This is a genomic window from Candidatus Pantoea edessiphila (assembly GCF_002933345.1).
Classification (GTDB): domain Bacteria; phylum Pseudomonadota; class Gammaproteobacteria; order Enterobacterales; family Enterobacteriaceae; genus Pantoea_C.
The window spans coordinates 1-47,041 of sequence record NZ_PDKR01000006.1; the positions used below are offsets into that span (position 1 = coordinate 1).

The 47,041-nt window shown below is 26.4% G+C and carries 35 protein-coding genes, 5 tRNA genes and 1 pseudogene; 33 read left to right on the forward strand and 8 right to left on the reverse strand.

Translation table 11 applies throughout. From position 1 onward, the window contains the following. Positions 1 to 163 precede the first annotated feature (163 nt). Positions 164 to 236: transfer RNA gene (locus tag CRV09_RS03410), tRNA-Glu, on the reverse strand. Between the two features lie 535 nt (positions 237 to 771). Here CRV09_RS03410 and mnmG point away from each other — a divergent pair. The 11 genes from mnmG (at position 772) to glmS (ending at position 13,483) form a co-directional block, all read left to right on the forward strand. Then, positions 772 to 2,676, forward strand: coding sequence for a tRNA uridine-5-carboxymethylaminomethyl(34) synthesis enzyme MnmG (gene mnmG / locus CRV09_RS03415; protein ID WP_136132735.1), 1,905 nt, complete (start codon positions 772 to 774; stop codon positions 2,674 to 2,676). 846 nt (positions 2,677 to 3,522) lie between these two features. Then, the gene (gene atpB, locus CRV09_RS03420; RefSeq protein ID WP_136132736.1) at positions 3,523 to 4,347 is read left to right on the forward strand and encodes a F0F1 ATP synthase subunit A; all 825 of its coding nucleotides are present in this window, start codon (positions 3,523 to 3,525) and stop codon (positions 4,345 to 4,347) included. A 35-nt stretch (positions 4,348 to 4,382) separates the two neighbouring features. Beyond that, positions 4,383 to 4,625 carry a F0F1 ATP synthase subunit C gene (atpE, locus tag CRV09_RS03425; RefSeq protein ID WP_136132737.1) on the forward strand — a complete coding sequence of 81 codons (243 nt, stop codon included), beginning with the start codon at positions 4,383 to 4,385 and terminating at the stop codon, positions 4,623 to 4,625. A gap of 183 nt (positions 4,626 to 4,808) precedes the next feature. Next, complete coding sequence (gene atpF / locus CRV09_RS03430; RefSeq protein ID WP_136132738.1) at positions 4,809 to 5,282, forward strand: F0F1 ATP synthase subunit B; 474 nt, start codon at positions 4,809 to 4,811, stop codon at positions 5,280 to 5,282. A gap of 18 nt (positions 5,283 to 5,300) precedes the next feature. Then, a complete protein-coding gene (locus CRV09_RS03435) occupies positions 5,301 to 5,834 on the forward strand; it encodes a F0F1 ATP synthase subunit delta (RefSeq protein ID WP_136132739.1) in 534 nt (177 codons plus the stop codon). Between the two features lie 16 nt (positions 5,835 to 5,850). After that, positions 5,851 to 7,392: a F0F1 ATP synthase subunit alpha gene (gene atpA, locus CRV09_RS03440; protein ID WP_136132769.1), complete on the forward strand. Its 1,542-nt coding sequence runs from the start codon at positions 5,851 to 5,853 to the stop codon at positions 7,390 to 7,392. Between the two features lie 68 nt (positions 7,393 to 7,460). Beyond that, positions 7,461 to 8,324: a F0F1 ATP synthase subunit gamma gene (gene atpG / locus CRV09_RS03445; RefSeq protein ID WP_136132740.1), complete on the forward strand. Its 864-nt coding sequence runs from the start codon at positions 7,461 to 7,463 to the stop codon at positions 8,322 to 8,324. Between the two features lie 30 nt (positions 8,325 to 8,354). Further along, on the forward strand, positions 8,355 to 9,755 hold the full coding sequence (gene atpD / locus CRV09_RS03450; RefSeq protein WP_136132741.1) for a F0F1 ATP synthase subunit beta: 1,401 nt from the start codon (positions 8,355 to 8,357) through the stop codon (positions 9,753 to 9,755). A gap of 24 nt (positions 9,756 to 9,779) precedes the next feature. After that, a complete protein-coding gene (locus tag CRV09_RS03455) occupies positions 9,780 to 10,196 on the forward strand; it encodes a F0F1 ATP synthase subunit epsilon (protein WP_136132742.1) in 417 nt (138 codons plus the stop codon). Positions 10,197 to 10,210: 14 nt separating this feature from the next. Further along, a complete protein-coding gene (gene glmU / locus CRV09_RS03460) occupies positions 10,211 to 11,581 on the forward strand; it encodes a bifunctional UDP-N-acetylglucosamine diphosphorylase/glucosamine-1-phosphate N-acetyltransferase GlmU (RefSeq protein WP_136132743.1) in 1,371 nt (456 codons plus the stop codon). 63 nt (positions 11,582 to 11,644) lie between these two features. After that, complete coding sequence (gene glmS, locus CRV09_RS03465) at positions 11,645 to 13,483, forward strand: glutamine--fructose-6-phosphate transaminase (isomerizing) (RefSeq protein WP_136132744.1); 1,839 nt, start codon at positions 11,645 to 11,647, stop codon at positions 13,481 to 13,483. Between the two features lie 16 nt (positions 13,484 to 13,499). On the opposite strand, the gene dnaC is transcribed toward glmS, so the two are convergent. The 5 genes from dnaC to dnaA all read right to left on the reverse strand — a co-directional run bounded on the left by dnaC (position 13,500) and on the right by dnaA (position 20,207). Continuing rightward, positions 13,500 to 14,240, reverse strand: a complete 741-nt coding sequence (dnaC, locus tag CRV09_RS03470; protein WP_136132745.1) for a replicative helicase loader DnaC — start codon at positions 14,238 to 14,240, stop codon at positions 13,500 to 13,502. 3 nt (positions 14,241 to 14,243) lie between these two features. Next, positions 14,244 to 14,780 (reverse strand): primosomal protein DnaT, encoded by a 537-nt coding sequence (dnaT, locus tag CRV09_RS03475; RefSeq protein ID WP_136132746.1) that lies wholly within the window; start codon positions 14,778 to 14,780, stop codon positions 14,244 to 14,246. 319 nt (positions 14,781 to 15,099) lie between these two features. After that, a complete protein-coding gene (gene gyrB, locus CRV09_RS03480; RefSeq protein WP_136132747.1) occupies positions 15,100 to 17,508 on the reverse strand; it encodes a DNA topoisomerase (ATP-hydrolyzing) subunit B in 2,409 nt (802 codons plus the stop codon). Between the two features lie 183 nt (positions 17,509 to 17,691). Next, on the reverse strand, positions 17,692 to 18,789 hold the full coding sequence (dnaN, locus tag CRV09_RS03485; RefSeq protein WP_136132748.1) for a DNA polymerase III subunit beta: 1,098 nt from the start codon (positions 18,787 to 18,789) through the stop codon (positions 17,692 to 17,694). 11 nt (positions 18,790 to 18,800) lie between these two features. Next, positions 18,801 to 20,207 carry a chromosomal replication initiator protein DnaA gene (gene dnaA / locus CRV09_RS03490; protein ID WP_136132749.1) on the reverse strand — a complete coding sequence of 469 codons (1,407 nt, stop codon included), beginning with the start codon at positions 20,205 to 20,207 and terminating at the stop codon, positions 18,801 to 18,803. Positions 20,208 to 20,608: 401 nt separating this feature from the next. On the opposite strand from dnaA, the gene rpmH reads away from it, so the two are divergent. The 14 genes from rpmH to CRV09_RS03560 all read left to right on the forward strand — a co-directional run bounded on the left by rpmH (position 20,609) and on the right by CRV09_RS03560 (position 34,140). Beyond that, positions 20,609 to 20,755 carry a 50S ribosomal protein L34 gene (gene rpmH, locus CRV09_RS03495; protein WP_136132750.1) on the forward strand — a complete coding sequence of 49 codons (147 nt, stop codon included), beginning with the start codon at positions 20,609 to 20,611 and terminating at the stop codon, positions 20,753 to 20,755. 20 nt (positions 20,756 to 20,775) lie between these two features. Next, positions 20,776 to 21,126 (forward strand): ribonuclease P protein component, encoded by a 351-nt coding sequence (rnpA, locus tag CRV09_RS03500; RefSeq protein ID WP_136132751.1) that lies wholly within the window; start codon positions 20,776 to 20,778, stop codon positions 21,124 to 21,126. After that, positions 21,099 to 21,341, forward strand: coding sequence for a membrane protein insertion efficiency factor YidD (gene yidD, locus CRV09_RS03505; protein ID WP_136132752.1), 243 nt, complete (start codon positions 21,099 to 21,101; stop codon positions 21,339 to 21,341). The genes rnpA and yidD overlap by 28 nt, the downstream gene beginning before the upstream one ends. Positions 21,342 to 21,365: 24 nt before the next feature. Then, a complete protein-coding gene (gene yidC, locus CRV09_RS03510; protein ID WP_136132753.1) occupies positions 21,366 to 22,991 on the forward strand; it encodes a membrane protein insertase YidC in 1,626 nt (541 codons plus the stop codon). A gap of 35 nt (positions 22,992 to 23,026) precedes the next feature. Further along, positions 23,027 to 24,394, forward strand: a complete 1,368-nt coding sequence (gene mnmE / locus CRV09_RS03515; protein WP_136132770.1) for a tRNA uridine-5-carboxymethylaminomethyl(34) synthesis GTPase MnmE — start codon at positions 23,027 to 23,029, stop codon at positions 24,392 to 24,394. 199 nt (positions 24,395 to 24,593) lie between these two features. Beyond that, the gene (gene glyQ / locus CRV09_RS03520; RefSeq protein ID WP_136132754.1) at positions 24,594 to 25,514 is read left to right on the forward strand and encodes a glycine--tRNA ligase subunit alpha; all 921 of its coding nucleotides are present in this window, start codon (positions 24,594 to 24,596) and stop codon (positions 25,512 to 25,514) included. A 2-nt stretch (positions 25,515 to 25,516) separates the two neighbouring features. After that, positions 25,517 to 27,622: a glycine--tRNA ligase subunit beta gene (gene glyS, locus CRV09_RS03525; RefSeq protein WP_136132755.1), complete on the forward strand. Its 2,106-nt coding sequence runs from the start codon at positions 25,517 to 25,519 to the stop codon at positions 27,620 to 27,622. Between the two features lie 479 nt (positions 27,623 to 28,101). Next, on the forward strand, positions 28,102 to 28,719 hold the full coding sequence (locus CRV09_RS03530) for a Fe-Mn family superoxide dismutase (RefSeq protein WP_136132756.1): 618 nt from the start codon (positions 28,102 to 28,104) through the stop codon (positions 28,717 to 28,719). A gap of 452 nt (positions 28,720 to 29,171) precedes the next feature. Next, positions 29,172 to 30,818, forward strand: a complete 1,647-nt coding sequence (locus CRV09_RS03535) for an ABC transporter substrate-binding protein (protein WP_136132757.1) — start codon at positions 29,172 to 29,174, stop codon at positions 30,816 to 30,818. Between the two features lie 908 nt (positions 30,819 to 31,726). Continuing rightward, entirely contained in the window at positions 31,727 to 32,062 is a 336-nt protein-coding gene (gene trxA, locus CRV09_RS03540; protein ID WP_136132758.1) for a thioredoxin TrxA, read from the forward strand. Positions 32,063 to 32,399: 337 nt separating this feature from the next. Next, positions 32,400 to 33,659 (forward strand): transcription termination factor Rho, encoded by a 1,260-nt coding sequence (gene rho, locus CRV09_RS03545; protein ID WP_136132759.1) that lies wholly within the window; start codon positions 32,400 to 32,402, stop codon positions 33,657 to 33,659. Positions 33,660 to 33,795: 136 nt separating this feature from the next. After that, a tRNA-Arg gene (locus tag CRV09_RS03550) sits at positions 33,796 to 33,872 on the forward strand. A 76-nt stretch (positions 33,873 to 33,948) separates the two neighbouring features. Further along, positions 33,949 to 34,021, forward strand: a tRNA-His gene (locus tag CRV09_RS03555). A 42-nt stretch (positions 34,022 to 34,063) separates the two neighbouring features. After that, positions 34,064 to 34,140: transfer RNA gene (locus CRV09_RS03560), tRNA-Pro, on the forward strand. An 89-nt stretch (positions 34,141 to 34,229) separates the two neighbouring features. Here CRV09_RS03560 and CRV09_RS03565 read toward each other — a convergent pair. Together CRV09_RS03565 and hemC are read right to left on the reverse strand one after the other, a co-directional pair. Further along, the gene (locus tag CRV09_RS03565) at positions 34,230 to 34,979 is read right to left on the reverse strand and encodes a uroporphyrinogen-III synthase (protein WP_136132760.1); all 750 of its coding nucleotides are present in this window, start codon (positions 34,977 to 34,979) and stop codon (positions 34,230 to 34,232) included. Beyond that, positions 34,954 to 35,913 carry a hydroxymethylbilane synthase gene (gene hemC / locus CRV09_RS03570; protein ID WP_136132761.1) on the reverse strand — a complete coding sequence of 320 codons (960 nt, stop codon included), beginning with the start codon at positions 35,911 to 35,913 and terminating at the stop codon, positions 34,954 to 34,956. Before hemC ends, CRV09_RS03565 begins: the two co-directional genes overlap by 26 nt. A 1,116-nt stretch (positions 35,914 to 37,029) precedes the next feature. Between hemC and dapF the strand changes: the two genes are divergently transcribed. The 8 genes and pseudogenes from dapF to CRV09_RS03610 all read left to right on the forward strand — a co-directional run bounded on the left by dapF (position 37,030) and on the right by CRV09_RS03610 (position 46,878). Next, the gene (gene dapF, locus CRV09_RS03575) at positions 37,030 to 37,854 is read left to right on the forward strand and encodes a diaminopimelate epimerase (RefSeq protein ID WP_199733973.1); all 825 of its coding nucleotides are present in this window, start codon (positions 37,030 to 37,032) and stop codon (positions 37,852 to 37,854) included. Positions 37,855 to 38,124: 270 nt separating this feature from the next. Continuing rightward, on the forward strand, positions 38,125 to 40,128 hold the full coding sequence (gene uvrD, locus CRV09_RS03580) for a DNA helicase II (RefSeq protein ID WP_136132763.1): 2,004 nt from the start codon (positions 38,125 to 38,127) through the stop codon (positions 40,126 to 40,128). Between the two features lie 139 nt (positions 40,129 to 40,267). Continuing rightward, positions 40,268 to 41,224 (forward strand): magnesium/cobalt transporter CorA, encoded by a 957-nt coding sequence (gene corA / locus CRV09_RS03585; RefSeq protein ID WP_136132764.1) that lies wholly within the window; start codon positions 40,268 to 40,270, stop codon positions 41,222 to 41,224. Positions 41,225 to 41,605: 381 nt separating this feature from the next. Beyond that, positions 41,606 to 43,873: a 5-methyltetrahydropteroyltriglutamate--homocysteine S-methyltransferase gene (gene metE, locus CRV09_RS03590; protein WP_136132765.1), complete on the forward strand. Its 2,268-nt coding sequence runs from the start codon at positions 41,606 to 41,608 to the stop codon at positions 43,871 to 43,873. A gap of 618 nt (positions 43,874 to 44,491) precedes the next feature. Next, positions 44,492 to 44,624: pseudogene (gene tatA / locus CRV09_RS03665) on the forward strand (twin-arginine translocase TatA/TatE family subunit); the annotation flags it as partial. 563 nt (positions 44,625 to 45,187) lie between these two features. Then, entirely contained in the window at positions 45,188 to 45,913 is a 726-nt protein-coding gene (gene tatC, locus CRV09_RS03600) for a twin-arginine translocase subunit TatC (protein WP_136132767.1), read from the forward strand. 148 nt (positions 45,914 to 46,061) lie between these two features. After that, positions 46,062 to 46,610 carry a menaquinone-dependent protoporphyrinogen IX dehydrogenase gene (gene hemG, locus CRV09_RS03605; RefSeq protein ID WP_136132768.1) on the forward strand — a complete coding sequence of 183 codons (549 nt, stop codon included), beginning with the start codon at positions 46,062 to 46,064 and terminating at the stop codon, positions 46,608 to 46,610. 195 nt (positions 46,611 to 46,805) lie between these two features. Further along, a tRNA-Glu gene (locus tag CRV09_RS03610) sits at positions 46,806 to 46,878 on the forward strand. Positions 46,879 to 47,041 lie beyond the last annotated feature (163 nt).

Sequence of the window (47,041 nt, forward strand, 5' to 3'; positions counted from 1 at the left end):
ACTTAACCTTACAACCCACAAGCATTTCTAGATTGTAAGTGTTGAGAGTATATAAAAATCAAATAACATTTAATATAAAAATGTATCAATATTTATATTTTCAGCTTGTTTTAGATTGTTAAAGAACTTTTTATTACAAATTTTAATTTACATTAGCGCATTGCGTCCCCTAGGGGATTCGGACCCCTGTTGCCGCCGTGAAAGGGCGATGTACTAGGCCTCTAGACGAAGGGGACAATGTCAAAACTATTATAGTACTTATTATTTAATAATAATATCCTTTATAATTATATAAATAATCAAGTATTTATTTTTTAATAAAAAATACAATTATTCGGTTAATAATATTTTAATTAAAAATTATTTTTTTAATTTTTCATAAATGTAATAAAAATGATATTCAGTCGTATCTTGTTCTTTATATGTTATAATAAGTTGTTCGTAATACATTATTTTTATAAAACTTATTAAGTTAATTTATCTAATAATATAGAATGGATTTAATTATTTTATAATTTAATTTAATATGTGTTTAAATAAAAAATATTTATTATATGATGTCTAATAATATTTATTTGTTGGTTAGTCTTAATCTTTTATTAGTGAATGTAATATTAAGCAATAATATTTTAATAATTATATATTTTATTAACATTAAATTTTAAATTAAACCTTAATAATATTAATTATTTACTTGTTTCAATAATAACATTTTCATAAAATGATGAGTTTATTTTATAGTTATTATTAATCAATTACTATGGGGTGCTTATGTCCTATCAAGATAATTTTGATGTTATCGTAATAGGTGGAGGTCATGCAGGAATAGAAGCTTCTATGGCATCTGCTCGAATAGGTCAAAATACTTTATTAATTACACAGAATATTGATACAATCGGCCAGATGTCTTGTAATCCTGCAATTGGTGGAATAGGTAAAGGACATTTGGTAAAAGAAATAGATGCTTTAGGTGGTTTAATGGCTAAAGTAATCGACTATTCTGGTATTCAATTTAGAACATTAAATTCTAGTAAAGGTCCAGCTGTCAGAGCTACTCGTGCTCAAGCTGATCGTTTGCTTTACCGAAAAATATTATTTAATGAACTAAAAAACCAACCAAATTTAGTTATTTTTCAAGAAGAAGTAAATGATTTAATTATTAAAAATCATATCGTTATTGGTATTATTACAAACACCGGTTTAATGTTTAAAGCAAAAACTGTTATATTAACAGTAGGAACTTTTCTTAATGGAAAAATCCATATTGGATCAGTTAACTATGAAGGTGGTCGTTCTGGTGATAGACCATCTATTCCTTTAGCTAATCGTTTGCGTGATTTAATATTAAGAGTTGGTAGGTTGAAAACTGGTACACCACCTCGTATTGATGCACGTACCATAGATTTTAATGTTTTGACTCCACAATACAGTGATTATATTATGCCAGTATTTTCATTTATGGGAAATATATTAGATCATCCCCAACAGTTACCATGTTGGATAACTAGTACAAATGAGAAAACTCATGAAATTATAAGAAACAATTTAAATAAAAGTCCAATGTACAATGGAAAAATAAAAAGTACTGGTCCTCGTTATTGTCCATCAATTGAAGACAAAGTAGTAAGGTTTTCAGATCGTGATTCACATCATATTTTTCTTGAACCTGAAGGCATAACTAGTAATGAAATTTATCCTAATGGTATTTCTACTAGTCTTCCTTTCGATATACAAACAGAAATAATAAAATCTATTAAAGGTTTGCAAAATGCAAAAATAACAAGACCTGGGTATGCTATAGAATATGATTTCTTCGATCCTACGGGTTTGAAACAAACTATGGAAAATAAGAACATTCAAAATTTATTTTTAGCTGGTCAAATTAACGGCACTACTGGATATGAAGAAGCAGCTGCACAAGGGTTATTAGCCGGTATAAATGCTGCTCGTAAGTCTTTAAATAAAGAATGTTGGGTTCCTAGTCGTACTCAGTGTTATATAGGTGTATTAGTTAATGACCTTTGTACAGTTGGGACAAAAGAACCCTATCGAATGTTTACTTCTCGTTCCGAACATAGATTAATCTTACGTGAAGATAATGCTGATTTGCGTTTAACAAAAATAGGACGTGATTTAGGTATAATTGATGATGTAAGATGGAAATCTTTTAATAAAAAATTAGAATTAATTGAACAAGAACGTCAAAGATTAAGAAATATTTACATAAATCCTAAATCTGAGTTTATTAGAGATTTAGACCTTATAATTAATAGATCTATAACTAAACAAACTAATGCTGAAACATTATTACGTCGTCCAGAAATAAATTACTTTAATTTAATGAAAATTAAAATATTTGGCCCTGGTTTATTGGATAAAAATGCAGCTGAACAAGTAGAAACTCAAATAAAATATGAGGGCTATATTTCGAAACAAAATGAAGAAATTAATCGTCAATATAGGAATTTAAATTTACTTCTTCCAAAAGAGATTGATTATTATCAAGTAAAGGGTCTTTCCAATGAAGCAATCGTTAAACTAAGTCATTATAAACCAACTTCAATTAGTGAAGCTATGAATATTTCTGGTATAACTCCTTCGACAATTTCTATTTTGTTGATATACTTAAAAAAATATATGATATATAAAAGTGCTACAAATTATCTAAAAAAATGAGATAAAAGTAATATTTTATTATTGAATCTTATAATTAATTTATTTTAAATAATTTATTATTTTTGATCTAATAGATATCAAATAACTTATTGATAACGTTTATTGTCATATTAAAATTATGATTACTATAACACAACAAGTAAAAACATAACTACATTATAAATTTATAATTTGGTTTTTTAAAAAAATTATCATATAGTTAGTTGTACTACTATTAAGTTTCTCTGATAATAATTTGATGCTTATATTATAAATATATTTTATATAGCGAATATTTTAGGTTATTACATAACTGATATTTTCATATAATATAAAATTATAGTTTTTTATATGAATTTTGCTTGAGTTGGTTTATTATTATATTTAGGAGAGAATTTTTTATTTTTTATACTTTTTTAAAATTATCTATTGACATTTATTATAATTTAATTAGAAGAAAAATGATAAATAATATATTTTAATATTATCATTCAAAATAATTTTTTTTTAAAACGTAAAAATGATGGTATAGTTTTATTAGATAACTTTGGATATTATGTTTTTTCTAAGTTATATTTTTATTGCTAGTTTTTCATTATAAATTATTTTCTTACTATTTATAATCTAATTAAGATTGATCAAATAATTTTAATGTTATGTTAATTATTTCAAATATTTAATAATCTAAAATATTAGACTAATTTAGTATACTAGGTTTAATATGAAAATTATCATTTTTATTAATTATATAACTCTAAAATTTTTATTTTTATAAATGACATTATCGTGATTTTACATAAAAATAAAATTATATAAAAATGTAGCAACAACTAATAACAACAACATAAATAAGGTGTAAAAGCCACTATGGCTATAAATAAGATTCCTAATTCACAGGAATATATAAGTCATCATCTTCTAAATCTTCAGTTAGATTTATGTACTTTTAAGCTAATAAATCCCAATGATGTTAATATATCTAAAAAATTTTGGGTATTAAATGTTGATTCCATGTTTTTTTCTTTAATATTAGGTATGTTATTTTTATTTCTATTTCATAGAACGGCTAGAAAAGTTACAACTGGTGTTCCTGGGAAGTTACAATCATTAGTAGAATTAGTTGTTATTTTCGTAAATAAAAATATCATTGATATTTATAATGGTAAAAGCAAACTTATTGCTCCTTTATCATTGACAATTTTCGTATGGTGTTTTTTAATGAATTTAATGGATTTAATTCCAATTGATTTATTACCTTACATCGGTAATCTAATGGGTTTACATACTCTACGTGTAGTACCTTCTACAGATATTAATGTTACTACAGCCATGGCACTTGGTATATTTATACTTATTTTATTTTATAGTCTAAAAATAAAAGGCGTATTAGGTTTTGTAAAAGAACTAACTTTACACCCTTTTAATAATCCAATATTTATTCCTATCAATATGATTTTAGAAGGTGTTGGTCTTTTTGCTAAACCTATTTCTTTGAGTCTTAGATTATTCGGAAATATGTATTCTAGTGAATTGATTTTTATTCTTATAAATAGCTTTTTACCATGGTGGTTACAATGGTCTCTTAGTTTACCATGGGCTATATTTCATATATTAATAATTTCATTACAGGCTTTTATTTTTATGGTTCTTACAATTGTCTATTTATCTATGGCATCTGAAGAACACCAGTGATTAAATTTATCATTCGTAACAATTTGAGGATTAACATGGGAAAAACAAGTTTAGATTTTATCTATTTATCTGCTGGACTAATGATGGGATTAGCATCAATTGGAGCAGCCATTGGTATTAGTATTCTTGGAGGTAAATTCTTAGAAGGAGCAGCACGTCAACCTGACTTAATACCTGTACTCCGTACTCAGTTCTTTATTGTAATGGGATTGATTGATGCAGTTCCAATGATCACTATTGGAATAGCACTTTATTTGATTTTTGCTCTTGCTACTTAAAAAGTTGATTTTTGCTCTTGCTACATAAAACTTAAAAAACATTAGGTTAATGCTTAACTATTTTTTATTAAATTTTATATAAGGGTCTTTATAGTAACTCTGTAACTTAATTGATATCTAATATGTCTAAACTTAGTTAAATACCCACTATAGAATAAATGTTATTTAGAGGTGCTTAATAGAGTGAACATTAATGCAACTATGCTTGGTCAAACTATATCATTTATTCTTTTTGTCTTATTTTGCATGAAATATGTATGGCCACCAATTATTATTGCAATTGAAACAAGACAAAAGGAAATTGATAAAAGTATAATATCTATTAATAATAAGAAACAAGATGTGGATTTAGCTCTAATTAATGCTGATAATTATCTTAAAAAAGCAAAAGAAGAAGCCAAATCTATCATCACAGAAGTTAATAAACACAGAATACAAATTTTAGAAGAAGCTAAAATTGAAGCCAATCATGAACGTATTCGTATCATAGAAAGTGCTCAAAATGAGATTAATCTAAAACGTAATTTGGTTTGTGAAGAATTACGTATGAAATTAGCTAAATTAATAATAGCTGGTGCCGAAAAAATAATCGAACGTTCTGTTGATAAAGATAATAATAAAGATATTATAGACAAATTAATAGCTGAACTAAAGTAATAGGATAAGGAAATATCGATGTTTAAATTGATTACAATAGCTCGTCCTTATGCCAAAGCTATTTTTGATTTTTCTGTTGAAAATAACGATGTTGAGCATTGGTATCAAATGTTAAAATTAATTGCAGAAATCGCTATTGATAAAGAAATTAAAAAAATCTTTCCTAGGAACTTAGCAGCTCAAGATATGTACACTATATTTAATACAATATGTGGTAATAAATTAAATAAACCGGCCAAAAATTTAATTAAATTAATGTCTGAAAATAAACGTTTACATATATTACCCATTGTTTTAAATGAATTTATTAAATTACGCAATTCTTATGAAGAAACTAAAGAAGTTAACATAATTTCCGCTAAGCAATTAAATAACAAACAGTTAGCTGATATAAAAAATGTATTAGAAAAATATTTATTATCCAAAATTATATTGAAGCATCAAATAGATCGTTCTTTGATTTCTGGTGTTATTATTTATTTAGATGACCTAGTTATTAATGATAGTGTCAGTGGTCGTCTCTCTAATTTAGCAAAATTTTTACAATCATAATGGTATGGCTAAATATATGCAACTAAACTCAACAGAAATAAGTGAATTAATAAAAAAGCGTATTGCTCAATTTGAAGTTAAAACTCAATATCATGAAGAAGGTATTATTATTTCCGTAAGTGATGGTATTATACAATTATATGGTTTAAATAACGTAATGCAGGGAGAAATGATTGCTTTACCTAATAGCCGTTATGCTATAGCACTAAACTTAGAGCGTGACTGTATTGGTGCGGTAGTTATGGGATCTTGTTCTGATCTTTCTGAAGGCATGAAAGTTAGGTGTACAGGTCGCATTTTTGAAGTACCAGTAGGTCATAATTTATTAGGTAGGGTGGTAAATACGTTAGGAGTTCCAATTGATGGGAAAGGTTCTATCATTAATGATGGATTTTCATGTGTTGAAGTAATTGCACCAGGAGTTATAGATCGTAAATCAGTCGATCAACCAATGCAAACTGGTTATAAATCTATTGATGCAATGATTCCAATTGGTCGAGGTCAACGTGAATTAATTATTGGTGATCGCCAAACTGGTAAGACTGCAATAGCTATTGATACTATTATAAACCAACTTAATTCTGGTATTAAGTGTGTTTATGTTGCAATAGGTCAGAAAATGTCAACAATTTCTAATGTTGTGCATAAACTAGAAGAACACTGTGCGTTGAAAAATACTATAGTTGTGGTGGCATCTTCTTCTGAATCTTCTACATTACAATATCTTGCTCCTTATGCTGGATGTACAATGGCTGAATATTTTCGTGATCATGGTGAAGATGCATTGATTGTATATGATGATTTATCTAAGCAGGCTATAGCTTATAGACAAATTTCTTTATTATTACGTCGTCCACCAGGTAGAGAAGCATTTCCTGGAGATATATTTTATTTGCATTCAAGGTTATTAGAGCGATCATCTCGTGTAACTGCTGATTATGTTGAACGCATAACACATGGTAAAATAAAAGGACATACTGGTTCTTTAACTGCTCTACCTATAATTGAAACGCAATCAGGTGATGTTTCCGCATTCGTTCCAACTAATGTGATTTCAATCACTGATGGTCAAATTTTCTTAGAATCAAATTTATTTAATGCTGGCGTTCGTCCTGCTGTTAATCCTGGTATTTCAGTATCAAGAGTAGGTAGTTGTGCACAAACTGAAATTATAAAGAAATTATCTTCTGGTATTAGAACAGCATTAGCTCAATATCGTGAACTTGCAGCTTTTTCTCAATTTACTTCTGATTTAGATGAAATAACACAAAAACAATTAAAATATGGTCAAAAAATTACTGAATTACTTAAACAAGAACAATATAAACCAATGTCAATTGCACATCAAAGTTTATTATTATTTTCAGCTGTAAATAATTATTTAGATAATGTTGAAGTTATAGAAATTCATTCATTTGAAAATGCATTAATAAATTTTTCTGAACGAAATTATGCTGATTTAATGCAAGAAATTAATAAAACTGGAAATTATAATGAAGATATTCATAACGGATTAAAAAATCTTTTAGATACATTTAAAACAACGCAATCATGGTAATTTTTAGCTTATTTATTAAAATTAATAATAATTATATTTAAGATAAAATAGGATATTATAATAAATTAATGGCTAGTATAAAAAAAATATATAGTAAAATAGAAAGTATTAAAAATACACAAAAAATAACAAAAGCAATGGAAATGGTTGCTGCGTCGAAAATGAAAAAAACTCAAGAACGTATATTAGCTACCCGTCCATATCATAATATGATAATTAAAATTGTTAGCAATATCACGTCAGGTAATTTAGAATATAAACATCCATATTTAATAGAGCGTGAAGTTAAAAAAGTAGGTTATTTACTTATTTCAAGTGATAGGGGACTATGCAGCGGTTTGAATATAAATCTGTTTAAAAAATTACTTACAAATATAGAATCATTTGCAGAAAAAAAAATAGAAACCGAACTTGCAATTTTAGGTTCCAAAGGAGTTTTATTTTTTAGCTCTACAGGTAGTAATATTATTGCTCAAATTACTGGAATAAGAGAAGACTTTTCTTTATCTGATTTAATAGAATTAATAGAAATTATGTTACGTGCATATAATGAACATCGTATTGACAAATTATATGTAGTAAGTAATAAATTTAATAGTACAATTAAACAAATTCCATTAATCAATCAATTGATTCCATTATTACCTATTGCCAATAAAGAAATAAAATCAAAAAATTGGGATTATTTATATGAACCCAATTCAAAAGTATTATTAGATAATATTTTATGTAGGTATATAAAATCACAATTTTATCAAGCAGTATTAGAAAATTTAGCTAGTGAACAAGCTGCTAGAATGATAGCCATGAAAGCTGCCACTGATAATTGCAGTAGTTTAATTGATGATTTAAATTTATTATATAATAAAGAAAGACAAAGCAATATTACTCAAGAATTGATAGAAATTGTTTCAGGAGCATCTGCAGTTTAATAATAACTATAGTTAAATAGAGGATTTAAAATGGCAACTGGAAAAATTATCCAGATCATTGGAGCTGTTATCGATGTAGAATTTACCCAAGATACAGTTCCTTTATTATATAATGCTCTTGAAGTGCAAAGTGGCAATATTAGACTAATATTAGAAGTGCAACAACAATTAGGTGGTGGTGTAGTTCGTACAATAGCAATGGGATCTTCTGATGGTCTAAAAAGAGGTTTAATTGCAGTAGATTTAAAAAAACAGATCCAAGTTCCAGTGGGTCAAGCTACTCTAGGTCGCATTATGAATGTCTTGGGAGAGCCGATCGATATGAAAGGTGAGTTTAAGCAAGACGATGGAAGCCTTCCAGAATTTTCTTCTATTCACAAAACAGCACCTTCCTTTTTAGATCAGTCTAACACCCAAGAACTATTAGAAACTGGTATTAAAGTAATAGATCTTATCTGTCCTTTCATAAAAGGTGGTAAAATTGGTTTATTTGGAGGAGCTGGAGTAGGTAAGACAGTCAATATGATGGAATTAATACGTAATATTGCAGCTGAACATTCTGGATACTCTGTATTTACTGGTGTCGGTGAGCGTACTCGTGAAGGAAATGATTTTTATCAAGAAATGATTGCATCTAATGTTATTGATAAGGTATCTTTAATTTATGGTCAAATGAATGAACCACCAGGCAACCGTTTAAGAGTTGCACTTACTGGCCTTACTGTAGCTGAAAAATTTCGTGATGAAGGACGTAATGTACTGTTATTCATTGATAATATATACCGTTATATATTGGCTGGAACAGAAGTGTCGGCATTATTAGGTCGTATGCCTTCCGCTGTAGGATATCAACCTACTTTATCAGAAGAAATGGGATTATTCCAAGAACGTATTACTTCTACAAACACTGGTTCAATTACTTCAGTACAAGCAATTTATGTTCCTGCAGATGATTTGACAGATCCTGCTCCTGCAGCTACTTTTGCTCATTTAGATTCAACTATAACTCTTAGTCGTCAAATTGCTTCTTTAGGTATTTATCCAGCAGTTGATCCTCTTGATTCTACTAGTCGTCAATTAGATCCATTGTTCGTTGGTCAAGAACATTATTCTGTAGCTAGCAGAGTTAAATCTATCTTGCAACGATATCAAGAACTAAAAGATATAATAGTTATATTAGGTATGGATGAATTATCTGAAGAAGATAAATTATTAGTATCACGTGCTCGTAAAGTTGAAAGATTTTTATCTCAACCTTTCTTTGTTGCTGAAATATTTAATGGTTTTTCTGGAAAATATGTTTTTTTAAAAGATACTATCCGTGGTTTTAAAGGTATAATAGAAGGTGAATTTGATTCTTTACCTGAACAGGCTTTTTATATGGTAGGTACAATTGAAGAAGCTTTAAACAAAGCAAAAACACTTCAATAGAACAAATAAAAAAGAGTATTTATTATGGTTAAGACATATCGGTTAGATGTAGTTAGTTCAGAAAAAAAGTTATTTTCTGGTTTAGTACAAAAAATTCAATTATCAGGTTTTGAAGGAGAATTAGGAATTTTTCCTGGACATTCTCCATTACTTACAACTATTAAACCAGGTATGATCCGTATAGTAAATAAGGAAGGAAAAGAAGAATTTATTTATCTTTCTGGAGGAATATTTGAAGTTCAACCAAATTATAGTATAGTTTTAGCTGATATTGCAATAAGAGGTAATGATTTAGATGAATCACAAGCGTTAGAAGATAAATTAGAAGCAGAAAAACATTTGAAAGATAAGAATTTTAATTCTTCCGAAGCGTATATTGAGTTATCAAAAGCTATTGCTAAGTTGCGTGTAATTGAATTAACTAAGAAATTAATAAAATAAAATACAATAATATTATGTGTCACCATTTAACAAATATAGTAATTCTTGCAGCAGGTAAAGGAACTCGTATGCGTTCCGATAATCCAAAAGTTTTACATAAATTAGCAGGCAAACCTATTATAAAATACATAATTGATACGGCTAAGAGTATTAATAAACACAAAATTTATATTGTATATGGTTTTAAAGGTGAATTAATTAAAAAAACATTAAATAATGAATCTTCAATAACATGGATACTACAAAAAGAGCAAGTAGGCACTGGTAATGCAATTAAGGAAGTTTTTCCATATCTTAATGATAGAGAAGATGTTTTAATTTTGTACGGTGATATTCCTTTAATTTCTACAGAAACTTTGAAACATTTATGTAATGTAAAGCCAAAAAATGGTATAGGTTTATTAACAGCGATATCAGATAATCCAGATGGATATGGTAGGATTATCCGAAAGAATGGAACTATTAGTGAAATAGTTGAACATGAAGATGCAAACCCACAACAACTTAGCATTAAGGAAATTAATACTGGTATTATAATTGTCAATATAGGAGATTTAAAACGTTGGTCAAAAAAAATTAATAATAACAATATTCAAAAAGAATATTATCTTACAGATATAATTAAAATTGCATATAAAGATAATTGCTTAATTAAATCTGTATATCCGAAAGATATTAATGAAATCAAAGGAATAAATGATCGTATACAGTTAGCTAAATTAGAACGTATTTATCAAGCTAAACAAGTTGAAAAAATAATACTTTCAGGTGTGACTTTACATGATCCAATTCGTTTTGATCTTAGAGGTACATTGATATGTGGTATTGATGTTGAAATTGATACTAATGTTATTATTGAAGGAATTGTAGTTTTAGGTAATAGAGTAAGAATTGGTTCTGGTTGTTTAATTAAAAATAGTTTTATAGGCGATGATTGTAATATTTATCCTTATTCTATTATTAAAAATTCAAACTTAGATAAAAAATGCAAAATTGGACCTTTCTCTCATCTTCGCACTGAAGCTAATTTAGCTCAAAATGTATGTATAGGTAATTTTGTTGAAATAAAAGAGGTGTATTTAAGTAATCATTCTAAAGCAAATCATTTATCTTATCTTGGAAATGCAGACATTGGTTCAAATGTTAATATCGGTGCCGGGACTATAACCTGTAATTATGATGGTAACAATAAATTAAAAACAATTATTGGTAATAATGTTTTTATTGGTTCTGATACACAATTAGTTGCTCCAGTAACTATAGCAGAAGATGTTACTATTGCTGCAGGTACAACTGTTTTAAAAGATATTAAAAATCCCGGATTAATATTCGATCGTAAAGAACAAATTCATAGAAAAAATTGGAAACGTCCTTTAAAAAAATAGTACTTTCTCTTTTGATTAAAGTTGTTTTTGATTGAATTTAAACAGTTTAAGAAAAATATAATTATGTGTGGAATTATAGCTGGAGTATCACAACGTGATATTACAAAAATTTTATTAAAAGGTTTAATGTGTCTAGAATATCGTGGTTATGATTCATCTGGTTTAGCTATAGTTGATAAATATGGTCATATTAAACGTTTACGTTGTTTAGGCAACGTTAAAAAATTAAAAGAAGCTGTTGAAAAAGATAATTTAATTGGTTTAATCGGATTGGCTCATACGCGTTGGGCTACTCACGGTATTCCTTCAGAAATTAATGCACATCCACATTTATCTGATTATATAATTGTTGTACACAACGGCATAATCGAAAATCATGAAGCATTACGTAAACAACTCATATCTTATGGATATGTTTTTTCCTCTGAAACTGATACTGAAGTAATAGCACACTTATTACATTTTAGACAAAAACAAAAGGATAGACCTCTACTCGAAGTTGTTTTACAAACAATTCCCAAAATGACTGGGTCTTTTGGTATAGTAGTTATGGATAGTCGTAATCCATCACTAATTATAGCTGTTAGGAAAGGCAATCCTTTAGTTATTGGATGTGGTAAGGAAGAAAATTTTGTTGCCTCAGATCAATTAGCTCTCTTATCAATATCTAATAAATTTATTCATTTAGAAGAAGGTGATGTTGCAGAAATTTATTCTGATAAAATTAAAATTTTTAATATCATGGGAAAGATTATAAACCGAAATAAAATTAGTTTAAATGTAAATTGTGAGATAACAAATAATAAAGGTATTTATAGTCATTATATGCAAAAAGAAATTTATGATCAGCCATTAGCTATCAAAAATACTTTAAAAGGTCGCTGTAATAATAAAGAAATAAATTTTAGTGAACTAGGTGTTAATATTTCAGCTTTTTTAAAAAAAATTGAGCATATTAAAGTCGTTGCTTGTGGTACATCATATAATTCTGGTCTGGTTGCTCGCTATTGGTTTGAATCTTTAGCTCGCATACCATGTGATGTTGAGATTGCATCTGAATTTCGTTATCGTAAATTTCAAGTACATAGGAATAGTTTATTAATTGTTTTATCTCAATCAGGCGAAACAGCTGATACTTTAGCAGCATTACGTTTATCAAAAAAATTTAATTTTATAGGTTCATTGGCAATATGTAACGTATTGTATTCTTCGATTGTACGTGAATCAGATTTATATTTAATAACTAAATCTGGGATTGAAATCGGAGTAGCTTCTACTAAAACTTTTACTAGCCAACTAATAGTATTATTAATGCTAGCAACTAAATTAGGTAGTCTCAATGGAATGAACTTAGAACTTCAATATAATATTATTAAATCAATTCAAATATTACCGCATCGTATAGAACAAGTTCTTAAAAAAGATAAACTGATACAATTAGTAGCTAAAGATTTTCTTGATAAAAATCATGCCTTATTTATAGGTAGGGGTGATCATTATCCAATAGCAATGGAAGGAGCGTTAAAGTTAAAAGAAATTTCCTATATTCATGCTGAAGCATATGCAGCTGGAGAATTAAAACATGGTCCATTAGCTTTAATTGACAATAGAATGCCTGTTATTGTAATTGCTCCCAACAACGAACTTATAAACAAACTAAAATGTAATATTGAAGAAATAAAAACAAGAGGTGGTTTATTATATATATTTACTGATAATAATACAGGTTTCATAGAAAAAGATCGTAATATGAAAATAATTTCATTACCATATATAGAAAATATAACTGCTCCTATTTTTTATACTATACCATTACAATTACTATCTTATTATGTTGCTTTAATTAAATCCAGAAATATAGATCAACCGCGTAACTTAGCTAAATCGGTTACTGTTGAATAACTTAATCTATAAATAATTAATATTCATTACCTTTTACACGACTACGATAGCTTTCCCAATCAAAGTATATCCATATGCTTTTGCCAAGGCGCATTCTATCCATAACTCTTTCTCCTAGAAGCAAATTCATACTAGCATGATCTAAATTAGATAGCATGCCAGTTGGACGTTTAGATGAAGATCTTCTATCAACTATTTGATTTATTACTATCTTTTCGTATTTAGATTCACTTTGTATTCCTATTTCATCTATAACAAGCAAATCAACATCACTTAAATTTTTAATTAACTTTTCTTCTGTAAGATCACTATTTTCATTGAAAGTAGCTTTCATGCTAGACATTAAATCAGCAACTGTCATAATTAATACACTTTTACCACGTAAAATAAGATCGTTACTAATAGCTGCTGCCAGATGGTTTTTTCCTGTTCCAGGACGACCAGAAAATATAAAACTAGCAATACTTTTATCAAATTCAATAGAATATTGTTTTGCTAATTTAACAGCTTTTAGTTGACCTTCATTTTCTATATTATAGTTATCGAACGAACAATTTATATGTAATTCACGAATTCCAGAATCACACATAATGCGTTGCATTTTCATTGCCTTATTTTCACGTTCAATCGTTGCTGAATTAAGACGACCTTGTTCTTGATTCCATGCTAAGAGATCTTTACCTTTAGTAAATTTAGGTTGAGTATTTATTGGTATTATTTTTTTTAACCGATTTAAAATATCGTGTGTTTTTTTCATTAATTATCCTCGAAAACCTTCGGGAATATTAAGATTTTGGTTTGTTAGTTGTATAATATGGTTTTTTTGTTTATCAAAATTATTTGCACGACTAATTTGTAAGCTACGTGCTAATTTTTGTTGCCATTGAACATGATGAAATAAACTACCTTCAGCATTCCAATAAGATATAAATATTGACAACTCAGCACTTGTGACCGGCTTGTTTAATGTTATACCCCAAATAGCAGCCTGACGTATGAAATCATTATCAGGTTTCCAACCATCGTACATAGCATATTTACCGATTGGTGTATATATATCTGAATTAATCTTATAATTATTAAAATTATTATCTATCAACATATTATTGTTCTGTTTTGACATGGCTTCTAAATTTAATAATTCAGCTAAACGTTTCGGCGTAATAGCATACATAACTGGATGATAGTTCTTTAAAATAGTTAAAATACCTTTTTCACTTTTTCTTAAAGAATTAACTGGATTTTGACAAAATGAACTTAGACTTATAATTGTTGAACTTAAAATTTTTGTTGGCATTAAGAAACCTGGTATAAATTAAGAAATATGTAAGTTTAACGATACCTAAAACAATTATAAAAACATAAAATTAAAACTAACGTATATCTTTATTTCTTATTTTTTTGAAATTGTTTAGGAGGATTTAAAATCATTAAAAATTTATTGGATCAAACATCGTAATTACTTATTTAGTATTTAAAATAGTTTAATATTTTATATAGCTAATTTTTTTTGTTATTATAAAAAGATAATAAGTAAAGATATTTAAATTCATTATAATCAAATATCTATGTAATTTTAAAGTCATTAGTATATTCATTTAAATATTAAATTTACATTAAATATCAATATTGTTAACTTTTAAAGCATTATTCTCAATAAATATACGTCTAGGTTCAACTGCATCACCCATGAGTGTTTTGAATAAATTGTCAGCAATGATAGCATCTTTAATAGTTATTTGTAACATACGACGACGATCTGGATTCATAGTTGTATTCCATAATTGTTCAGGATTCATTTCTCCTAAACCTTTATAACGTTGTATTGATATTTTATTATTAGATTCATTAACTAACCAATTAATAGCTTGTTCAAAATTATCAATTAATTGAGAACGATCACCACGTTTTACATAAGCACCTGGTTGTATAAGATCACGAAAACTATTATTTAATTCATAAATCTTCTTATATTCTAAGTTATCAAAAATTCTAAAATCAATTACATATTCCGTATTAACACCATAAGTACAAATATTTATGATTGGATCAAAAGATTTTTTTTCTTGGTTATTATGAATTTTTAAGGTATAAGTGGCATTATTATTCTCATATTTATTTAAATATATAACTAAACTATTTAGCCATTCATAAATTTTTGATTCACTACTTAAATCGATAGGATGTTGGTTATTAATTAGAGCATTTAATAAACTATAAGGTAAAAAAAATTCTATATTTTTTATCATCTGTTTTATTTTATTAAATTTAGAAACCAGTTTTTCTAGATCTTTTCCTCTTATAGGTAATGAATTATGATTTGTATATAACAAAGCGCCATCAAGTGCATTTTCAATTTGATATTTATTCATTTCAATCTCGTCTTTAATATAATATTCTTTTTTCCCTTTTTGCACTTTATAAAGAGGAGGTTGTGCTATATAAATATGACCACGTTTAATTATTTCAGGCATTTGACGATAAAAAAAAGTCAATAGTAAAGTTCTAATATGAGAACCATCAACATCAGCGTCAGTCATGATAATTACTTTATGATACCTAAGGTTATCTGGATTGTATTCATCTTGTCCAATACCACAACCTAAAGCAGTTATTAATGTTATTACTTCCTGAGAAGAAAGCATTTTATCAATTTTTGCTTTTTCAATATTAAGAATTTTACCTTTAAGAGGTAAAATAGCTTGATTTTTACGATTACGGCCTTGCTTTGCTGAACCACCAGCTGAGTCGCCTTCTACAAGATAAATTTCTGATAATACTGGATTATTTTCTTGACAATCTGCCAGTTTACCCGGTAATCCAACTAGGTCTAATATGCTTTTACGACGAGTTATTTCTCTTACACGACGTGCAGCTTCTCGAGCACGTGCAGCATCTATTATTTTACTAATTATTATTTTTGCATCATTAGGCTTTTCTAATAAATATTCTAAAAGTTGTTCACTCATTTGTTGTTCTACTGCAGACTTAACTTCAGAAGAAACTAATTTTTCTTTGGTTTGAGAAGAAAATTGTGGATCATTAATTTTTATTGAAACTACTGCAGTTAAACCTTCACGTGCATCATCTCCTGTAGTATTAACTTTATATTTCTTGTTATAACCTTCTTTTTCAATATAAGAATTTAATGTACGTGTCATTGCTGTACGAAATCCTGCAAGATGAGTTCCTCCATCTTGCTGTGGGATGTTATTAGTAAAACAATAAATATTTTCTTTAAAACCATCATTCCATTGCATGGCTATTTCTATATTTATATCTTCTTTTTGAGAAGCAAAATAGAAAATATTATGATGTATAGGTTTTTTATTTTTATTTAGATATTCAATGAAAGATTTAATTCCTCCAGTATATTGGAAATCATTATTTTTATTTTCGCGCTGGTCTTCTAAACGGATTAAAACACCAGAATTTAAGAATGATAATTCACGTAAACGTTTTGCTAAAATAATATAATCAAATTTAATTATATTAGTAAATATTTCATAGTTAGGCCAAAAATGAATTTTAGTTCCATTTTTTTTGGTATTACCAATAATATTTAAAGGAGATTGGGGAATACCATAGTAATAAGTTTGTTGATATATCTTATTTTCTCTATATATTTTTAAATCTAATTTTTGTGAAAGAGCATTAACTACTGATACTCCTACACCATGGAGACCTCCTGATACTTTATAAGAATCATTGTCGAATTTACCACCAGCATGTAATACTGTCATTATGACTTCAGCAGCAGAAACACCTTCTTCTTCATGAATATCAGTTGGAATACCTCGTCCATTATCTCTCACAGAAATTGAATTATCTTTATATATAGTTATTTCAATTTGATTACAATAACCAGCAAGCGATTCATCAATCGCATTATCAACTATTTCAAATACTAAGTGATGCAAACCAGTTCCATCATCTGTATTTCCAATATACATACCAGGACGTTTACGTACTGCATCCAACCCTCGAAGAACTTTAATATTAGAAGAATTATAAGAAGTTAACATCAATATTATTTCTCATTAATTAATTATGGATATAACTAGATTACTTTATTCATTTAAATCATATTAATTATAATAGTTAACATATAAATTTCCTATTTTAATATAATAAGTTAATTATATCAAATATGAAATATTGACTTCAACTTAAATCATTGATTTATAGATTTATGATAAAACATGAATTTATATCCGTATTGGCATTACAATATAAGAAGCGAATGGATTTTTTATATCTTCAATATGAATTCTAGATATAGAATCAATAAAAGATAGGCGTACTTCCTCACATTTTAATACATTTAATATATCTATAACATAGAAAACATTAAAACATATTTCTAATTCATCACCATGATAACCAATTTCTAATATTTCTTCTGATTCTTCATTATTAGAATTATTTGATGTAATCTTTAATTGATTTTTAGTAATATTTAAACGAACACCTTTAAATTTTTCGCAAGAAATAATAGCTGATCGAGATAATGCTTGTTTTAATAAAATACAATCTATATCTAAGAATTTATCATAATTATTTTTTAATACTTTTTTATAATCAGGAAAAGAACCATCAATTAGTCTAGATGTAAAAACAATTTCTTTTGTATAAACTCTAATATTATTAGAACCAATTTGTATTTTTAAATTTGTGTTTTCTCCGTTTAATAAACGTGCTAATTCAACTACACCCTTGCGTGGTACTATTACGGAATAATTTGGTAATATATAATCAATTTTGATAAAACAAGTTGCTAAACGATGACCATCTGTAGCTACAGCACGAATTTTTTTATCACTTGTCTCCAACATTATTCCGTTTAAGTAATGACGTATATCTTGATATCCCATTGAAAATTTAGTTAATTCAATTAAGTTTTTTAAATTACTTTGTAATAAATTAAATTCTACTTCAATATGCCAATCATCTAAATTTGGGAAATTTTCAGACGATAATGTAGATAAAGAAAAACGACTGCAACCAGAACTGATCAACATACGATTATTTTTTGATTCAATATTAATTAAAGATCCTTTAGGAAGACTTCGACATATCTCTAAAAACTTTCGTCCAGGTACTGTAATAGATCCTAATTGATCCGATTTTATATCTATACTAGTAACCATTTCTATTTCTAGATCAGTTGCTGTTAAAAATAGAAATTTATCGTTTACTTCTATTAATATATTTCCAATAATTGGTTTTATTGGACGACTACTTATTAGACTACTTATCTGTTGTAATGGTTTAATTAATTTTTCTCTTTCAATAATTATTTTCATAAAATACATTCTTAATAAGATATTTTTTTAATAAGGTTAAAATAATCTATTTTTATATCATAATTATCCATACATAATTTTCTAATTTTACGACAAGCGTGAAGTACTGTAGTATGATCACGTCCTCCAAAAGACCTTCCTATTTCTGGTAAACTGTGATTAGTAAGTTCTTTTGCTATTGCCATAGCAATTTGACGAGGGCGTGTAAACAATTGAGACCGATTTTTAGATATCACGTCTGAAATTTTTATTTTATAATATTCGGCTACCTGTTTTTGAATATTATGAATTGTTATTAATTTATTTTGTAAAGATAATGAATCTTGTATTACTTTACGTACAAAATCTATATTAATAGCACATCCTATGAAGTTAGCATTAGCTATTATACGGTTTAAAGCACCTTCAAGTTCACGTACATTGGAATGCAAATTTCTTGCAATAAAAAAAGCTACATCATCTGGTAAGATGATGTTTTTTTCATTGGCTTTTTTCATTAATATTTTTATACGAGTTTCTAATTCAGGAGGATCAATAGCTATAGTTAATCCACATTCAAAACGTGATTTTAAACGACTTTCAATGCCTTGAAGTTCTTTTGGATAACGATCTGAAGTAATGATCATTTGTTGATTACCTTCTAGTAATGCATTAAATGTATGAAAAAATTCTTCTTGAGATCTTTCTTTATTAGCAAAAAACTGTATATCATCAACAAGTAAAGCATCTACAGAACGATAATAACATTTAAAGTCTTCAATAGCCTTGTTTTTTAAAGCTTTTACCATGTTTTGAACAAAAAGCTCTGAATGTATATAAATTAATTTTATATTTATTATTTTTTTTATAATTTTATTACCTACGGCATGCAATAAATGTGTTTTACCAAGTCCTGTTCCACCATAAATAAATAAAGGATTATATTTTATATTCCTATTATTTCTTACTATTTGACTGTTTGCTATTTGATATGCAGCAATCCGTGCTAATTTATTAGATTTGCCTTCTATGAAGTTATCAAAATTATATTTTTTATTTAAAGTAGAATTATAAGAGGTATTAGATTGTATTAAAATATCATTCCAAATAGATGAGCTAAATTTTTTATTTTTATATTTTTTTTTTATCGATGTAATAGGTATTTCTATCTTTACTGTGGTATTTTTTTCTATATTACAAATTCCAACCTTAAAGTTTAATAATGGCGCATTAATGCCACAGAATTCTTGCATTAATTCATTTATATTTTTATAGTATTTATCTTTAACCCAGTCAAGTACAAATCGATTTGGAGCATATAAGGCAAGAATATTTTTATTTAGTTTAGCTTTTAATGGACGAATCCACATACTGAATTCAGTAGCAGGAAGCTGATCCTGTAAACGGGAAAGACATTGTTGCCAAATCTTAATTGACACTTTACACTCCAAGTCGTACCATTTTATGGTATTTAAATTAATATTGAGATAATATTAATTTATTTACGGTTTACATGTATATGGTCTGGTCTATCTCAATCATTAAAAAATATAGCTTTCCTCTTGCAGTAATATAGACAGCGAATATAGAATTTATTACTTTAAATTTAATAACTTTTTGATGATACCATTAATCATGTATATCTATAAACTTATATTTACTTTTTATATTAAAATAAGTAGCATGCATTATCGAAAGTAAAATTAATTTGATCTCATATTCAATAAAGCTTATATTATTTATATAAAAATTCTAAAGAACAATATTTAATTTAGTCAACAAAATATATTATTAAATATGTTATTTTATAAATTTCTTAAATCTTAAGGTTAAATAAATTATGAAACGCACCTATCAACCTTCAGTTTTAAAACGTAATCGTTCACATGGTTTTCGTGCACGTATGTCTACTAAAAAAGGTCGTAAAATTTTAGCTAATAGACGTGCTAAAGGACGTATTCGTCTAACTATTTCTAAACGTTTTTAGTATTATTTAATTTTATAATTATGTCTAATTTACATTTTCCAAAAAAATTGCGATTACTAACTTCCAATGAATTTTGTTTCGTATTTGAAAAACCTCAATGTGCCCATTCATCGAAACTTATTATATTTGGACGTCTTAATAAATTTAAATATCCACGTATTGGGCTTACTATTGCTAAAAAATATGTTAAACTCGCTCATGAACGTAACAGAATTAAAAGATTAATTAGAGAAAGTTTTCGTTTAAAACAGTATGATTTACCAATTAAAGATTTTGTTATAGTAGCTAAAAAAGGAATTTGTACTGTTGATAATCATATTTTATTTTGCATATTGGAGAGATTATGGACTCATCATTGTCAGTTGTCTTAAGATCATTAATAATGATGATACGTATTTATCAGGTTGTTATTACCTCTTTTTTAAATCCATGTTGTAGGTTTTATCCTACTTGTTCTCAATATGGTATTGAATCACTAGTAAGATTTGGATTAGTGAAAGGAATTTATTTAATTTTAAAACGTATATTTAAATGTCATCCTCTTAGGAATGGTGGTTATGATCCTGTACCATCAAAAAAATACTAATTATTAAAGTAGAGAATATTAAAGATGGATTCACAACGTAATCTTTTTTTGATTGTTTTTTTATTATTATTTATTGTTATATGGCAAATTTGGCAAACAGATCATAATATGCAGTTATTTGAAAGTCAAAAATTAAAAAACGATAATACTGAGAATTTATCTAATAGGAGTCCAAACACAAATATTGTGATTAAAAATAAAAATCAGGATATATTTGTAAAAACTGATTTATTTGCATTAAATATTAATACCAATGGAGGAGATATTTATCAATCGGAGTTATTAAATTTTCCAGAGAAACTTGATTCTAATAAACATCTTAAATTACTTAAAACCAATCCATTATTTTTATATCAAGTACAAACAGGTTTGATTGGTCCAGATGGTACAGATAATTTAGATAAGAACGTGCGTCCTATATTTGTAGCAAAAAAGAATCATTTTGAAATGTTAAAAGGACAAAATGAACTACAAGTACCAATGGTTTTTGTAAGCAAGAAAGGAATAATATATACTAAAACATTTATATTTAAGCGAGGAGAATACATTGTTAATGTTCGTTATAAAATTAATAATGTTACTAGAAAATTCATTAAATTATCAATGTTTAGCCAATTACAACAAACAGCAAAATCAATAAAAGACAATAATCTTAGCAATAATTTTACTTTACATACTTATCGTGGTGCTGCTTATTCCACCGACAATATTAAGTACCATAAATATAAATTTAATAATATATTAGAAGATAAAAACCTAAGCATGGAAACAAAAAGAGGTTGGGTAGCAATGATACAACAATATTTTGCAACGGCTTGGATTGTCAATAATAAAGATATAAGTACTATTTATACTAATAGTATTGATAACAATATAGCAGTTATAGGTTACCAATCTTCGCCAATGATTATTCCTGCTGGTACTGAGAAGTGTATTTCTAGTACACTATGGATGGGTCCAGAACTACAAGATGAAATGGCTGTTCTTGCTCCTAATCTTAACTTAACTGTAGATTATGGTTGGTTATGGTTTATTTCAAGACCGCTATTTAAATTATTAAAATTTATCCATAGTTCTGTTAATAATTGGGGTTTTTCTATTATAATTATTACTTTTATAGTACGTGGAATTATGTATCCATTAACCAAAGCTCAATATTTATCCATGGCCAAGATGCGTAAACTTCAACCTAAAATTAAAAAAATACAAGAAAATTTAAAGGATGATAAGCAGAAAATGAGTCAGGAAATGATGGCTTTATATAAAGAAGAAAAAGTAAATCCTCTTGGAGGTTGTTTACCCTTGCTGATTCAAATGCCTATTTTTCTTGCTCTTTATTACATGCTTTCAAATTCAGTAGAATTAAGACATGCTCCTTTTATTTTTTGGATTCGTGATTTGTCTTCACAGGATCCTTATTATATATTACCAATTTTAATGGGTATCACTATGTTTTTTATTCAAAAAATGTCTCCTGTAAACGTTACTGATCCGATACAACAAAAATTTATGATTTATATGCCTATGATCTTTTCAATGTTCTTTTTATGGTTTCCATCAGGTTTAGTTATATATTATATTATCAGTAATTTAGTAACTATTATGCAACAACAAGTAATATTCCGGAGTTTAAAAGAATATGGTTTTTAATGAACCAAAAATTACATATAAAACATCATAATAATATGAACCAAATTGATACTATCGTTGCGCAAGCTACCCCCATAGGATATGGTGGCATAGGTATTTTACGTATTTCGGGAATGAAAACTTTAGAAATTACAAAAAAAGTATTAGGTAAAATTCCTAAACCAAGATATGCTGATTATTTAAATTTCAATAGTTTTGATGGAGGGATCATAGACAAAGGAATTGCTTTATGGTTTCCTAAACCCAATTCTTTTACGGGTGAAGACGTATTAGAGCTTCATTGTCATGGTGGGCCTATAATTTTAGATTTATTATTAAAGTATATTTTGACATTTCCTAATGTGCGTATTGCAAAACCAGGTGAATTTTCTGAACGAGCTTTTTTAAATGAAAAAATTGATCTAACACAAGCAGAAGCGATTGCTGATTTAATTAAAGCCAATTCAGAGCAAGCAGCACGTTCTGCAATTAACTCCTTGCAAGGTGTATTCTCAACTCATATAAATAAAATTATAAAAAATCTCATTGATTTAAGAGTTCAAATGGAAGCAGAAATTAATTTTCCTAATGAAGACATTCATTGCCTCTCCAATAATAAAATTAGAAAAAAAATTGACATTATTATAAATAATCTGAAGAAATTACTTTCTGAAGCTAATCAAGGTTGTTTATTAAATGAAGGCTTAACAGTTGTAATTACTGGCAATACTAATGTTGGAAAATCCAGTTTATTTAATTTATTGGTAGGTATGGAAACTGCAATTGTTACTAACATTGCTGGGACTACACGTGACGTGCTGCATAAAAGTATAAATATTGATGGAATACCTTTAAATATATTGGATACGGCAGGTCTGAGAGAATCTTATGATGATGAAGTTGAACGTATCGGGATTAAACGAGCTTTGTATGAACTTAATAAAGCTGATTATGTTTTATTTATGGTGGATGGAACCAAGGTTGATACTAAAAAATCTGTAGAAATATTAAAAGAATTTTTGCTAACTTTGCAAAAACAACCGAAAATTACAATTATTAGAAATAAATCAGATATTACTGGAGAGCCGTTAGGTTTGACTGAAATCAGTGGTTTTTCAATAATTCATCTATCAGCCTTAAAAGGAGATGGAATAAGATATTTATTAGACCATCTAAAACAAAAAATAGGATTTAAAAATACTATAGAAGGTAATTGTACTGCTCGTCGCCGTCATCTACAATCTTTAAAAATAGCATATAATTATTTGATAGAAAGCAAGAAAAAAATATCAGAATTTTATAATTACGAACTGATAGCTGAGGATTTATACCTTGCTCAAAAAGAATTAAATACAATAACTGGTGTTTTCACTTCAGAAGATTTACTAAATAAAATTTTTTCTAGTTTTTGTATTGGTAAATAATCTTTATGTTTTTGAATATATTATTACAAAATAAATATATTGCTTTATTTAAAATAAAATTATTTATCTATTCTTGCATTGCAAGAAATTAAATATTCGTTTTCTAAGTGTTATGTAAAAATTTATTAAATAACAATCATTTTAATAATCTTATTATTGGTTGTTCTTTATTTAATATTAAATGAATTCAAAATTTATAATGAAAAAATTTGATATAAAAACATTCCAAGGTTTAATTTTAACTTTGCAAGAATATTGGATGAGTTTAGGATTTATGCTTATTCAACCTTTGGATTTAGAAGTGGGTGCTGGGACTTCGCATCCTATTACTTGTTTACACGCACTCGGTCCTGAACCTATTGCGGCAGCTTACGTTCAACCCTCACGTAGACCAACCGATGGTCGTTACGGTATAAATCCAAATCGTTTGCAATATTATTTTCAATTTCAGGTTATTATAAAACCTTCTCCAAAAAACATTCAGGATTTATATTTAAACTCATTAAAAAAAATAGGGATAAATCCTTCTTTACAAGATATTCGTTTTATAGAAGATGATTGGGAAAATCAAACCTTAGGTGCTTGGGGATTAGGTTGGGAAGTTTTACTTAATGGTATGGAAATTACTCAATTTACTTATTTCCAACAAATTGGTTGCCTTGATTGTAAACCTGTTACTGGTGAAATTACTTATGGTTTAGAAAGAATTGCAATGTTTATACAAGATACTAATAATGTATATGATTTAATATGGAATAATGGTTTACATGGTATAATTACTTACGGAGATTTGTTTTATCAAAATGAAGTAGAACAATCAACTTATAATTTTAAGCATGATAATAATAGTTTTTTATTATCTTGTTTTGAACAATATGAAAAAGAAATTTTATATTTGCTAAGACTAAAAACTCCTTTACCCATTCCAGCTTATGAATTTATTTTAAAAGCAATTCATAATTTTAATTTATTAGATGCTCGTAAAGCTATTTCATCAACTGAACGCCAATGTTATATTTTACGTATTCGCAGTTTAACTAAAGCTGTGGCTGAAGCTTATTATATTTATCGTAAATCATTAGGTTTTCCACTATGTAATTTTAAAAAAATTAAGAGATGATAATGAATGGAAAAACTTTATTAGTAGAAATTGGTACAGAGGAACTTCCACCAAAAATACTTCGTAATTTAGCAAAGTTATTCCTAGATTATGTAACTATTGAATTAAAACTTTTTCGTTTATCTTACGAAAAAGTTTTTTGGTTTGCATCACCTAGACGTTTAGCAATAAAAGTAATAAATTTACAGATACAGCAACTTGATAGAATAATTGAAAAACGTGGTCCTATTTTAGCAAATGCATTTGATCTTAATGGGGATATGACAAAAGAAACTAAAAATTGGATTACTAATAATAATATTATTAGTTCTAAAATTGAAACTTTACGTAATATCAAGGGTGAATGGTTGTTTGTTCGTAAAATAGTTAAAGGTCAAAAAACAGAATTATTAATACCAATAATAATTGAAAAAACGCTAAAAAAAATATCTGCTCCAAAATTAATGAGATGGGGGGATAATAATATAAAATTTATTCGTCCTATTCACACTATTACCATAATATTTGGTAAAAAGCTAATTTCAAGTATCATTTTAGGGATTAAATCTAAGAGAGTTATCTATGGCCATCGATTTATGGGTGATAGTAAGATTACTTTAGTTGATGCCGATCAATATCCTGAAATTATTTTAGAACGTGGTAAAGTAATTGCAGATTATGAAAAACGTAAAGAAATAATTAGAACAAATGCTAAGTTAATTGCAAGTAAATTAGGTGGCATAGTAGATTTGAGTAATGAATTATTAGATGAAGTTAATTCTTTAGTTGAATGGCCAGTCGTCTTTGCTGCAAATTTCAATAAAGAATTTCTTGGTATTCCTAATGAACTACTAGTTCACATCATAAAAAACAAACAAAAATATTTTCCAATTTATGATAATAAAGGAATATTATTACCTAGGTTTATTTTTGTAAGCAATATTGAATGTGATAATTCTAAGCAAATAATCATTGGTAATGAAAAAGTTTTACATTCCCGTCTAGTTGATGCTAAGTTCTTTTTTGATATTGATAAAAAAAATCGTTTATCAGATAATTTACATCTCTTAGATAAAATTATTTTTCATAATAAACTTGGTTCGTTACAAGATAAAACAAAACGCATTATAAATTTGTCCAGATGGATTGCGTCTAAAATAGGTGCTGATATAAATCATTCCATGCGTGCAAGTTTACTTTCAAAATGCGATTTAATTACTAATATAGTATGTGAGTTTGCTGAAATGCAAGGTATAATAGGCATGTATTATGCGCGTTATGACGGTGAAATAGAAGATGTTTCAATTGCATTAAGTCAGCAATACAAACCATGTTTTTCTGGAGATATGATACCTTCTACTTTAATAGGATGTACATTATCAATATCAGATAAAATAGACACCATGGTAGGAATGTTTGGTATTAACCAATTTCCTAAAAGAAGTAAGGATCCCTTAGCGCTACGTCGTGCTGCATTTGGAGTATTACGTATAATTATTGAGATGAATTTACCTTTAAATCTAAAACATATGGCACAAGAAGCAGTAAATATTTATAAAGGTATTTTAATTAATGATAATACTGTTAATGATCTTATAGATTTTATGTTTGCTCGTCTCCAAAAATTATATCTTGAAAATGGATTTAGTTTAGATGTGTTTCAAGCCGTTCTATCTGTACGTCCATTATATCCAGTAGATTTCGATCTACGTATGAAAGCACTATCTCACTTCCTTTCCCTTGACGAATCAACTGAATTAATAATTGTAAATAAACGTGTTAATAATTTTTTAACGAAGTCTAATAATACAATCATAAACAATGAAATAAATTTATCTTTACTTAAACAAAAAGAAGAGATTGAGCTTGCAAATTATATATCTAAGTTAACAACTAAACTAAAACCTTATTTTACTCAAGGATTGTATAAAGAAGCTTTAATTGAATTAACAATGTTGAAAACAACTATTGATAATTTTTTTGATAAAGTAACAATTAATACTAATGATTTTGCTGTATATCTTAATCGTTTAACATTATTAATGAAAATAAAAATACTTTTCCTTGAAGTTGCTGATATTTCTATCCTTAAGATAAGGAAGAAGACGGATTTTATAAAAAAGGGATAATATAAAGCAACTGTTTTTATTAAAGAAATAAAATAATACTTAATTTACAAACTTTGTAAGTTTTATTCGATATATATTATATTTTATTCGTTAACAAAACTCCCGGTGAATAGCAAACATAACATGTAACATTTTATTGTTATCATAATATCAAAAAAAGATCTATTAAAAAATTATTTTCAATTGTAGAAAATTATATTCACTATTCATGTATGATATTTTTTATATTAACTATAAAACTGTTAAATAGAACTAACTAGAAAAAATATAACAAGATAAGTGAATAATATAAGTCTAAATAAAATATTATTTAATAAAATTTATAAAATAATACAATAATTAAAAGTATATTTTATTTCTCTATTTTATAGAGATATATCGTTATATTTATACAACTGATGTGTTCTCAAATTTTATTAAATGCGTCCTTATAATAAGGATTTATATTAAATATAACATATCAAAGGGAGATTAATAATATGAGTTACTCACTTCCACCATTGCCTTATTCATATTATGCGTTGGAGCCATATTTTGATAAAAAAACAATGGAAATTCATCACGTAAAACATCATCAAACTTATATAAATAATGTCAATTCTATACTAAAAAATACTGAATTTGCTTCATTACCAATTGATCTTTTAATTACTAGATTAAATGAATTTCCTGTTGAAATTAGAGAAACGGTACGTAATAATGCTGGTGGTCATGCTAATCATTCATTTTTTTGGAAAGGTTTAAAGATTAATAGTATTCTAAAAGGAAATTTAAAAAATGCTATTGAGGATAAATTTAAAAGCATTTCCAAATTTCAAGAAGAATTTGAAAGAGTTGCTCTATCTCGTTTTGGATCTGGTTGGGTATGGTTAGTTAAAAAAGATAATAAGTTATCAATAGTTTCTACAGCAAATCAGGATAACCCGTTGATGGGTAAATCAATTTCTGGAGTTTGTGGTTCTCCTATTATTAGCTTAGATTTATGGGAGCATGCATATTATCTTAAGTATCAAAATAGACGTATTGACTATATTAAATCATTCTGGAATATCGTTGACTGGGATAGAGCAAAAGAATGTTTTGAATTAAGTGATTAATCTAATATTGTCATAAATAATATAAACCGTTGAAAGAAATTTCATCGGTTTATCATACCTTAAATTAATTTATAAAATCATCAATTTTCTTTTATTTTAATATAAAATGGTTAATAGATTTAAGATAATTATTTTTTATCAGATCAATAAATAAAATATTTATCCTTTCTTAATTAAAGTAATTTTCCCTTATGAGTATAAAAAATATATATATAAAAATCTAACAAGTAATAAATTTCTAGTATATTTTCTTTGACAAAAAGAAGTTCATTATCTTTACTTTCATTATAATTTATTAGAATAAGTTAGATACTTATTAAAGTTTCTCTATGAAAGTTATTATTGATGAAATCTTAACAAAGATTAATTTTTATATTTAAAACAACGAGAACTCATTGCTGACATTTTATTTAAAATGTAAGTAATAGTATATCTCTAATGGAGATTAGTTAATGTGCATCAATTTAAATCGTAAAAAAAGTACAATCGTTATTAATTATTTCGATAAATATAGAATTTTACTGAAATTTATTAGTTTTGTTTTTATAGTAATATCTATTAATACTCAAGCAAAAACTCTTGTATACTGTTCTGAAGGTTCGCCAGAAGGATTTAATCCACAATTATTTACTTCTAATACTACTTATGATGCTAGTTCTATTCCTATTTATAACCGTTTAGTTGAATTTAAAAAAGGAACCATTGAAATAGAGCCTGGACTTGCTGAGTCATGGAATATTAGTCCAAATGGTAAAGTTTATACTTTTAATTTACGAAAAGGAGTAAAATGGCAATCTAGCAAATACTTTAAACCTACACGTGAATTTAATGCTGATGACGTAATATTTACTTTTGAACGTCAATTAAATAAAAATAATAAGTATTATAAAGTATCTGGAGGTGATTATAAATATTTTAATAATATGGGTATGACCCAATTAATAAACAAACTTGAAAAAGTTGACGATAATACAGTGAGATTTTTTCTTTCACGTCCTTATGCTCCTTTTATTTCTAATTTAGCCATGGATTTTGCATCTATCCTTTCTAAGGAATATGCAGAAAATTTATTAAAGAAAGGTAATCCTGAAAAAATAGATATAGATCCCATAGGTACAGGACCATTTCAGTTACTTAGTTATAAAAAAGATTCAATGATTGTATATCAAACAAATCCTAATTATTGGGGAACCAAACCAAAAATTGATTATTTAATGTTTTCTATTACGCCAGATGCTTCTATTCGTTATTCAAAATTAAAAAAAGGTGAATGTCATATAGTGTCTAACCCCAGTTTATCTGATTTTGAAAACATAAAAAAAGATAAAGATATAAAAATAATAAAACAAATTGGAGCAAATGTTAGTTTTATTTCATTTAATACTGAGAAAAAACCATTTAATAACTTAGCAGTTCGTAAATCATTATCTATGGCTATAAATAGAAAAGCAATCTTAAATTCTGTGTATAAAGGTAACGGTCAAATATCAGACAGCTTAATCCCACCTATCATGTGGAGCTATAATAAATCAACTAATAATTACAAGTATGACATTATAGAAGCTAAAAAGATGTTAAAAAAATCTGGTCTAAAAGACGGGTTTTCAGTTAATTTATGGGTAATGCCAATGCAACATCCATATAATCTAAATACTCATTACATGGCTGAAATGATTAAAGCTGATTGGGCTAAAATTGGAGTGAAAACTAAAATCTTTGATTATAAATGGGATGAATACGTAAAACGTGCACAATCTGGTGAGCATCAAGCCATCATAAATGGATGGATTAGTGATAATGGTGATCCAGATAATTTTTATTCTACATTATTTAACTGTAATTCATTAAAATATGGCCGTAATTATTCCCGTTGGTGTTATAAACCATATGATGAAAAAATAAATTTAGCTCGCAATGAAAATTCTCAAAAAAAACGTATTGATTGTTATAAAAACGCACAAGCGATGATAAACAATCAGGTTCCAGCTTTAATAATAATACACTCTAATTTATGGGAACCAGTTAATAAAAATATTATTGGTTATTTAATTGATCCTTTAGGTAAACATCATTTTGATACAGTTGATATGAAGGATTAAATTGACTTTTATAATTAATTAATTTTCATGCATATATTTCAGAGTAATTGTATTAATTATATTAAAAATACTTTTATTTATTAATGATTTATATGCATTTTATTTATAATAAATTACTAATAAAAAAACAAAAAATATTTATAATATACTAAGGATTTTATTAACGATAATTTTACAATAAAAAAAACAATGTAACTATTTAGTTAAAATCGTACCACATTTTATAGCAATTTTAATCTAAAATATTTTTATTATGATTATTGCAATAATTTGTGGTATTTTTTATTTACTGTAAATATCAAAATAATGAATAATATTTAAAAATTTAATTTATAAATATGTGTATGATTAATATCATTTGATGAATATATTTATCAAACATACACATATTAAACAATAAATATTATTTAATAATTTTTTAAATAATTATGTTTTCTCTGTTCTTAATTATGTTAGAATATACATCATATTGGAATATAAGTTATAATAGTTTTAAAGATTTCATATATAATAAATGAAGTTATATATTGATTTTTTTTATAAATTGATTATAATTCATTTCTAAGTATTATTGTATTAAATACAAATAAAAATATCTTTATAAAAATTGTCATTTTGTCAGAAATGTCTGGTTGGAATTTATAAAAAACCCATCATTGTATTAAAATTTTAGAGTTAAATATAGTTTTATCTGATTAATTTTATAAAAATATTTTAACAAGTTAATAGCAAATAATTTTTACTTGATTTTTTTATTGTTATTTATTATGGTAAGTGCTAGATTAGATCGAGATCATTTAATTTATTTTAATAATTTATTGTATTTAGAATACAAAGGGTATTATTTTTAATTAATTCAAAACACAAATATTATTTCTTTTCAAGTGTACCCAATGAGGGAACAGCAAATGAATAGCAATAAGATTATTTATCTGAGCGATAATAATTTTGATGAAAACATCTTAAAAGATGGTGTTACTGCATTAGTAGATTTTTGGGCTGAATGGTGTGGGCCGTGTAGGACTATGTCACCAATTCTTGATGAAATTTCAGAAGAATACGATAGTAAATTAATCGTTGCCAAAATTAACGTTGACGATAATTCTAATAAAGCTCAAAAATATGGAGTTCGTGGTATCCCAACTTTAATGTTATTTAAAAATGGTAAAAATATAGCAACAAAAGTAGGCTCTCTATCTAAATCACAACTAAAAGAATTCTTAGATAATAATTTGATAAAATAATTAAATTATTAAAGGAATATTTGGTTAACAGTGTCTATTATTTTCAATTACTAATTATTTGAATTTATTATAATATATTTATATGATTTGTTTTATATGATAATTTTTAGATTTTTTTAATCGTAGATTATCATCCATTTCAAATTTTTAACAAATTAATGTTTATGATTTTGTTTTGACACCTATAAATTGTCATTATTTATAGTTGTTTGTTATTTTTTTCAAAATTTTTTTAACTAGTAGCTATAAGTGATTACAAATTCATTAATCATATTAACTACGAAAGATATTTCGACTATTATTCACGGCCTTCTCCTGATTTTAAGAATTAATCAATATGAATCTTACCAAACTAAAAAATACACCAGTTTCTGAATTGATTAAATTAGGTGAAAAAATGGGTCTAGAAAACCAAGCGCGTATGCGTAAGCAAGACATCATTTTTTCAATATTAAAACAACATTCAAAAAGTGGTGAGGATATTTTTGGTAATGGAGTACTTGAAATATTACAAGATGGGTTTGGATTTTTACGTTCTGGAGATAGTTCTTATCTAGCTGGTCCAGATGATATTTACGTATCTCCTAGCCAAATTCGCCGATTTAACCTTCGTACAGGAGATACTATATCAGGGAAAATTAGGCCTCCTAAAGAAGGAGAACGATATTTCGCTTTACTAAAAGTTAATGAAGTCAACTATGATAAGCCAGAGAATTCACGTAATAAAATACTATTTGAAAATCTTACTCCATTACATGCTAATCATCGTTTAAAAATGGAGCGTGGTAATGGTTCTACTGAAGATTTAACTACACGTGTATTAGATTTAGCATCTCCAATTGGTCTTGGCCAGCGTGGTTTAATAGTAGCTCCTCCAAAGGCGGGTAAAACAATTTTATTACAAAATATTGCCCAAAGTTTAGCACATAATTATCCGAGCTGTGTTTTGATGGTTCTATTAATTGATGAAAGACCAGAGGAAGTAACAGAAATGAGACGTTTAGTTAAAGGTGAAGTTATAGCTTCAACTTTTGATGAACCAGCTTCTCGTCATATTCAAGTTGCTGAAATGGTTATTGAAAAAGCTAAACGTTTAGTAGAACATAAAAAAGATGTTGTTGTCTTATTAGATTCTATTACACGATTAGCACGTGCTTACAATACTGTAGTTCCAGCTTCTGGTAAAGTTTTAACTGGTGGTGTAGATGCTAACGCTTTACATCGACCAAAACGTTTCTTTGGAGCAGCAAGAAATGTAGAGGAAGGTGGTAGTTTAACTATTATTGCAACTGCATTGGTAGACACTGGTTCTAAAATGGATGAAGTTATTTATGAAGAGTTTAAAGGAACCGGAAATATGGAATTGCATTTATCGAGAAAAATAGCTGAAAAACGAGTTTTTCCAGCAATTGATTATAACCGTTCTGGTACCCGTAAAGAGGAACTTCTGACCCTGCAAGAAGAACTGCAAAAAATGTGGATTTTACGTAAAATTATGCATCCTATGGGAGAAATAGATGCAATGGAGTTTTTAATTAACAAATTAGCTATGACTAAAACTAATGATGATTTTTTCGATATGATGAAGCGTTCGTAAGAACGACAATTTTAATATTAAATTTAATTGAAATATATTTAGTTAAGTTACCTATAAATAAAATATTGCTATTTACTAATTTAATAAAATAGGATTTATTATTGAATATATCCTCCTCCCTATTATTTAATTTTTAGCGCCCGTAGCTCAGTTGGATAGAGCACTACCCTCCGAAGGTAGAGGTTTCAGGTTCAAATCCTGTCGGGCGCACCACAGTTAATTCTATCAATAAAATGATAAACAATCTATTAAAAATATGTTATATTATTAATTAAAGTAATCGTTTATGGTGGCTATAGCTCAGTTGGTAGAGTTCTGGATTGTGATTCCAGCTGTCGTGGGTTCGAATCCCACTAGTCACCCATAAATTTTTAAAGTGATTATTAAAAAAATATCTGGAATTTCGGTGAGTGGCGCAGCTTGGTAGCGCAACTGGTTTGGGACCAGTGGGTCGGAGGTTCGAATCCTCTCTCACCGACCAATGATATATTTTAGTACCTAAATTAATATCATATGTTGTGTTATAATTTAACAAATTACCTTACTTTAATTACAGAATAATACACTAAATTAAAGATAGGATAATGTTTTTAATATGGATTTATTATTTGCGCTTTCAGTTACATAAATTTCTTTCCATCCCAATTTTTGAGCATTTTCTAACAAACGATTACTAACAACTAAAATTTTACATTTAATTAGCCATTCTTTTCGATCTTTTTCTGTAAACAAATAAAATAGTTGTTTTAACATATCACTGCTAGTTACTACTAGAGTATTAATACCAAGATTTCTTAAACGTTCACCTTCAATTATCCCATTGTATTTTTTTTTTACTGATTGATAACATTCAACAAAAAATACTTTTACCTCAAATCCTAAAAGTGTTTTTTTTAAAAGTTCTCTGCTAGGATTTCCACTAAAAATTAAAGCGATCTTATTCTTGATGTTATTTAACTCTAATAATTCTATTAATTCTTCACTACCCTCTCTAATTTTAGGATACTTGATATTTAATTTACTAATAGCTTTAAAAGCTATGGCAGTTGAGTAACCAATTGCATAATAATTTAAATCAATCGGCCATGACATAGAAGCTTTTTGTAAGGTTAAGTTAGCAAAATACAAAGCTTGTTTTGATAGTATAAATACTAAATCATTAGAATGTAGAAAATTAGTCAATATATAAGGAATACAATTTAAATTGTTACCCGGTATAAAATCAATCAAAGGAAAGCTAAAAGCTTTTTTTCCTAATTTCCTTAAACTTAAAACTAGATCTCTCGCAGCAGGTTCAGGACGAGTTATTAAAATAGTCATATATTTTATTTAAATTATTTTTGAAAAATTTACCGTTTTCACAAATTAATTTTTCAGCTAATAAAATCCCTGTTTTTTCAGATTGATATCTTGATCCTCTAATTTCTTTTTTAATAATTATACTGCTATTACCATTTGGCACACAAATTAACCCTCGTAACCATATATCGCTACCTTCTAATATTGCAAAACCAGCAATAGGCAATTCGCATCCTCCATCAAGATAATTATTCATAGCACGTTCTGCTTTTATACACACTGCAGTATCATCATGATTTAATACTTGAAGTAAATTTATTAATTTAATATCATCTAAACGGCATTCAACACCTAGTGCACCTTGACCAACTGCTGGTAATACAATATCAGTAGATAATATTTGATTAATTCTGTTTTCTAAACCTAGTCTTTTTAATCCAGCAGCAGCGATAATGATTGCATCATATTCACCTATATCTAATTTATTTAATCTTGTTCCAATGTTTCCTCTTATCGAACGAACTAATAAATCTGGACGATAAGAAATAATTTGGCATCCTCTACGCATACTTGAAGTACCAATAATCGCTCCTTTTGGCATATCTTCAAGTGAACGATAACGATGAGAAACAATTACATCATATGGATTTTCTCTCTCACAAATAGCAACTAAACCAAGGCCTTTTGGAAGATTTATAGGTAAATCTTTTATTGAATGCACTGCTAAATCAGCTTTACGTTTTATTACTAATTGTTCGAGTTCTTTAACAAAGACACCTTTACCACCTAGTTTTAATATAAGTTTATCAATTATAATATCACCTTTAGTCATGGTTGGAATTATTTCTATGTTTAAATTAGGATATATGCTACTTAGACGATCTTTTATATAACTAGCTTGCCATAAAGCTAAAGGACTTTTCCTTGTTGCAATTTTTAAAATATTTTTTGACATATAATATATTTATCTTCATTAATTAAATTAATTATGTTTAAATTTTATACATTGCCTAAATAAAATAGTATGTTTATATAAATAGTTTAATTATATGGATAAGAAGATTACCAAATATCAATAAAATTAAACACGAAATTTAGTTTATTTTAAATTTTTTTGATTATTTTTATTTATACTCTTAATACTATAAACCATATATTTAATTAATTACGTAAAATCTTAAATATTTTATATAATTTAGAAAAATATTATCAATAATATAAAATATATAAACAAACACAAAATACTATATGTAATTAATTAACTTCATACCATATCAATTTAATTACTTAAGTTGTATTTTTTAATAAATATAAATTTTATTTAATTTATAGTAAATAATAAATTAAATTTATTAAGAGATTATAAATTATATATTTGTTTAATTTCTATTTTACCATACTATACTTAAAAGCAGTATATTGCTTTAAATATTTGATATTTAAATAAAGTTTTATTAAAAAGTAAAGATATAAATTTATTAGTGTATATAAATTAAAATTTATATTTAAAATATCTATCAAATAAAATAATTTCATGAGCTATTATAATGAACATTACGAATTTTTCTATCTAAAATAATAATTAAAGGATAGTAATATTAATAAGTAATTGATTTTTACTTAAGTAAGATAGGAATTTAATAATTATATTAAGATTGACAAATCATTAGTTAAAATAAACAATTAACCCAAAATAGGTATCTTAATTATAAATTGATATATTTATAATATAAATTTATTAAAAATTAAAATATTTAGTTTTTAAGGTAAAATTTATATGAAACAAATTATTAATTTGCTAAAAATAATTGATATTATTTGTGAAAACATTTGTTAATAATAAGTAAAATGATTAATTTTTAATTTATATTATTTAATTAATAAATTGTAATTAGTGAAGTTATATGAATACGTTTTTGATTTTTTTTAATTATTTAACAGTAAAATATTAGTTAAATTAAGTTGTAGATAATAAATTTAATTTTTAAGTATATTTAAAATATTTTAATGATATATTATATAAAATAATAATAGCTTAATTAATTTCCATGGTATTTTTATGGGACAAAAGATTATTTTTTCTAAAATGCATAGCTTAAGAAACGATTTTGTTATAATAGATTCCATAACTCAAGAATTTTTTCTTTCTCCAAAATTAATTAATAAAATATCTGATCGTCATTCAGGAATCGGCTTTGATCAGTTATTAATTGTTGAACCACCTGTAGCTCCAAATTTTGATTTTCATTATAGAATATTTAACTCAAATGGTAGTGAAGTATTTCAATGTGGTAATGGTGCTCGTTGTTTTGCTCTTTTTGTTAGATTAAAAAAACTAACAGATAAAACTATTATCAAAGTAACTACAAAAGTTACAAACATGGTTTTAAAAATTATTGATAATAATTTAATATGTGTAAATATGAATAAGCCAAATTTTAATCATAGTAAAATACCATTCAAAATGAATGATAATGGACAGTTATATTATATTCAAGCTGCTGGTAAATTTTTAAAATTTGACATCGTATCAATTGGTAATCCTCATTGTGTAATTCAAGTAAAAGACTTAAATACTACTCAAGTAGACTTACTAGGATCAATAATAGAAAAACATCATTATTTTCCAGAATCAACCAATGTTAATTTTATGGAAATCATAAATATTGAACATATTCGTTTACGTGTATATGAAAGAGGTATAGGAGAAACTTATGCCTGCGGTAGTGGTGCATGTGCTGCAGTAGTTTGTGGGATTAAACAAGGTATTTTAGAATCAAAAGTACGTGTAGATTTACCTGGAGGAACGTTATATATTTCATGGGAAGGAAAAGGAAAATCAATATATATGACAGGTCCTGCTACACACATATATGATGGGTGTATTTACATATAATAATCTAATATTGTATTATTCTATAATGATAGATCCATACAATCGAACATTGTAAATTATTTTTGTATTAATTTATTTGAAATGTGTATTAAATGGTTATCACGATATGATTATGGTTAATAAAGTTAGGTAGTTATTAATCATTAATAATTATATCAATTAAATTTAGATAAAATTTTATAAACAAGAAGATAACTTAATCATTTTTATTCCTAATATAATAAAAATGATTAAGTTAAATTTTACTCTATATTTTTGTGTTTGTTAATAATGGAAATTCTTAATATCTTAAAAAATTTGAATAATAAACAACGTGAAGCTGTCTCCGCACCAAGAAGTAATTTATTGGTATTAGCAGGTGCTGGCAGCGGAAAAACCAGAATACTGGTACATCGCATTGCTTGGTTATTATCAATAGATAATTGTTCTCCAGATTCAATTTTAGCTGTAACTTTTACCAACAAAGCTGCTGCAGAAATACGTAATCGTATAAATAAATTAATGAATTCCAATAAAAATAAAATTTGGATTGGTACTTTTCATAGTTTAGCTCATCGTATACTGAGAATTCATTATATTGAAGCTAAATTACCTATAAATTTTCAAATTTTAGATAGTGAGGATCAGTTGCATTTTATCAAATCTTTAATAAAAAATATGAATTTTGATGAAAAAATATGGTCAGCTAGTAAGGCTATGTTGTATATAAATAATAAAAAAGATGAGGGATTACGTCCAAAAAATATTACAAACTCTAATGTAGTAGAAAAAACATGGCTAAAAATTTATCAAGAATATCAAGAAATATGTGATCGTATAGGCTTAGTTGATTTTGCAGAGATAATTTTGCGTAGTTATGAACTTTTAATAAAAAAATCTAATATTTTACTTCATTATCAAAGGCGTTTTACTAATATTTTAGTAGATGAATTTCAAGATACAAATAATATTCAATATAAGTGGACTCGTTTATTAGCAGGTAAAAATGGAAAGGTGATAATAGTAGGTGATGACGATCAATCAATTTACGGCTGGAGAGGCGCACAAGTTAAAAATATACAACGTTTTTTAACCGATTTTCCGGATACAGAAATAATCAGACTTGAACAAAATTATAGATCAACTAATAAAATTTTACAAACAGCTAATGCTTTGATAGCTAACAATAATATTCGTCTTGGAAAAAAATTATGGACTAAAAGAATAGATGGTCCTCCTGTTTACATTTATTGTGCTAATAATGAATTAGATGAAGCCTATTTTGTAACAAATTGTATAAAGTTACTATATGAAGATAAACATAATTTATTAGACTGTGCTATTCTTTATCGTAGTAATGCTCAATCCCGTGTATTAGAAGATGCATTATTACGTAAAAAAATTCCATATCGTATTTACGGAGGTATGAGATTTTTTGAACGTCAGGAAATTAAAGATGTACTTGCATATTTACGTATTATAAATAATAACAAAGATGATGTTGCTTTTGAGCGAATAGTTAATACTCCGCAACGTGGAATTGGACATAAAACGCTTCACATAATACGTGAAGTAGCTAGAAAACAAAAGCTAACTTTATGGCAATCTGCTAATATTTTATTGACATCTAATTTATTAACAAGTCGTGTAATTTTATCTTTAGAACGTTTTTTTGATTTGATTCATAATTTATCAATTACAATAAATGGATTACCTCTTTATATGCAAACTGATAAAGTTATAAAAGATTCTGGTCTATGGTCAATGTATGAAAATGAAATAGGAAAATCTCATGACCGTATTGAAAATCTTAAAGAACTGGTAACTGCTACTCAACAATTCAGTTATAATGATGAAAACTTAACTCCTTTGCAAGCATTTTTATCTTATTCTGTATTGGAAGATGATAAAAATCAAATTAATACATGGGAAAATAATGTTGTACAGCTTATGACATTACATGCAGCAAAAGGATTAGAATTTGGTCAGGTATTTATTGTTGGTATGGAAGAAGGTATGTTACCTAATAGGATGTCCTTAGATCAACATATTAAATTAGAAGAAGAACGGCGCTTAGCATATGTTGGTATAACTAGAACAATGTTTAAACTTATATTAACTTATGCCAGAACTCGACGTTTGTATGGCAAAGAAATTTACTGCAATCCATCTCGTTTTATCAAGGAATTACCATTAGATTGTATAGAAAGAATATATACATATAAAAAAATAAATTATTTGTCAAATAACAGCAACGAAAAAGCCTATAATTCTTTTGTTAGAAAAAAGAAATAATCATATCTATTTTTAACACAGATAATTATAACTAATTTTAATTGGAATTAATTAAAATAAAATAGGATTATTTTGTTAATAATTGATTTAAATATAATTACAAAAATCTAATTAATAAAAATTGCAATGTGGAATAACTATGTTAAATGCATTTAAGTTAGATGGTTGTCGTCTTGCAAGATTAGAACTTGAAGAGGGAAATGATAAATTAATATCATCAATTTGGGTAGACCTTGTTGAACCAGAAGAAAATGAACGAGAACTAATACAAATTGAATTGGGACAAAGTTTGGCCACAAGCCCCGAATTAGAAGATATTGAAGCATCAGCTCGTTTTTTTGAAGATAAGGATGGTTTGCATATCCATTCTTTCTTCTTTTATGAAGATGTTGAAGATCATCATGCTGGTAATTCTACAGTAGCTTTTATTGTCAGAGAAGGCAGATTATATACATTACGTGAAAGAGAGCTCCCAGCTTTTCGTTTATATCGTATGCGAGCACGAAATCAAAAATTAATTAATGGCAATGCTTTTGAACTTTTACTGGATTTATTTGAAACTAAAATTGAACAATTGGCAGATGAAATTGAAAGTATCTATAGTTCCTTAGAAAAGCTTAGCCGTGTAGTAATGGAAGGTCAACAAGGAGAAGAATATAATTCATCACTTTCGCGTTTAGCTGAATTAGAAGATGTGAGCTGGAAAGTAAGATTATGTCTCATGGACACTCAAAGAGCACTTAATTTTTTAGTCAGGAAGGGTCGTTTACCTAATAATCAATTAGAGCAAGCACGTGAAGTTCTTAGAGATATTGAATCTTTGTTACCTCATAATGAATCATTATTTCAAAAAGTCAATTTTTTAATGCAAGCAGCGATGGGTCTAATAAATATTGAACAAAACAGAATTATAAAAATATTTTCGGTAGTTTCAGTAATGTTTTTACCTCCTACACTTTTAGCATCAAGTTATGGTATGAATTTCGAGTTCATGCCTGAACTGAAATGGAGTTTTGGTTATCCAGCCGTAATTTTCTTAATGATTATAGTTGGAATAGCACCATATCTTTATTTCAAACATAAAAATTGGCTATAGAAAATATAATATCGTCTATAATGATGATTTTAGATTTCTAAGATTTTCTAGGTGATAAAAATTTACCAGTTTTATATTTTTATCAAGCAATAATATAATTATTTATTCATAATATTATTTTCAGATAATTAATTGGTTTTATTAATAAGTTATATTTAAAATATAATTATAAATTATAAATAATAAAACAATATTAATTTATTAATAAATATCTGTTATTAATCTTCATAAAATAACTGATATTTATAAGCTATTAATTAAAAGATATAGATTTTATAAAATATATTGAAATAAAATCTATATCTTTTATGTTTAATGAAATCTAATTGATAATTATATTGATTATAATTATATTTAATTAAATCTTTTGGAGAACATAAAATGACTATTTTAAACCATACTCTTGGTTTTCCTAGGATTGGCTCGCATCGAGAACTAAAAAAAGCACAAGAAAGTTATTGGTCTGGTCATATAGATGAAAAGGAATTATTAAAAGTAGGTTGTAAATTACGTAAACGCCATTGGAAACAACAAAAAGAAGCTGGAATAGATTTATTGCCTGTAGGTGATTTTGCTTGGTATGATCATGTATTAACTACCAGCTTATTATTAGGAAATATACCTAAACGTCATCAAAATAAAGAAAATATCTTAAATTTAGATACTTTGTTTTTTATAGCTAGAGGTATTACGCCCAGCGGTAAATCTTCTTCTGCAGCTGAAATGACAAAATGGTTTAACACTAACTACCATTATATAGTCCCTGAATTTGAAAAAAACCAATGTTTTAAAGTTACTTGGACACAATTATTCGATGAAGTAGACGAAGCATTGTCATTAAATTATCCAATAAAAACTATATTACTGGGTCCTGTTACATATTTATGGTTAGGTAAAACGCAAGGTAATAAATTTAATCGCCTTCACTTATTAAAAGACATTTTATTAGCTTACAAAGATATTTTATCTGAATTATTTAATAAAGGAGTAAAATGGATACAAATTGATGAGCCTATATTATCTTTAGAGTTAACAAAGGAATGGTGTGATGCCTTTAAGATAGCATATGATACATTACAATCAAAAAATAATTTATTACTAACTACTTATTTTGATAGTATAAGTCAAAATATAAATTTAATTTGTGAACTACCTGTACAAGGTTTACATGTTGACGTAATTCATGGAAATGATGATATTGAATTATTAAATTATAAAATTCCTAAATCATGGGTTTTGTCATTAGGTGTTATTAATGGACGTAATATTTGGCGTACTGATTTAAGTCACTGGTTTGATCGTCTAAAACCACTAAGTTATCAACGTGAAAATCTATGGATTGGTACTTCTTGTTCGTTATTACATACTCCTATAGATTTAAGTTTTGAAAAACATTTAGATAAAGAAATACAAAGTTGGTTTGCATTTGCATTACAAAAATGTACAGAACTTTCTTTATTAAAAGATGCTCTTAATAATGATGATAAATCTTTATTAGAATCCTGGAGCATACCAATTCGCACCCGCATGTATTCAAAAAAAGTAAATAATATTGCTGTAAAAAAACGTGTTAAAGATGTTCTTTTAAAGAATATGAAACGCAAAAGTCCTTACAAAGATCGAATTAAAGAACAAATTAAAAAATTTAATTTACCTGAATGGACGACAACTACTATCGGTTCTTTCCCGCAAACCTCTGAAATTCGTAATCTACGCCTAAAATTTAAACAAAGAAAATTAGACTACAAAAATTATCATGATAGCATTTTAAATCACATAAAAAAAACTATTCTTGAACAAGAACGTTTGGGAATAGATGTATTAGTACATGGTGAATCAGAAAGAAATGATATGGTTGAATATTTTAGTGAACACTTGAATGGTTTTGTGTTTACTCAAAATGGTTGGATACAAAGTTATGGTTCTCGCTGTGTTAAACCTCCAATAATTATAGGTGATATTTCTAGACCAAAGGATATTACGACAGAATATATAAAATATGCACAATCATTAACTAAAAAACCCGTAAAGGGAATGCTAACTGGTCCGATAACTATTCTTTGCTGGTCTTTCGTGCGTGAAGATATACCGCGTGATATTATAGCTACACAAATAGCTCTAGCTTTGCGAGATGAAGTAGAATCTCTAGAAAAAATTGGAATTGGTATTATTCAAATTGACGAACCTGCATTACGTGAAGGACTACCATTACATAAATCAAATTGGAATAATTACTTGAGTTGGGCTGTTAATTCTTTTCATATTAGCTCATCAATTGTAAAAAATAGTACTCAAATACACACCCATATGTGTTATTGCAAATTTAATGACATTATGGATTCTATTGCAGCTCTTGATGCAGATGTAATTACTATCGAAACATCCCGTTCTAATATGGATTTATTAAAGTGCTTTGAATCATTTGAATATCCAAATGAAATTGGACCAGGAGTATATGATATTCATTCACCTAATATACCTAGTGTAGAATCGATAAAAAACTTATTAAGGCAAGCAGCTAAATATATTCCAAAAGAACGCTTATGGGTTAATCCAGATTGCGGTTTAAAAACTCGTAGTTGGATTGAAGTACGCAATGCGTTAAAAAATATGGTTGAAGCAGCGATAAGTTTACGTAACAATGTTTGAATTAAGTTTCAGTTAACTTATGATATTTTGGCGCTTATAAGCGCCTTTTCAGTTATGAGTTTATAATAATGTAAATTAACTATTCTCTTGTTTTTATATATATTTAAACAATATAAAATAAGTGAATAATATTTAAATAAAATAGATATAATAGTTAACATGCGTAATTTAATATTATTTTAATTTATTATTAAAGTTTAAATATAACATAATTTTACTATAGTACTTTTTTATGATTAAACAATGTGATTGTAAAATATTTAATTTGTTACATAAATTAAAAATATTAGAATAAAATATAAAAATTTATCGAAATTAATAATTTTTAAATTATTAATTAAATAAAGTACTTAATAATGGATTATTAAATCAATTATTAATAAATAACAAACAAAAAATTATATAAAAATAATATTTTTATTTTAAAATTAATTCATTTCAGATCAAGATTAAAATAATTATAATATATATTTAAAAAACATAAATAGTAAAAATTAATTTAATAATTAAATTAAAAAAATAGATACAAAAATATTTGTATAAAATATAACATTGATTTTAAATAAATATTAATATACTTATTTTATATCCTTCTTTAATATGATAAAAGGACCTTCAATGGATGGAATCAGTGTTTGGCAATTATTAATTATTGCAATTATCGTCGTACTTCTATTTGGTACTGATAAATTACGTACTTTAGGTGCAGATTTAGGTTCTTCTATTCGTGATTTTAAAAAAGCTATGAACGAAGATGATGATAAACAAAAAGAAAAAAGTGATATTTTTAATGAACAGATAATAATCGATAAATCGAAAAATAAATTTAATAATACAAAAACGAATAAAGATGAATAAAAAAATAAAGGTATAAGTTATGCCAAAAATTTAATTTTGAAGAATTAATATTGCTTGTTGAATTAATTATTTTGAGTCCGCAAAGATTACCTCATGTTTTAAAATTTATAATTAAGCGTATCAAAATTTATCATAAATTAATATTAAAAATAAAACATAAAATTATTTCTTTGTTAAGATTAAATTATTCCTATAAATTATAGAAATAATAATTTAAAAATTAGACATGAATACATAAAAATAAAAAATTAACAATATTAAAATGATGATGACAAATTTTAACAGAAGCAATATTTATAAAAATAATTCAAATATAACATATAGATATAATATAAATTATAAAAATATTCCATCAAGTAAATGGTCTAATATCAAAAATATGTTTAATATCAATTAATAAAATTATTTATTTAAAATAAAATATTAACTTTATAGTTGTAATAGTGATACATAATAATGATTATTGAAGAAAACCAATTAATTATTGAACACCTAATTGAACTTCGTAGACGTTTAATAAATTGTCTTGTTACAATCTTTGTGGTTTTTTTATCTTTAGTATATTTTGCAAATAATATTTACAATTTAGTAGCATTACCACTTATAAGTCAAATGCCAGTCGGTACCAATATGATTGCAATAGATGTAGCTTCTTCATTTATGACTCCTATAAAGCTTACAGCTGTTATATCAATTTTCCTTTCAATTCCAATGATACTTTATCAAGTATGGGGGTTCATAGCCCCAGCGCTTTATAAACATGAACGAAATTTATTGATACCAGTAGCTATTTTAGGAACATTTTTATTTTATATTGGTATAATATTTGCTTATTTTATTATTTTACCTGTAGCATTTAAATTTTTTATTGAAACCTTACCTAAGGGGGTTGTTCTTGCTACAGACATAACAAAATATCTCGATTTTGTAATATGGTTATTCATTGTATGTGGTATTTCTTTTGAAATACCAATCTTAATTGTATTATTGTGTTGGAGTAATATTACCAATACAAAAAAATTAAAAAAAAATCGTCCTTATGTTTTTATTGGCACCTTTGTTATAGGTATGTTATTAACTCCTGACGTTTTTTCCCAAATTCTGCTTGCTATTCCTCTGTACTTTTTGTTTGAAATTGGTTTACTACTTGCACATTATTACTTTAATAATAAAATTAAATAAAATATAAAAATTAAAAAATACTAAATGCGTTATTTCTTTATTAGAATATCGATAAATTATTTAATTACATTATGTAACCATTATTGATTTTATATTTAAGATATTTTAATAACGAAAATATATATTGTAACAAGGATTTTCATAATTAATGAAAGCTTTAATTATCTTCTATAGTCGTAATGGACAAACAGAAAAAATATCTTCTTACATTGCTGATATTATTAGAAGCAATCAGCCATGTGATTTAATTAATATATCAGATGCTATAAATATAGATTTTGATTGGAAACAATACGACTGTATTTTAATTGGTGCTTCTATTCATTATGGTCATTTTCATCCCATAGTTAATGAATTTATAAAACGTAATGTATTAACTCTTAAAGAAATATTTAGCGGTTTTTTTTCAGTTAATCTTGTAGCTCGTAAAATAGAAAAAAGTTCTCCATATACTAATGCTTATACTTACAAATTTTTAAATAGTTCTCCTTGGAAACCAAATTGTTGTGCTGTTTTTGGTGGTGCATTAAAATATTCACGTTACAATTTATTTGATAAAACTATTATTAGATTTATCATGTTTATTACAGGTGGAGAAACTAATATTAATTATGATGTTGAATATACTAATTGGGAACAGGTAAAAAAATTTGCTAATCATTTTAAAAATTTAAAACTCAAAAAATTAATTAATTGATAATAATTATTTAAAATAAATGATATTAAAAAAATAAATACTTGACTATTTATATAAAATAAAGGATATTGTTTTTATCGACTAAAGGATGTAAGACTTAAAAAAAATAACAATATAATTAAATTTTATTTTTAAACTTGATTATAGTACTTATATTGTTTAAAACAATATAAGTACTATAATAGTTTTGACATTGTCCCCTTCGTCTAGAGGCCTAGGACATCGCCCTTTCACGGCGGCAACAGGGGTCCGAATCCCCTAGGGGACGCAATGCGCTAATGTAAATTAAAATTTGTAATAAAAAGTTCTTTAACAATCTAAAACAAGCTGAAAATATAAATATTGATACATTTTTATATTAAATGTTATTTGATTTTTATATACTCTCAACACTTACAATCTAGAAATGCTTGTGGGTTGTAAGGTTAAGT

Coding starts and splice junctions, on each gene's coding strand:
- dnaN (WP_136132748.1), bottom strand. CDS start 18,789: ATGAAAATAATTATTGAAAGAGAAAAATTAATTAAACCATTACAACAG.
- atpG (WP_136132740.1), top strand. CDS start 7,461: ATGGCTAGTATAAAAAAAATATATAGTAAAATAGAAAGTATTAAAAAT.
- rnpA (WP_136132751.1), top strand. CDS start 20,776: ATGTCTAATTTACATTTTCCAAAAAAATTGCGATTACTAACTTCCAAT.
- tatC (WP_136132767.1), top strand. CDS start 45,188: ATGATTATTGAAGAAAACCAATTAATTATTGAACACCTAATTGAACTT.
- CRV09_RS03455 (WP_136132742.1), top strand. CDS start 9,780: ATGGTTAAGACATATCGGTTAGATGTAGTTAGTTCAGAAAAAAAGTTA.
- glyS (WP_136132755.1), top strand. CDS start 25,517: ATGAATGGAAAAACTTTATTAGTAGAAATTGGTACAGAGGAACTTCCA.
- corA (WP_136132764.1), top strand. CDS start 40,268: ATGTTAAATGCATTTAAGTTAGATGGTTGTCGTCTTGCAAGATTAGAA.
- uvrD (WP_136132763.1), top strand. CDS start 38,125: ATGGAAATTCTTAATATCTTAAAAAATTTGAATAATAAACAACGTGAA.
- mnmE (WP_136132770.1), top strand. CDS start 23,027: ATGAACCAAATTGATACTATCGTTGCGCAAGCTACCCCCATAGGATAT.
- mnmG (WP_136132735.1), top strand. CDS start 772: ATGTCCTATCAAGATAATTTTGATGTTATCGTAATAGGTGGAGGTCAT.
- glyQ (WP_136132754.1), top strand. CDS start 24,594: ATGAAAAAATTTGATATAAAAACATTCCAAGGTTTAATTTTAACTTTG.
- rho (WP_136132759.1), top strand. CDS start 32,400: ATGAATCTTACCAAACTAAAAAATACACCAGTTTCTGAATTGATTAAA.
- hemC (WP_136132761.1), bottom strand. CDS start 35,913: ATGTCAAAAAATATTTTAAAAATTGCAACAAGGAAAAGTCCTTTAGCT.
- CRV09_RS03535 (WP_136132757.1), top strand. CDS start 29,172: ATGTGCATCAATTTAAATCGTAAAAAAAGTACAATCGTTATTAATTAT.
- gyrB (WP_136132747.1), bottom strand. CDS start 17,508: ATGTTAACTTCTTATAATTCTTCTAATATTAAAGTTCTTCGAGGGTTG.
- trxA (WP_136132758.1), top strand. CDS start 31,727: ATGAATAGCAATAAGATTATTTATCTGAGCGATAATAATTTTGATGAA.
- glmU (WP_136132743.1), top strand. CDS start 10,211: ATGTGTCACCATTTAACAAATATAGTAATTCTTGCAGCAGGTAAAGGA.
- atpB (WP_136132736.1), top strand. CDS start 3,523: ATGGCTATAAATAAGATTCCTAATTCACAGGAATATATAAGTCATCAT.
- CRV09_RS03530 (WP_136132756.1), top strand. CDS start 28,102: ATGAGTTACTCACTTCCACCATTGCCTTATTCATATTATGCGTTGGAG.
- CRV09_RS03435 (WP_136132739.1), top strand. CDS start 5,301: ATGTTTAAATTGATTACAATAGCTCGTCCTTATGCCAAAGCTATTTTT.
- dnaC (WP_136132745.1), bottom strand. CDS start 14,240: ATGAAAAAAACACACGATATTTTAAATCGGTTAAAAAAAATAATACCA.
- yidD (WP_136132752.1), top strand. CDS start 21,099: ATGGACTCATCATTGTCAGTTGTCTTAAGATCATTAATAATGATGATA.
- metE (WP_136132765.1), top strand. CDS start 41,606: ATGACTATTTTAAACCATACTCTTGGTTTTCCTAGGATTGGCTCGCAT.
- dnaT (WP_136132746.1), bottom strand. CDS start 14,780: ATGCCAACAAAAATTTTAAGTTCAACAATTATAAGTCTAAGTTCATTT.
- hemG (WP_136132768.1), top strand. CDS start 46,062: ATGAAAGCTTTAATTATCTTCTATAGTCGTAATGGACAAACAGAAAAA.
- atpD (WP_136132741.1), top strand. CDS start 8,355: ATGGCAACTGGAAAAATTATCCAGATCATTGGAGCTGTTATCGATGTA.
- atpA (WP_136132769.1), top strand. CDS start 5,851: ATGCAACTAAACTCAACAGAAATAAGTGAATTAATAAAAAAGCGTATT.
- glmS (WP_136132744.1), top strand. CDS start 11,645: ATGTGTGGAATTATAGCTGGAGTATCACAACGTGATATTACAAAAATT.
- yidC (WP_136132753.1), top strand. CDS start 21,366: ATGGATTCACAACGTAATCTTTTTTTGATTGTTTTTTTATTATTATTT.
- rpmH (WP_136132750.1), top strand. CDS start 20,609: ATGAAACGCACCTATCAACCTTCAGTTTTAAAACGTAATCGTTCACAT.
- atpE (WP_136132737.1), top strand. CDS start 4,383: ATGGGAAAAACAAGTTTAGATTTTATCTATTTATCTGCTGGACTAATG.
- CRV09_RS03565 (WP_136132760.1), bottom strand. CDS start 34,979: ATGACTATTTTAATAACTCGTCCTGAACCTGCTGCGAGAGATCTAGTT.